The sequence below is a fragment of the Paenimyroides tangerinum genome, assembly GCF_003865405.1.
Taxonomy (GTDB): Bacteria; Bacteroidota; Bacteroidia; order Flavobacteriales; family Flavobacteriaceae; genus Flavobacterium; species Flavobacterium tangerinum.
Genome location: NZ_RQVQ01000011.1, coordinates 1 through 57,671 on the forward strand (window position 1 = coordinate 1; position 57,671 = coordinate 57,671).

Annotated in this window: 60 protein-coding genes (1 of these 60 running past the window's edge); 23 read left to right on the forward strand and 37 right to left on the reverse strand. The window is 29.0% G+C overall.

Features of this window, described 5'->3' with window-relative positions; all coding sequences use genetic code 11:
- Positions 1 to 375: 375 nt before the first annotated feature.
- Positions 376 to 855, forward strand: coding sequence for a hypothetical protein (locus EG240_RS06080; RefSeq protein WP_125018506.1), 480 nt, complete (start codon positions 376 to 378; stop codon positions 853 to 855).
- 5 nt (positions 856 to 860) lie between these two features.
- On the opposite strand, the gene EG240_RS06085 is transcribed toward EG240_RS06080, so the two are convergent.
- The 7 genes from EG240_RS06085 to EG240_RS06115 form a co-directional block, all read right to left on the reverse strand.
- On the reverse strand, positions 861 to 1,400 hold the full coding sequence (locus EG240_RS06085) for a DUF1697 domain-containing protein (protein ID WP_125018507.1): 540 nt from the start codon (positions 1,398 to 1,400) through the stop codon (positions 861 to 863).
- A 3-nt stretch (positions 1,401 to 1,403) separates the two neighbouring features.
- The gene (locus EG240_RS06090; RefSeq protein WP_125018508.1) at positions 1,404 to 2,150 is read right to left on the reverse strand and encodes a methylated-DNA--[protein]-cysteine S-methyltransferase; all 747 of its coding nucleotides are present in this window, start codon (positions 2,148 to 2,150) and stop codon (positions 1,404 to 1,406) included.
- A 63-nt stretch (positions 2,151 to 2,213) separates the two neighbouring features.
- Entirely contained in the window at positions 2,214 to 3,485 is a 1,272-nt protein-coding gene (locus EG240_RS06095) for an adenylosuccinate synthase (RefSeq protein ID WP_125018509.1), read from the reverse strand.
- Between the two features lie 21 nt (positions 3,486 to 3,506).
- On the reverse strand, positions 3,507 to 3,962 hold the full coding sequence (locus EG240_RS06100) for a Fur family transcriptional regulator (RefSeq protein ID WP_125018510.1): 456 nt from the start codon (positions 3,960 to 3,962) through the stop codon (positions 3,507 to 3,509).
- A 74-nt stretch (positions 3,963 to 4,036) separates the two neighbouring features.
- A complete protein-coding gene (locus tag EG240_RS06105) occupies positions 4,037 to 6,244 on the reverse strand; it encodes a RelA/SpoT family protein (protein ID WP_125018511.1) in 2,208 nt (735 codons plus the stop codon).
- Between the two features lie 115 nt (positions 6,245 to 6,359).
- Positions 6,360 to 7,037, reverse strand: a complete 678-nt coding sequence (locus EG240_RS06110) for a porin family protein (protein ID WP_125018512.1) — start codon at positions 7,035 to 7,037, stop codon at positions 6,360 to 6,362.
- Positions 7,038 to 7,128: 91 nt separating this feature from the next.
- The gene (locus tag EG240_RS06115) at positions 7,129 to 7,929 is read right to left on the reverse strand and encodes a TrmH family RNA methyltransferase (RefSeq protein ID WP_125018513.1); all 801 of its coding nucleotides are present in this window, start codon (positions 7,927 to 7,929) and stop codon (positions 7,129 to 7,131) included.
- A 136-nt stretch (positions 7,930 to 8,065) separates the two neighbouring features.
- Here EG240_RS06115 and EG240_RS06120 point away from each other — a divergent pair, with 136 nt between their 5' ends.
- Both EG240_RS06120 and EG240_RS06125 read left to right on the forward strand, forming a co-directional pair.
- Positions 8,066 to 8,668 carry a trimeric intracellular cation channel family protein gene (locus EG240_RS06120; protein ID WP_125018596.1) on the forward strand — a complete coding sequence of 201 codons (603 nt, stop codon included), beginning with the start codon at positions 8,066 to 8,068 and terminating at the stop codon, positions 8,666 to 8,668.
- 2 nt (positions 8,669 to 8,670) lie between these two features.
- Positions 8,671 to 9,213, forward strand: a complete 543-nt coding sequence (locus EG240_RS06125) for a HutD family protein (protein WP_125018514.1) — start codon at positions 8,671 to 8,673, stop codon at positions 9,211 to 9,213.
- A gap of 68 nt (positions 9,214 to 9,281) precedes the next feature.
- On the opposite strand, the gene EG240_RS06130 is transcribed toward EG240_RS06125, so the two are convergent.
- Both EG240_RS06130 and EG240_RS06135 read right to left on the reverse strand, forming a co-directional pair.
- Positions 9,282 to 9,713, reverse strand: coding sequence for a hypothetical protein (locus EG240_RS06130; RefSeq protein WP_125018515.1), 432 nt, complete (start codon positions 9,711 to 9,713; stop codon positions 9,282 to 9,284).
- A gap of 105 nt (positions 9,714 to 9,818) precedes the next feature.
- Entirely contained in the window at positions 9,819 to 10,400 is a 582-nt protein-coding gene (locus EG240_RS06135) for a PhnA domain-containing protein (RefSeq protein WP_125018516.1), read from the reverse strand.
- Between the two features lie 114 nt (positions 10,401 to 10,514).
- Here EG240_RS06135 and EG240_RS06140 point away from each other — a divergent pair, with 114 nt between their 5' ends.
- Both EG240_RS06140 and EG240_RS06145 read left to right on the forward strand, forming a co-directional pair.
- Complete coding sequence (locus EG240_RS06140) at positions 10,515 to 10,916, forward strand: acyl-CoA thioesterase (RefSeq protein WP_125018517.1); 402 nt, start codon at positions 10,515 to 10,517, stop codon at positions 10,914 to 10,916.
- 10 nt (positions 10,917 to 10,926) lie between these two features.
- Positions 10,927 to 11,754 (forward strand): restriction endonuclease, encoded by an 828-nt coding sequence (locus EG240_RS06145; RefSeq protein ID WP_235830338.1) that lies wholly within the window; start codon positions 10,927 to 10,929, stop codon positions 11,752 to 11,754.
- Between the two features lie 287 nt (positions 11,755 to 12,041).
- Here EG240_RS06145 and EG240_RS06150 read toward each other — a convergent pair whose 3' ends face one another.
- A complete protein-coding gene (locus EG240_RS06150) occupies positions 12,042 to 12,779 on the reverse strand; it encodes a tyrosine-protein phosphatase (protein WP_125018518.1) in 738 nt (245 codons plus the stop codon).
- A 145-nt stretch (positions 12,780 to 12,924) separates the two neighbouring features.
- Positions 12,925 to 13,650: a YARHG domain-containing protein gene (locus tag EG240_RS06155; protein WP_125018519.1), complete on the reverse strand. Its 726-nt coding sequence runs from the start codon at positions 13,648 to 13,650 to the stop codon at positions 12,925 to 12,927.
- A 72-nt stretch (positions 13,651 to 13,722) separates the two neighbouring features.
- Between EG240_RS06155 and EG240_RS06160 the strand changes: the two genes are divergently transcribed.
- Both EG240_RS06160 and EG240_RS06165 read left to right on the forward strand, forming a co-directional pair.
- Positions 13,723 to 14,244 carry a DUF4240 domain-containing protein gene (locus tag EG240_RS06160; protein WP_203229292.1) on the forward strand — a complete coding sequence of 174 codons (522 nt, stop codon included), beginning with the start codon at positions 13,723 to 13,725 and terminating at the stop codon, positions 14,242 to 14,244.
- Positions 14,245 to 14,557: 313 nt separating this feature from the next.
- A complete protein-coding gene (locus EG240_RS06165; RefSeq protein ID WP_125018520.1) occupies positions 14,558 to 15,052 on the forward strand; it encodes a DinB family protein in 495 nt (164 codons plus the stop codon).
- Positions 15,053 to 15,079: 27 nt separating this feature from the next.
- Here EG240_RS06165 and EG240_RS06170 read toward each other — a convergent pair whose 3' ends face one another.
- From EG240_RS06170 to EG240_RS06200, 7 genes are all read right to left on the reverse strand, one after another.
- The gene (locus tag EG240_RS06170; protein WP_125018521.1) at positions 15,080 to 16,087 is read right to left on the reverse strand and encodes a hypothetical protein; all 1,008 of its coding nucleotides are present in this window, start codon (positions 16,085 to 16,087) and stop codon (positions 15,080 to 15,082) included.
- 28 nt (positions 16,088 to 16,115) lie between these two features.
- Positions 16,116 to 16,646, reverse strand: a complete 531-nt coding sequence (locus EG240_RS06175; RefSeq protein WP_125018522.1) for a sugar transferase — start codon at positions 16,644 to 16,646, stop codon at positions 16,116 to 16,118.
- A gap of 10 nt (positions 16,647 to 16,656) precedes the next feature.
- Positions 16,657 to 17,355 (reverse strand): PA3715 family protein, encoded by a 699-nt coding sequence (locus EG240_RS06180; protein WP_125018523.1) that lies wholly within the window; start codon positions 17,353 to 17,355, stop codon positions 16,657 to 16,659.
- 38 nt (positions 17,356 to 17,393) lie between these two features.
- Positions 17,394 to 17,876: a hypothetical protein gene (locus EG240_RS06185; RefSeq protein WP_125018524.1), complete on the reverse strand. Its 483-nt coding sequence runs from the start codon at positions 17,874 to 17,876 to the stop codon at positions 17,394 to 17,396.
- Complete coding sequence (locus EG240_RS06190; protein WP_125018525.1) at positions 17,873 to 18,544, reverse strand: hypothetical protein; 672 nt, start codon at positions 18,542 to 18,544, stop codon at positions 17,873 to 17,875. The genes EG240_RS06185 and EG240_RS06190 overlap by 4 nt, the downstream gene beginning before the upstream one ends.
- Positions 18,545 to 18,550: 6 nt before the next feature.
- Complete coding sequence (locus EG240_RS06195; protein ID WP_125018526.1) at positions 18,551 to 19,336, reverse strand: DUF3667 domain-containing protein; 786 nt, start codon at positions 19,334 to 19,336, stop codon at positions 18,551 to 18,553.
- 278 nt (positions 19,337 to 19,614) lie between these two features.
- Positions 19,615 to 20,754: an acyl-CoA dehydrogenase family protein gene (locus tag EG240_RS06200; protein WP_125018527.1), complete on the reverse strand. Its 1,140-nt coding sequence runs from the start codon at positions 20,752 to 20,754 to the stop codon at positions 19,615 to 19,617.
- Between the two features lie 88 nt (positions 20,755 to 20,842).
- Between EG240_RS06200 and EG240_RS06205 the strand changes: the two genes are divergently transcribed.
- The 3 genes from EG240_RS06205 (at position 20,843) to EG240_RS16465 (ending at position 24,203) form a co-directional block, all read left to right on the forward strand.
- Positions 20,843 to 21,904, forward strand: a complete 1,062-nt coding sequence (locus EG240_RS06205; protein WP_125018528.1) for an anhydro-N-acetylmuramic acid kinase — start codon at positions 20,843 to 20,845, stop codon at positions 21,902 to 21,904.
- A gap of 97 nt (positions 21,905 to 22,001) precedes the next feature.
- Positions 22,002 to 23,228, forward strand: coding sequence for a Glu/Leu/Phe/Val dehydrogenase dimerization domain-containing protein (locus tag EG240_RS06210; protein ID WP_125018529.1), 1,227 nt, complete (start codon positions 22,002 to 22,004; stop codon positions 23,226 to 23,228).
- Positions 23,229 to 23,282: 54 nt separating this feature from the next.
- Positions 23,283 to 24,203 carry an energy transducer TonB gene (locus tag EG240_RS16465; protein ID WP_158611995.1) on the forward strand — a complete coding sequence of 307 codons (921 nt, stop codon included), beginning with the start codon at positions 23,283 to 23,285 and terminating at the stop codon, positions 24,201 to 24,203.
- Positions 24,204 to 24,270: 67 nt separating this feature from the next.
- Here EG240_RS16465 and EG240_RS06215 read toward each other — a convergent pair whose 3' ends face one another.
- From EG240_RS06215 to EG240_RS06250, 8 genes are all read right to left on the reverse strand, one after another.
- Positions 24,271 to 25,035: a hypothetical protein gene (locus tag EG240_RS06215; RefSeq protein WP_125018530.1), complete on the reverse strand. Its 765-nt coding sequence runs from the start codon at positions 25,033 to 25,035 to the stop codon at positions 24,271 to 24,273.
- Positions 25,036 to 25,041: 6 nt separating this feature from the next.
- On the reverse strand, positions 25,042 to 25,758 hold the full coding sequence (locus tag EG240_RS06220) for a head GIN domain-containing protein (RefSeq protein ID WP_125018531.1): 717 nt from the start codon (positions 25,756 to 25,758) through the stop codon (positions 25,042 to 25,044).
- Positions 25,759 to 25,822: 64 nt separating this feature from the next.
- Complete coding sequence (locus EG240_RS06225) at positions 25,823 to 27,031, reverse strand: SecDF P1 head subdomain-containing protein (RefSeq protein ID WP_125018532.1); 1,209 nt, start codon at positions 27,029 to 27,031, stop codon at positions 25,823 to 25,825.
- A gap of 7 nt (positions 27,032 to 27,038) precedes the next feature.
- Complete coding sequence (locus EG240_RS06230) at positions 27,039 to 27,716, reverse strand: hypothetical protein (RefSeq protein ID WP_125018533.1); 678 nt, start codon at positions 27,714 to 27,716, stop codon at positions 27,039 to 27,041.
- Between the two features lie 47 nt (positions 27,717 to 27,763).
- Complete coding sequence (locus EG240_RS06235) at positions 27,764 to 28,096, reverse strand: DMT family transporter (RefSeq protein WP_125018534.1); 333 nt, start codon at positions 28,094 to 28,096, stop codon at positions 27,764 to 27,766.
- 56 nt (positions 28,097 to 28,152) lie between these two features.
- Positions 28,153 to 28,977, reverse strand: a complete 825-nt coding sequence (locus EG240_RS06240; protein ID WP_203229293.1) for a VanW family protein — start codon at positions 28,975 to 28,977, stop codon at positions 28,153 to 28,155.
- Between the two features lie 83 nt (positions 28,978 to 29,060).
- Positions 29,061 to 29,513: a pantetheine-phosphate adenylyltransferase gene (gene coaD / locus EG240_RS06245; protein ID WP_125018535.1), complete on the reverse strand. Its 453-nt coding sequence runs from the start codon at positions 29,511 to 29,513 to the stop codon at positions 29,061 to 29,063.
- Between the two features lies 1 nt (position 29,514).
- The gene (locus tag EG240_RS06250; protein ID WP_125018536.1) at positions 29,515 to 30,489 is read right to left on the reverse strand and encodes a D-alanine--D-alanine ligase; all 975 of its coding nucleotides are present in this window, start codon (positions 30,487 to 30,489) and stop codon (positions 29,515 to 29,517) included.
- Between the two features lie 111 nt (positions 30,490 to 30,600).
- On the opposite strand from EG240_RS06250, the gene EG240_RS06255 reads away from it, so the two are divergent.
- The 8 genes from EG240_RS06255 (at position 30,601) to EG240_RS06290 (ending at position 39,752) form a co-directional block, all read left to right on the forward strand.
- Positions 30,601 to 31,224: a PASTA domain-containing protein gene (locus tag EG240_RS06255; RefSeq protein ID WP_125018537.1), complete on the forward strand. Its 624-nt coding sequence runs from the start codon at positions 30,601 to 30,603 to the stop codon at positions 31,222 to 31,224.
- A 6-nt stretch (positions 31,225 to 31,230) separates the two neighbouring features.
- On the forward strand, positions 31,231 to 32,283 hold the full coding sequence (locus EG240_RS06260; RefSeq protein ID WP_125018538.1) for an RluA family pseudouridine synthase: 1,053 nt from the start codon (positions 31,231 to 31,233) through the stop codon (positions 32,281 to 32,283).
- Between the two features lie 10 nt (positions 32,284 to 32,293).
- Positions 32,294 to 32,815 carry an NADPH-dependent FMN reductase gene (locus EG240_RS06265; RefSeq protein ID WP_125018539.1) on the forward strand — a complete coding sequence of 174 codons (522 nt, stop codon included), beginning with the start codon at positions 32,294 to 32,296 and terminating at the stop codon, positions 32,813 to 32,815.
- Positions 32,815 to 34,107, forward strand: a complete 1,293-nt coding sequence (locus EG240_RS06270; RefSeq protein ID WP_125018540.1) for an anthranilate synthase component I family protein — start codon at positions 32,815 to 32,817, stop codon at positions 34,105 to 34,107. Before EG240_RS06265 ends, EG240_RS06270 begins: the two co-directional genes overlap by 1 nt.
- 55 nt (positions 34,108 to 34,162) lie before the next feature.
- On the forward strand, positions 34,163 to 35,479 hold the full coding sequence (gene tilS / locus EG240_RS06275; protein ID WP_125018541.1) for a tRNA lysidine(34) synthetase TilS: 1,317 nt from the start codon (positions 34,163 to 34,165) through the stop codon (positions 35,477 to 35,479).
- A complete protein-coding gene (locus EG240_RS06280) occupies positions 35,476 to 37,449 on the forward strand; it encodes a protein-disulfide reductase DsbD family protein (RefSeq protein ID WP_125018542.1) in 1,974 nt (657 codons plus the stop codon). The genes tilS and EG240_RS06280 overlap by 4 nt, the downstream gene beginning before the upstream one ends.
- Before the next feature lie 5 nt (positions 37,450 to 37,454).
- Positions 37,455 to 38,303: a DUF2911 domain-containing protein gene (locus EG240_RS06285; protein WP_125018543.1), complete on the forward strand. Its 849-nt coding sequence runs from the start codon at positions 37,455 to 37,457 to the stop codon at positions 38,301 to 38,303.
- A gap of 159 nt (positions 38,304 to 38,462) precedes the next feature.
- The gene (locus tag EG240_RS06290; RefSeq protein ID WP_125018544.1) at positions 38,463 to 39,752 is read left to right on the forward strand and encodes a glycosyltransferase family 4 protein; all 1,290 of its coding nucleotides are present in this window, start codon (positions 38,463 to 38,465) and stop codon (positions 39,750 to 39,752) included.
- Between the two features lie 16 nt (positions 39,753 to 39,768).
- Here EG240_RS06290 and uvrA read toward each other — a convergent pair whose 3' ends face one another.
- The gene (gene uvrA / locus EG240_RS06295; RefSeq protein WP_125018545.1) at positions 39,769 to 42,576 is read right to left on the reverse strand and encodes an excinuclease ABC subunit UvrA; all 2,808 of its coding nucleotides are present in this window, start codon (positions 42,574 to 42,576) and stop codon (positions 39,769 to 39,771) included.
- 231 nt (positions 42,577 to 42,807) lie between these two features.
- Between uvrA and EG240_RS06300 the strand changes: the two genes are divergently transcribed.
- Together EG240_RS06300 and EG240_RS16670 are read left to right on the forward strand one after the other, a co-directional pair.
- Complete coding sequence (locus EG240_RS06300; RefSeq protein ID WP_125018546.1) at positions 42,808 to 43,392, forward strand: RNA polymerase sigma factor; 585 nt, start codon at positions 42,808 to 42,810, stop codon at positions 43,390 to 43,392.
- A gap of 50 nt (positions 43,393 to 43,442) precedes the next feature.
- Positions 43,443 to 43,580, forward strand: coding sequence for a hypothetical protein (locus EG240_RS16670; protein ID WP_203229294.1), 138 nt, complete (start codon positions 43,443 to 43,445; stop codon positions 43,578 to 43,580).
- 19 nt (positions 43,581 to 43,599) lie between these two features.
- On the opposite strand, the gene EG240_RS06305 is transcribed toward EG240_RS16670, so the two are convergent.
- Positions 43,600 to 44,259 carry an endonuclease III domain-containing protein gene (locus EG240_RS06305; protein WP_125018547.1) on the reverse strand — a complete coding sequence of 220 codons (660 nt, stop codon included), beginning with the start codon at positions 44,257 to 44,259 and terminating at the stop codon, positions 43,600 to 43,602.
- An 84-nt stretch (positions 44,260 to 44,343) separates the two neighbouring features.
- Between EG240_RS06305 and bcp the strand changes: the two genes are divergently transcribed.
- Positions 44,344 to 44,796 carry a thioredoxin-dependent thiol peroxidase gene (bcp, locus tag EG240_RS06310; RefSeq protein ID WP_125018548.1) on the forward strand — a complete coding sequence of 151 codons (453 nt, stop codon included), beginning with the start codon at positions 44,344 to 44,346 and terminating at the stop codon, positions 44,794 to 44,796.
- A gap of 30 nt (positions 44,797 to 44,826) precedes the next feature.
- Here bcp and EG240_RS06315 read toward each other — a convergent pair whose 3' ends face one another.
- The 3 genes from EG240_RS06315 to EG240_RS06325 form a co-directional block, all read right to left on the reverse strand.
- Positions 44,827 to 46,266, reverse strand: coding sequence for a nucleotidyl transferase family protein (locus tag EG240_RS06315; protein ID WP_125018549.1), 1,440 nt, complete (start codon positions 46,264 to 46,266; stop codon positions 44,827 to 44,829).
- 418 nt (positions 46,267 to 46,684) lie between these two features.
- Positions 46,685 to 47,140, reverse strand: coding sequence for a DUF1456 family protein (locus EG240_RS06320; protein WP_125018550.1), 456 nt, complete (start codon positions 47,138 to 47,140; stop codon positions 46,685 to 46,687).
- A gap of 100 nt (positions 47,141 to 47,240) precedes the next feature.
- Entirely contained in the window at positions 47,241 to 48,128 is an 888-nt protein-coding gene (locus EG240_RS06325; RefSeq protein ID WP_125018551.1) for a lysophospholipid acyltransferase family protein, read from the reverse strand.
- An 88-nt stretch (positions 48,129 to 48,216) separates the two neighbouring features.
- On the opposite strand from EG240_RS06325, the gene EG240_RS06330 reads away from it, so the two are divergent.
- Complete coding sequence (locus tag EG240_RS06330) at positions 48,217 to 48,855, forward strand: rhomboid family intramembrane serine protease (protein ID WP_125018552.1); 639 nt, start codon at positions 48,217 to 48,219, stop codon at positions 48,853 to 48,855.
- Between the two features lie 137 nt (positions 48,856 to 48,992).
- Positions 48,993 to 51,569 carry a T9SS type B sorting domain-containing protein gene (locus tag EG240_RS06335; RefSeq protein WP_125018553.1) on the forward strand — a complete coding sequence of 859 codons (2,577 nt, stop codon included), beginning with the start codon at positions 48,993 to 48,995 and terminating at the stop codon, positions 51,567 to 51,569.
- 100 nt (positions 51,570 to 51,669) lie between these two features.
- On the opposite strand, the gene gap is transcribed toward EG240_RS06335, so the two are convergent.
- The 6 genes from gap to EG240_RS06365 form a co-directional block, all read right to left on the reverse strand.
- Positions 51,670 to 52,665, reverse strand: coding sequence for a type I glyceraldehyde-3-phosphate dehydrogenase (gene gap, locus EG240_RS06340; RefSeq protein WP_125018554.1), 996 nt, complete (start codon positions 52,663 to 52,665; stop codon positions 51,670 to 51,672).
- Positions 52,666 to 52,705: 40 nt separating this feature from the next.
- Positions 52,706 to 53,578 (reverse strand): lipoyl synthase, encoded by an 873-nt coding sequence (gene lipA, locus EG240_RS06345; RefSeq protein ID WP_125018555.1) that lies wholly within the window; start codon positions 53,576 to 53,578, stop codon positions 52,706 to 52,708.
- Positions 53,579 to 53,799: 221 nt separating this feature from the next.
- A complete protein-coding gene (locus EG240_RS06350) occupies positions 53,800 to 55,071 on the reverse strand; it encodes an OmpA family protein (RefSeq protein WP_125018556.1) in 1,272 nt (423 codons plus the stop codon).
- A gap of 585 nt (positions 55,072 to 55,656) precedes the next feature.
- The gene (locus tag EG240_RS06355) at positions 55,657 to 57,003 is read right to left on the reverse strand and encodes an OmpA family protein (RefSeq protein WP_125018557.1); all 1,347 of its coding nucleotides are present in this window, start codon (positions 57,001 to 57,003) and stop codon (positions 55,657 to 55,659) included.
- A gap of 107 nt (positions 57,004 to 57,110) precedes the next feature.
- On the reverse strand, positions 57,111 to 57,398 hold the full coding sequence (locus EG240_RS06360; RefSeq protein WP_125018558.1) for a DUF3817 domain-containing protein: 288 nt from the start codon (positions 57,396 to 57,398) through the stop codon (positions 57,111 to 57,113).
- A gap of 29 nt (positions 57,399 to 57,427) precedes the next feature.
- A protein-coding gene (locus tag EG240_RS06365; protein ID WP_125018559.1) for a hypothetical protein crosses the window boundary here: on the reverse strand, positions 57,428 to 57,671 show its 3' portion. It continues 113 nt past the right edge of the window; only the last 244 of its 357 coding nucleotides appear in the window; its start codon lies beyond the right edge, outside the window; its stop codon occupies positions 57,428 to 57,430.

Genomic DNA, 57,671 nt, shown 5'->3' on the forward strand with positions numbered 1-57,671 from the left:
AGCTTTGCTATTATTTGAGAAAACAATGTTACATTTACCATCAAGAGAGTGTTTTTTTGTTGTACAACTCAAAGATAATTTGAGATTCAAAAGTTTACTCTCTTTTTTTTGTTTTATTTAAACGTTTAGGACGCTATTGTCTTGGGATTATTGATAATTCGAATTTATTATTGAAAAAGTTAAGTGAAATTTCTAGAAATAATTAAATTACAATTTACTTGATTAAGAAATTAATACTTTTAATTCGTTTTCTATTTTAGAAATAAATTGGTTAATTTCTTATTTACATATTCGTTTTTGCATTCAAGATAAGCTACATTTTCAGTTTCTATGAGTAGATTCTCCTTCTGATTTAATACTTTTATTTAAGTAAGCATGAAAATAATATTTAATCTAATAATTTTAATAATTCAAATTTTTATTTCGTTTGTAATGCTCTTTAGTATTTATATGCTTTTTGCGTTACTTGACAATGATTTTGGATTTGATGAACTTTTCGGCTTAGTAATAATTCAGCCTATTTTGGCAATTATTTTTTCTGTAATAACCATTTTTGTATGTTTATTATTTGGACTTCCAATTCGTTTAAATTCTAAAATTAATGATTGGTATAGAAAACATTTCTATATTTCTTTTATTGGATTATTCTTAGGAATAATTATGTTGATTTTAGCTTTTATACCTAGTTTTAAGGAAACTGTTAATTATGAATTTGATGGTGAATTTGTTTTAAAAGAAATTCCAAATTTGTTTTGTTCTATTTCTGGATGGATTCTAATTGCTTTTTCGACACTTCATATTTATCCGCCTAAAATGGTAACTGATAGATTGCAAAAAGTTTTTAGAAAAAAGTAATTATTCTAAAAATCAGTTGATAATTCAAGTATTTTCTTACTTGTTTTTAGATTTCGAGTTGTACATAAAACGTTCAATTGTTTTTCTAAAAACACATTGGTTAATTTCGTGTTTCCATATCCGTTTTTACATTCAAGATAAACTACATTTTCAGTTATGATAATTGTTTCTCCTTCTGATTTTTTTTCCAGAATTTTATCAAAATTAGATACTTTTGTGCATTCATTTAAAAAAGTTAGATAAATATTCTTTTCTTCAAAATCAAAAAAAGGTAGAAGTGCAATATTTGTTTTAAGTTCTTCGTTTTCTAATATTAGAACAGGAATATTAAGTTCAAATGTAGCTTTAATTTTTGATGTAATTAATTGAGCTAAATCAGTTTTTGAAAGATTTTGATTATTTGTAAAAATTACGTTTCCACTTTGGATATAAGTTTGAACTTTTTCAAATCCCAAGTCAAAAAACATATTTTTTAAAGCTTCCATTTTAATGATATTTTTTCCAGAAACATTAATTCCACGAAGTAAGGCAATGTATGTTTTCATAAACTATTTCTGTAAACCTTCCCAACCAATCAATAAAAATTTAGTTGGTAATCCCCACATATAACCGCCAAATTTTCCGCTAGTTTGAATTACACGATGACACGGAATCAGTAAACTTATCGGGTTGTTACCGATTGCAGTTCCAACGGCTCTAAACGCTTTTGGTTTGTTTATTTTTCTTGCAATTTTTCCGTACGAAGTCAAACTACCTTTAGGAATTTCTAATAAAGCTTTCCAAACATCGAATTGAAATTCTGTTCCTTTGATATAAAAAGTTATTTCTACATTTTCATTTCCTTCGATAAAATCTAGAATTGATTGATGTGGATTTTTCGTTTCAAGTATAAATTTTGAATTTGGATAAATTTCTTTTAAATAAGGAAACGAAGGTTTTTCTTTGGTTTGAAATGCAACATAACAAACACCAATTTCGGTCGAAGCAATTAATATTTGACCAATTTTAGTCTTATATATTTGATAATAGATTTCAAGATTTGGATTTGAAATTTCTTGTTTAGAAAACGCTACAAATTTGAAATTGGTTTTAGTTTTTTCAAATTTAAATTCATTCATTTTTTTTAATGCATTTTCAACGGAAAGTTCATTTATAAACTCATCCGTATTTTGAATGTCTAATTTTTTTAAATGTGGTTTTAATGCGTTCGAATAACTTTTATCAAATAGACCACGTTTAGAATTTCTAAACGGAAGATTCATTTCTTTTAAGATATCTAAAACGGATTGATTCATAATTAAAAACTTTAAAAAGCTAATGTATAAAAAAAGCCGATTCAAATGCGAATCGGCTTTATATTATTTAATGATTGTTTGTGTTCTGTCTGGACCAACTGAAACAATTTTAATTGGCACCTCAACTTCTTTTTCAATAAAATCAATATATTCTTTTAATTCAACTGGTAATTCATCGTAAGAAGTCATTCCTGTTAAATCTGCTTTCCAACCTTTTTTCTCAACGTAAATAGGAGTTACGTTTTCAGGTTCGATATTGTAAGGTAAATGTGAAATGTTTTGACCTTTGTATTCGTAACCAGTACAAACTTGTAACGTATCAAAACCAGATAAAACATCACCTTTCATCATATACAATTCAGTAACACCATTTACTTGAACTGCATATTTTAAAGCAACTAAATCTAACCATCCGCAACGACGTGCACGACCAGTAACCGAACCGAATTCGTTTCCAACTCTAGCCATTGTTTGACCAATTTCGTCAGTTAATTCCGTTGGGAATGGACCTGAACCTACACGAGTTGTATAAGCTTTGAAAATTCCGAAAACTTCTTTTACTTTGTTAGGAGCAATTCCTAAACCAGTACAAGCACCAGCAGCTGTAGTGTTTGAAGAAGTTACAAACGGATAAGTTCCGAAATCAATATCTAATAACGAACCTTGAGCACCTTCAGCTAAGATAGATTTTCCATCTTTTAAAGCTTGGTTTAAATAAGCTTCAGAATCGATGAATTTTAATTTTTTCAAATCTTCAATTGCAGCGAAAAATTCAGCTTCCATTTCAGCTAAATTATATTGTAAATCAACTTTGTAGAAGTCAATCATTTCAATATGTTTTTCTGCTAAAGCTTGGTATCTTTCTTTGAAATCTGCTAATTCAATATCACCTACACGTAAACCGTTTCTTCCAGTTTTGTCCATATAAGTTGGTCCTATACCTTTTAAAGTAGAACCAATTTTAGCTTTACCTTTTGCAGTTTCTGAAGCTGCATCTAATAAACGGTGTGTTGGTAAAATTAAATGTGCTTTTCTAGAAATAAATAAACGCGATTGAATGTCGATGTTAAATTTCTCAAGTCCTTCAATTTCTTTTTGGAAAACAACTGGGTCAATAACCACTCCGTTTCCGATAATGTTAATTGAATTTTTGTGGAAAATTCCAGATGGAATCGTTCTTAAAACGTGTTTAATTCCGTCGAACTCTAATGTATGTCCTGCATTTGGTCCACCTTGAAAACGAGCAATGATGTCGTATTTAGATGTAAGAACGTCTACAATTTTTCCTTTTCCTTCGTCTCCCCATTGAAGGCCAAGTAGTAAATCTACTGTCATGGTTTAGTATGTTAGATTGTGTTAATTTTCTGTTGTGTTGTCTTTTCTTTTTGTTCCATAAAAATATAATGAATGATTATGGATATCGATATTGAAGATTTCTTCAATTGTTTTTTTAATGGTTTGGATTCTAGGGTCACAAAATTCAACAACTTCACCTGTATCTGTCATAATAACGTGGTCATGTTGTTTATCGAAATATGATTTTTCGTAATGTGCTTGATTTTGTCCGAATTGATGACGACGAACTAAGCCACATTCCAATAACAATTCTATCGTATTATAAAGTGTTGCTCTACTTACACGATAGTTTTTGTTTTTCATTTTTATGTAAAGAGATTCAATGTCAAAATGTTCTTCACTTTCATATATTTCTTGAAGAATTGCATAGCGCTCAGGCGTTTTTCTATGACCTCTATCTTCTAAATACTTGGTAAATACGTTTTTAACAATCTCTTGATTTTTATTTACTTCCATGGAATGTTTCCTTAATCAATTGCAAATATATAGGTTATTTTTTGAGCGTAAAACTTTATTTTTAAAAACTTGTTCTATTTTGCAGTAACTCTTGTTACTTTCTCAATTCCATCTATTTTTTGAATATTATCTATCAATTTATTTAAAGTAGAAATGTTGTTTACAATCACCGTTATTTCTCCATTAAAAATTCCTGCATCTGAACTTAATGAAATGCTTCGAATGTTAACCGACATATTATTAGAAATTACTTTGGTTAATTCATTCGTTAATCCCATACTATCAATTCCACGAATTTTTAAAGTTGCATTAAATTCTTGTGCAGAAGAATCTATCCATTTAGCTTGAATGATTCGATATGCATAATTTGATTGCATACTAATGGCATTCGGACAATCTTTTTTATGAACCTTAATCCCTTCGTTTATTGTTATAAATCCAAAAACATCATCACCTGGAATTGGATTACAACAAGCCGAAAGTTTGTAATCTAGTTTGTTTTCTTCTTTACCAAAAACTAGTGAATCTAAATTAGATTGAGGAGCAATTACTTCTATATTTTCTCCTTTTTTAATCGTTTTCTTGAAGAAATTAAAGAATGAATTACTATTTTTATGATTCGCAAACTCTTTTAATTGTTGATTGTCAATTGCACCAATTCCAATTCTATAAAATAAGTCTAAACTCGTTTTTAATTTAAAGAAACTAGCAAGTTCATTGATTGTTTTCTCATCCAAATTAACTTTTAGATGGCGCATTTTTCGCATCAACAATTCTTTTCCATCTTCACCAATTTTTTTCATATTCTCGTTCAGAACATTTTTTATTTTGTTCTTAGCACGAGCAGTAGTAACGAATTCTAACCAATGAATACTTGGTTTTTGATTTTGTGATGTAATGATTTCAACTTGGTCACCGCTATTTAAAACATGATTTAGCGGCACCAATTTTCCGTTAACTTTTGTACCTCTTGTGTGAACTCCAACTTCTGAGTGAATACTAAAAGCAAAATCTAAAGTTGTTGCACCTTTAGGTAATGATTTAATTTCACCTTTTGGTGTGAAAATGTAAATTTCTTTTGAATATAAATTCAACTTAAAATCCTCTACGAAATCAATAGCATTAGCATCTTGATTTTCAAGAGTTTCCTTTAATTGATTTAACCAAATATCTAAGCTGTTTTCTTCAGTAACACCTTGTTTATATTTGTAATGTGCAGCATATCCTTTTTCTGCAATTTCGTCCATTCGTTCGCTTCGAATTTGAACTTCTACCCAGCGACCTTTTGGTCCCATAACTGTAATGTGCAAAGCTTCATAACCTGTTGATTTAGGAGAAGAAATCCAATCTCTTAAACGACTTGGACTCGGACGATAAAAATCTGTAACAATTGAATAAATCTTCCAAGCAACGAATTTTTCGTCATGAAGAGGAGAATTGTAAATAATGCGTATTGCAAACTTATCATAGACTTCTTCAAAACTTACATTCTGAGCCTTCATTTTTTTACGAATAGAAAAGATTGATTTTGGACGACCTTTTATCGTAAATTCAATTCCTTCTTTAATTAAAGATTCTTTAAGAACACTCGTAATGGATTCGATATAAGCTTCTTGTTCTTGTTTGGTTTCTTTAATTTTACTTAATATTTCATTGTAAACTTCAGGCTCAGTATATTTTAAACCTAAATCTTCTAGCTGAGTTTTAATATTAAATAATCCCAATCGATGTGCAAGTGGCGCATATATATATAAAGTTTCTGAAGCAATTTTAGCTTGTTTATATGCAGCCATGCTTTCCATCGTTTGCATATTGTGTAAACGATCTGCAATCTTAATTAAAATCACACGTACATCATCGTTTAATGTAAGTAACATCTTACGATAATTTTCTGCTTGCATCGAAACTTCAGGATCAGGCTCCAATTTAGATATCTTAGTTAATCCTTCAACAATTTTTGCAATTTTAGGATTAAACATTTTTTCAATATCTTCAACCGTGATATCTGTATCTTCAACAACATCATGCATTAAAGCTGCAGCAATTGAAGTTGGACCTAAACCAATTTCAGAAGCAACAATTTTAGCAACAGCAATAGGATGGAAGATGTAAGCTTCTCCGGATTTACGGCGTTGATCTTTGTGTGCATCAACAGCAACATCGAACGCTTTTCTGATTAATTTCTTTTCATCATCATTAAGCGTTTGATAACTTATGCTCAATAATTCTTTATATTCTCGAGCAATAGCTTTATTTTCTTGTTCTATTTCTAATTCGGTCATAATTGTCTTGGTTGAAGTAATAAATATAGTATTTTATTAGTAGGTTGGCAATATATAAATGAAAAAAGCAAAGCTTTTTAAACTTTGCTTTTTATTTGTTATTTAAAGTATTATTCTAGAACGCGTAAAAAATTCCTGCAGAGAATTGAACATGAGACCCTAATGCTGTACTGTTTGTAATATTTTTCTTAGCAAGTGCTTCGACGTTTATTCCAAAACGTTTATACCATGCTTCTGCAGGATATCTATAACCTTTCATAAAACCGAAGTCAGCAAGCCAAAAATTTATACCTCCACCAAAATCACCTGTTGTATAGTTACGTTGTCCAAAACTAAGATATCCAATTCCACCTTTAAGATATGGGTCAACTACAGGTATGTTAAATAATCCTCCCAAGCTATATAATAAAGATCCACTGAATGTATAAATATCCTTATTTGTATATAACGGAACCCCATTTGTAAAACCTCCAGGTTTTAGTTTATTAAATGAAAAAGCAGCTTCAACGGATAGGTTTTCAACAAACTCGTATCCTAAAGTAACCTTTGAAGGAATCGCCATTGTACTAAAATCTGAAGTTTTTAATGGGTCATTTTTGTCAAAATTTACATTCACGCTATTCATCGATAATCCTAATTTCCATCGTGAATCACTAATAAAGCGCTCTTCCTTATGATTAACTTGTGCATTTGATTCTAATGAGCTTCCTAAAATAAAAGCTGTTAGAGCAATTTTACCTAAATTTTTTTTAAGGAAATTATAAGGACTAAGAGTGATAGAACTATTTTTCATGTTTATAGATTAGTTAGTTTTTCATGTTAATTTCATATCATTTAATAGATATAATATTCAAATTTAATTTTTTATCTTTAAAAAACAAATTTTACGAGGAATAATCACGCTGTCTTTTAGCCTCAAATAGTAAAATCGCTGCTGCAACCGAAACATTCATTGAATCTATCGCTCCTTCCATCGGAATAATAATATTTTGATTGGATTCTTTTCTCCAAATTTCACTTAATCCAGTTGCTTCTGTTCCTACAACAATTGCTGTAGCTTCTTTGAAATTTTGTGTATAATAAGGTTTTGCTTCTTGAAGAATCGCACTGTAAATTGAAATGTTTCTATCTTTTAAAAAAGAAATTACTTCTTCTGATGTTGCCATTGCAATCTGATTTGTAAAAACGCAGCCAACACTTGATCGAATCACATTTGGATTGTACAAATCACTTTTAGGATTCGCGATAATCACGGCATCAATATTAGCTGCATCAGCAGTTCGTAACAAAGCACCAATATTCCCAGGTTTTTCAGGAGCTTCTGCAATTAAAATAAGTGGATTATCTTTTAATTGTAAATCGGCTAATTTAGTAGATTTATTCTGAGCTACAGCAATTAAACCTTCAGTTGTATCTCGATAAGCAAGCTTTTGATAAACATCTTTTGAAATCTCAATAAGTTCAATTTCATTTGAATTTTTGATTAACTCGTGAATTTCTTCAACTGAAATATATTCAATACAAAACAAAATTGTTTTAATTCTAAAATTGCCGATTAAAGCTAACGAAACTTCACGTCTGCCTTCAATTAAAAATGTTTCGCTGGTTTTTCTAGCTTTCGATTTTTCTTGAAGTTGAACTAAATTCTTTATAATCGGATTTTGTAAACTTGATATTTGTTTCATTTTGAAATTTTATACATTAAAATATAAGCTGCAAATTTAAATAACTTTAAGTTCAATTTGTAATTATTCATTAGTAATTCTGATTTTAAAACTTTTATTTTACCTTTATCGACTTACAATAAAAACACGATTTATGATTTTTAATATTTTAGACATTTTAGGAACTGTGGCATTTGCAGTTTCAGGAACTTTAGCGGCTATTGAGAAGAAATTAGATTTTTTTGGTGTTTTGACAATTGCTTTGGTAACTTCAATTGGTGGTGGAACTTTGAGAGATTTATTAATCGGAAATACTCCAGTTTCTTGGCTACAAAATCTAAATTCCTTCTATATTATTATGGGAAGTTCGATTTTTGCAATCATATTTCGTGCTCGTTTGAGTATTTTTAGAACTTCATTATTTTTGTTTGATACGATTGGGATTGGACTTTTTACTTTAGTTGGTTTAGAAAAAGGTGTAAACATCAATTTACATCCATTGATTTGTATTTCATTAGGAACGGTTACAGCTTGTTTTGGAGGTGTTTTGAGAGATATTTTATGTAATGAAATTCCAGTGATTTTCAGAAAAGAAATTTATGCAACTGCTTGTATTGCTGGTGGATTTGTGTTTTTTGGTTTACGTTATTTGAATCTTCCTGAAGATATTATTTATCTTGCAACTGCAGCTTCAATTATTACAATTCGAATTTTGGCTGTGCTTAAAAAATGGTCATTTCCTCCAATTGAAATGAAATAATTATGATTAAAATTTCAAAACAAAATATCATTCCAAACAAATGGGATGGGGGTTTAACCTACGAATATTTTATATTTCCTGCAGAAAGTAAATATGTCGAAAGAAACTTTGATTTTCGAATTAGTTCTGCAACTATTGAAAAAGTACCTTCAAATTTTACTAAATTTTCTGGTTATTTTAGAAATTTAGTAATGCTTGATAATTCCTTAAATATTTGTAGAAATGGTTTAAGTGAAGATTATTCAAAACATGAGATTTTTAAATTTGATTCGAATGAAGAAATTGTATCAAACAGTTTGGGTAATGATTTTAATTTGATGATTTCTAAACGAATTTTAAATCACGAATTGAGCATTTTTGAAGGAAATATAATAGAAAATTCGGATTGGATAATTCTTTTTGCGCTTTCTGAAAATATCATATTTATTGATCAGATAGAACATAAATTGGTCGCTAATGATTGTATTGTAATTGAAAATTTCTTGAAAAATGAAATTGAATTATCGATTTTATCAAAAGTAATATTGGCTACTTTAAATAGATAATCAGTAATTTATTTAAGCAAAAAAGTTTGATTTTTGTAAATAAAAATCAAACTTTTGTATATTAAAGATTAGCTATTAAAATTAAAAATAAAAGTATTTCCAGTATTATTATAAGCTCTGTTTTCCCAATTTCTGTATTGGTTTCTGTTTAAAATGTTATATAAATCAGATTTTAATCTTCTTTCGTATGCTCTTTGGTTGTAATTATTTGTAATCATAAAATTTAGAGAAACTTGTAATCTAGATCTTTGATCTCTTGATAAATTTAAAAAATCATAGCGATTTAATTCTCGTTCAACTCGGTAATCGCAATCTCTGTGATTATGTTTTTTATCATATTTTCTTCCTTTTTTGTAATCATTTTTTTTATGTTTTGAATGATGATTATGACCTCTTTTAGGTTTTCTATCATGATCTCTTTCGTTATCTCTGTGACGACCTGGCTGTGCATTTACAATAGTTGCGATTGTTAAGAATGCGATTGTGATTAAACTTTTCATAGTAAAGATTTTTAATGTTGTTCTTTATAGTAAAGTATCCAAAGTTTGTGCCAAAAAAAGACTTGGTGTTCTGCCAAGTCTTTAAATTATTGATTATTAATCTAATTAAGATTGTTTTTTAACATATTTTGTAAGGATAACAATCTGTTGACCGTCGATTTTCCCCTCAATTTGTTCTGTATTATCATGAACTAAACGGATATTTCTAACTGCTGTTCCAATTTTCGCATTGATTGTCGAACCTTTTACATCCAAATCTTTAATTAGTGTTACTGTATCACCTCCAACTAAAATGTTACCGTTACAATCTTTATGTAAATCTATTGAACCATCACCTTCGTGATCTCCCGTAGCTTTAGCCCATTCTAGAGTTTCGTCATCTAAATACATCATTTCTAAATTGTCTGCAGCCCAACTTTCATTTCTAAAACGATTAAGCATTCTCCAACTTACAACCTGTACAGCTGGGACTTCACTCCACATTGATGTAGATAAACACGACCAATGATTAGCATTTAATTCTTCTTTTTTCTCAATTTGATTTAGACAAGTATCGCAAATATAAATTTCGCGATTTGGTAAATTACTTGCTGTTGGTGGAACATCATAAACATTTAATGTTGTTGGTGCTTCACATAATTCACATACATTTCCACTTCTTGCGGCTAATTTTTCTTCGATTTTCATGGTATATAAAATAAAATATGGCTCAAATATAATTGATAAAATCCATTTAATAAAATGAAAAAAGAAACTAAAAATTAACAAAATAGTTTTAAATTGTAATTAAAAATATAAACTATGAAATTTCATACTCGAAAATGGGTAAAACCCGAAGATTTAAATCCCAATCGAACTTTATTTGGAGGAAAATTGTTAGCTTGGATTGATGAAGAAGCTGCTTTATATAGTATTATTCAATTAGAAAATTCTCATGTTGTTACCAAATTCATGTCTGAAATCAATTTTATGAGTTCTGCAGTTCAAGGTGATATCGTTGAAATTGGATTAGAAGTTGTGAAATTTGGTAATACATCATTGATTTTAAAATGTGAAGTTCGTAATAAAATGACACACGAAAAGATTCTTACAGTTGATAAAATTACAATGGTTAACTTAGATGAAAATGGTAAACCAAAAGCGCATGGTAAAACCAATGTAGAATATGTTAGTGATCGTTTAGCGAATAAATCCAAAATTTAATAGTTTCGGTATGTTGTATGTAAAAAAATTATCAGGTGAAATTATTCCTTATGACGAATCTAGTTTAAGAGGTTCACTTCAGAAATCAGGTGCGAACGATGAACAGATAGAAACGGTTATGGAAGAAATTAATAAAATTCTTTATGATGGAATTCCAACTGGTTTACTTTATGAAAAAGCATTTGAATTGTTACGTAATTTAAGACATTCCTATGCGGCGAGATATAGTCTAAAAAAAGCACTTCGAGATCTTGGACCAGAAGGTTATTATTTCGAGAAATGGGTTACTAAGTTATTTCAAACACAAGGTTTTCATGCGGTTTCGGGTCAAACTTTACAAGGAGAAGCCGTTAAACACGAAATAGATGTTGTTGCATCAAAAGATGACCGATTGGTTTTATGTGAATGTAAATTCAGGAATGATGTAGATGCGAAAATTAGTGTGACAACTCCCATGTATTTTTTATCTCGATTTAACGATTTAAAAAATTTAGAGTTTGAATATTTTGGTAAAGTGATGAAACCAACAGATGGTTATATGGTAACTAATGCTTATATGACCAGTGATAGCATTGCTTTTGCCGAGAAATATGGAATACAATTGATTTCTTGGGATTATCCAGAAAAATTGAATATAAAACAATTGGTTGACGATTATAAGTTTTATCCTGTAACTTGTTTGACTAATTTGACGGAAGACGAACGCAATATATTATTAGAGAAAAATTGTATATTAATAAAAGATATTTTTTCAAATCCACTTCTTTTAGATCATTTTAAATTTGACGAAGAAAGAAAAAAAGTAATTTTTGAAGAAGTAAATGATTTAGTGATATAAAAATAAAGCGAGCCTAAGCTATTCAAAGTCGGAAGATTTTATCTTCCGACTTTTTACTTAATATTAATTACAATTTCTAATAATAAATATAGTTTAATGGGAACTTTTTAGCTTGTAATAATTGATTTTCAATATTGTCATCAGTAATTAATGATGTTTATAAAATCTTAAAAAAGTTGGAATTTTCTCACGACCATGATTACAATAATTTACTTCTATATTTAATTTGACATAAGTGTAAAATAATATAAATAAACATAACTCTAAAGCATTATATCTTTTTGATTTTATTCTGTATATATTTTCTTCATCAATTCTAAATCTACATTCAATATCGTTTTTAAATAATTTTCAATATTTTGATACTTCTCTGTAATTGCTTCAAAAGCAGTTTTTAAATAATCTGGTTGAACCAAGAAAACATCCGCTAATGCAGGATTTTGAGAAATATATCCTTCATATTTCTTTTTCAAAAATTCATTAGACATTAAATAATCCGATTCGATTTCATTCCAATCAACATTTAAAGCTTCTAGAATCAAAGCAGTTGCAATTCCTGTTCTGTCTTTTCCGGCCGTACAATGATAAATAATCGAAGTATTTTCAGGATTCTGTAACACTTTAAAAAAGTTAGAATATTCTTTTATTGCATCATCACTTAAAACCATTTCTTTATAAAAATTCATTAATAAAGGCTTGAAATCTGTAATTCCTTTTTGAATTTCAGCCATAAAAGCATCCATATTAGCTGCTAAAATATCCAAATGAATTTGATTTTTACAAGTAGTTGGAACTTTATCAACAGATTGTGCTCTTTCAAAATCTGTTCTGAAATCAACCACTGTCTGAATGTTTAATTTCGCTAATAAATCTAAATCTTCTGGTTGTAAATTACTCAATTCATCAGTTCTGAAAAGTAAATCTCTTTTAATGGTTTTGCCTTCTTTTGTTGGAATTCCACCTAAATCTCGAAAGTTAAATCCGCCTTTTATAGGTAATATTCTGCTGTTTTCTAATGTAGTCATTTTATGAGTTTATAAGATGTCCTAATTTACGATTAATTTCTTAAAATAGATAAACTTTTTATCACATCGAGCTATTCTTTCTTAGTAATTCATTGCAAGAAATTTATTTCAAACGAAAATAAATAGAATAATTTTTATCATTTTTCTAATTTGAAACTTCCATATCGATAAATTGAAGTTTATTATTTTTCCATTCAAATCGCCAAACGTAGTTGAATTTCACATAATTTTTACTTTGATAAATAATTGAATTTTCTTCTTTTGAACCCAATACAAAGTCATAAAACATAAAAACCTTTTCATCTTCAATTTTAATTTTATAATTTTTTGTACATTCAATATTATCAACTGTTAAACTATAAAGAGCTGTGTTTTTTGACCAACCCAGATTTTCAATTTTAATGTTTTTTAAAATATCTTTCAAATAATTATAACTATCATCTTCAACAAATATATCTTCTGAAAAATCAAAATTAGTTTTCAATATTCTTTCATCATCATTCAAACATGCAATTTTAAAGTTATTTATTTCAGTTAGAAGTTGGTTTCTTTCTGATTTTAATACATCGATTTTTTTCTGTAGAAAATCAATATTTTGTTGTTCTGTTTTATCAAATTTTAACTTATCATTATTACCAATTGGTTTGTACCATTCTTGATCTTCAAAATAATAATATACTTCTGGCTTCAAAAAAGCATAACCTTTTCGAGCATATAAATCATTGATTAAAAATTGTAATTCTTCAACGCCTAGATTTTGTATTTGTTCTATTTTCAGAAGTTGTTTAGAACAAGTTGAACAGTTCTTAATTTCTTGTGCGTTTATACAATTTACTGCTAAAAAAAGCACTAATAATACTTCATTTTTCATAAAAATGAAATTTGATTAACACTAAATTTATTAATTTTTTTATTATATTTAAGTGTTAATTTAAAAATACTTATGAAAATGAATATTAATGCAAAAGATTACATTACAGAACAACAATTTTGGGATATTATTGAACGTTCCAACAAAGGAAAAAATTTGGTAGATATTTTGATGCCTCTAACAAAACAAGAAATTATTGGTTATGTTTATTGGTGGAATCATTTTAATATCATTTCATATCGTCAAGATTTATGGGCAGTTGCCTATGTTGTTTTGGGTGGATGTAGCGATGATGGATTTGATTATTTTAGATTTTGGCTGGTTGCTCGAGGTAAAGATGTGTATTATGCAGCTTTAGAAAATGCAGATTCATTGTGCAATCATTTTTTGAACTTACCAAGTGATGAATATCCTGAAGCAGAAGTTCTTGATTATGCATATATAGAAGTGTTCAATGAACGTTTTGGAAAAGATTCTTTTTATTCTGATGAGGAATGTGATTTTGATTATACACGTCCAGAAATTGTTTTTAAATGGGAAGAAGATGACGAAGAAAGTATTCGTGAAGTTGTTCCCAAAACTTTTGATAAATGATGGGGAAATGATGAGTTTTAAAAATTCTATAATTACAAAAAGAGATCATCTAAAAAACTAGAGATTTCTTCATAATTATAAAATTATCTAAAAGTTAAATAATCATTTAAAACTACATTATATCATTTAGCAATATAAAAGTAGTTTTTCTCATTTTATAGTTGGTTAGGTTTGGTCTAAAAGTATTATTAAAACACTTATACTAAGATAATTAAAAAAATACTTTTAAATTCTGATTCTTTTGAATTTAAAAATATCTTTTTATGTTCTTTTGAGAATAAATTGTATTTTTGAAATAAAACGAAATATAATTATGAGTATTCAAAAAGCATTATTAGTCGAATTAGAACGCGAGAAAAACAACACGTTACGAATCCTGAACAACTTACAAAACGATAAGTTTGATTATAAGCCACATCCAAAATCGATGTCGATGGGAGAGTTAGCAAATCATATTGTAGAATTACACAATTGGGTGGAATTGGCTTTAGAACGTGATACATTTGATTTTCATACCGATTACAAACCTTCAACTTATACAACAGTCGAAGAATTGAAAACTGTTTTAGAAGATGGTTATTTGCGAAATAAAGCATTAATCGAAAATTTAAATGAAGCTGATTATTTCAATACTTGTACTTTAAAAGCTGGTGAACATGTAATTGTTTCACTTCCAAAAGCTGGAGCGTTACGTTTTATTATTAATAATCACCTGATCCATCACCGCGGTCAATTAACGGTTTATATGCGTTTGTTAGACATTCCGGTTCCTGGAATATATGGTCCATCTGCAGATGATAAGCAATAAAAAAATCTCCAATTGGAGATTTTTTTGTTATAATTTCGAGAATAATAATTGCTTTTTTATTTTTTCGATTCTATTATTTGCAAAATCAACACCATAAACTTGAAGTAAAAATGCGTGAATTGTAGAAATAATTGAGTTTCCTTCTTGCGGAATAAATGCCCAACCTTTGACGGAATTTTCTGTAAAAAGCAGGTTATTTTCTACCAATATACAATGATTATAAATGCGTCCGTATTTGCCATAACGTCTTCCTAATTCAAATATTTGATTGGAATCAAATTTATTTGTGCTGGCTATAAATGGATTCTGTTCAAATTTATGAAGAACAATTTCAGGATTAATAGTTGTTTTAAATTTTAAGTGAAATCGGGTTGAATGTAACAACTGACTCGGAGTTGTAATATCTGATGACGTAATTGGACAATCGATTCCAATAGTTGCATACATATCTTTTACGTCAATTGCGTGATGTGTTCCGTTCAAATCTGAAAGATGTCGCGCTACAACATTTGCACCAACTAATCGTTCGTGATTTCCGATGTCTTCGGATCTTCTTACCACAACAAAATCAGCAAATTCTAGATTTGAAAGATTTTTATCTGACAAGCTATTGATTATTGCAGCAGCTCCGTGCGTATTACAAGAAACAATTTGTACAAATTTCTGAAATTCAATTTGTTCATTGTTTAGATTTGACATAAAAGGAATTCCAAAATTCTTTTCACTTCCTTGGCTACAAGCACCTTTTAAATTGATAGTGTTTTCATAAATCGATTTGTTTTTTAATCCAAAACCGTTTGCAGTTGTATCAAAAACATAATCCACTTTTTGAACCATTGTTTCTAATGAAACTTTGTCCGAAAAAACAATTGTAATTCCTTTTTGTTCTAAAAAATGTAAATCATTTAATTTCCAATTTTGTTTGATATTTTTATAAACAAAAACTTCAGAAATATTCAAAATCTCTTTAAAATCGATAAGTAAACAAGCTAATGTGGTACCAATATTTCCAACTCCATTAATCAATATTTTCATAAATCTTTTATTATTAAAACGACTTTCTTTAATTTTGACGCTTTGAAATTACATTCTTTACATTTTGTTTTCCGATAAATAAAACCAAAAAACTCATAAACAATATACAGAAATCTAATGTAATTTTTCTATTTTTCACATAATAAGAATCTAGAAAAAAACTCATTTTTTTATGACAAATTGGACTTAATTGTGCCAAACCAGTTAAACCAGGTTTTACGTTCCAACGATTTTTATAATATTCAGTTTGCCAACCTAACCGTTCAATATCATTTTGTGTTAGTGGACGTGGACCAATAAAATTCATCTCACCTTTTAGAATATTAATCAATTGCGGAATTTCATCAATGCCTGTTTTTCTTAATATTGAACCAACGAAAGTTATTTGATTATCTTTCATTGTTCTCAGCTTAATCAATCTGAAAGGAAGTTTTTTTATTCCGATGCGTTCTTGTATAAAAAACGCAGATTCTTGCTCAAATATTATAATGATACAACTAACAATTACCAAAAACGGTAATAAAATCAAAAGTAATATAAACGCAATCAATCGGCTCATTTAGTTGGTTTTATTCGTAAGTTTTACCGTTATATTTTAACTTTTTTGTTTTGTTTGAAGTTGAAATTTTTTCATCACAATCATCACCTTTTGGTGTTGCAATTGTATCTGTTATTTTATTTCTAAGAATTAGGTTATAAAATCCGTTTGTTTTTTGATTATCAATATCAATTGTAATTTCTTCTCTTTGAAATTCACCATTACAATTTCCGTCCCATTCACCAGAATAATTTTCAACTTTTATTTCATCAGCAATTTGTTTCAAACCATTTTTAGTTGGAATATATAATGATAAATCAGTTGTTCCGTATGGATTTACTCGACTACTTCCTGTGTATGAAACACGAACTCCGAATGCTCTAACTTTATCAGAAAGTTTATAAAGTCCAGTATCAATCGTAAATCCATCTAAACGTATGGCATCTGAAGTCCATTTACTTTTTTCGAAATATTTATTGAGAATTTGCCCAGATTGATTATCAGCAATTACAATATATGCATCGTACACATAAAATTCAACATCATCTTGATTGGTTTCATATTTTGGAATTACCAAAACAGTTTTTTCTTTAGCATAAGGTAAAACTTTCGTTTGTATTAACTCCATATTCACATCTTTGGGTTTCAAATTCAATTTGGTTAAAACTTTAGAAATCAACTTTTCGTCCTGAGCTTGAGAATTAAAAGTTGCTAAAATGCTTAAAAGCAAATAAAAAAATTAAGTGTTTTTTTCATAAAATAGATTTTTTAATTATAATTTAAACTATTTATGAAAATAGTAATTAAATCCCAATTTTCATTTCCAAATCCATTCGTTTTTGAAATAATTTGATTTTTGGTTAGAATCCTAATTTCGGTGTCATATCCATCAGTTTCTTGAAATGATTTGCCGTTTGTAATTTCTTTAAAATCGGACAAATTAATTTTATTCGTTAAATCAGTAAAAACTCCTTCCTTTAAATCTTTTACTTTACTAGATGATTTTTCCTTGTTTTTACTATAAATATGAAACTCAAAACCTTTATTATTTATCAAATAAACAATTGAATCATTCAAACTTCTACCACCAAAATGTTTAATGATAATTTGTTCAATTTCAGGTTTATCGATGTGATTTTTTTGTATGTTTTCAGAACGAGTTTTTTCTAAGTCAAGTTGCTTATTATTACAAGATGTAATAAATAATAACAGAAATACATAATTTATAATCATATAGCGAGATTTATTCATGGTTTAATATCTTCAAATAAAACACTGACATGACCTTCAATAATGAAATCAGGATAATCAGAAAAATCTGCATCTTTTATTAAATAACCGAAACTAGATTTTTCTAATAATCCAAATTTTTCAACGCTATAAGAATTAATTTTTTTGTTGTATTTTCCGATAATTGAATTTATATTTTCTGTTATAGGTGTTTGCATCATCATTTCATTGAATTTTTCGTGTGATGTTATTTTCTTACCAAAATTCTTTTCGAATTGAGATGAAGTTTCTTTCGCAAAATCTGGATAATAAATAGTTTGTCCAATATATAAACTATACAATTTATTTAAATCAAAGTCCTTTTCAATAATAGGAAAAAGTGCATTTAAACTATCTAAACAAGTTTTAAAATCAATTTGTTTATCAACTTTAATCGAAACAGATACTAAACTGTCATTTTTTAATTCTGAAAATGTAAATTTGTAATTTGTTGTATCTTGATCTTTTACCCAATAAAACCATTTAACTTTAGTGAAAGCATCTTCTGAAAAACCAACTAATTTTTCGTCTTCGATGTTAAGTTTCCATTCCTTTTTAGGAGGTTCGTTAGTTTGCTTAGTTTCTTTATTCTTATTACAAGAAGTCAATACTATTAAGAAAATTAATAAAAGTGATTGGTAGGTTTTCATGTTTTTTTAAAGTTTGGTTAATACGACATATATGACAACTGAGATGATTAATAAGAGATAAATTATAATGAATATTAAAGCTAAAAATAAATAAAACTTCAAAAGATTTACAATAATTTCAGACGAATGCTTTTCTGGATTTGTACCTTTATAAAACCAGTATAACAAAAAAGGTGTTGCCAAAAGTGATATACTCGGTAAAATCATTGGTGAAAAATTAAATTTAACACCTAAATAGTTTAAAGGTGTAATAATCAATCCAATAAGTGTGTAATATATATATAAATACGTATTTAGAATAATACTCTCAAAATAGTTATATCTCCATTTTTTGAAAGCCCAATATCCAGCCAACGAAAAAAAAGGAATAGTTGATAGCAAAATAAAAGAATAATAAGATGAAAATATTTTCATATAATTAGCCATGAAATTCTTCATTCTATCATCAGTTTTAATCATTTCAAATTGATCTGAATATAAATCAGTTACAACTTGATCTGAATGCATTATATTAAAACTAATAAATGAAGTTAATCCTCCTAAAACCAAAGCAAGTAAAATTGGTTTGTAATGATTTACGCGATTTCCATCTATAAATTCTTTTGCCGTTTTTCCTGGATTTCGAAGGATTTTTTTAATAGAATAGAAGAATCCCTTACTGGTATGTAAAGCCAAATATTGAATTTCATCAAAAACATATTTTTTATCGATGCGTTTGAATTTCTTTTGACCACAGTTTCCACAAAAATTTTCTGTAATTGTATTTTGACAATTTTTACAAATCTCGTTCATTGTTTTTTATGTTAAAAGTACAAAAAAAATAAAAGTAAATTAACTATTTTGATTAGTGTTGTTTGTTATAAGTCAAAAAAAACAATCCTGTTGTAATGAATTAGAATTGAAGTATAATTATAAAAAAAATCTACAGAGAAGTATTTTTTAGCTCAGCATCATAATTGGAAAGAAAAGCTTTTAATGAGATGCAATTTGTAATAACGTCCAATTTAAGTTACATAAAAAAAGTCCGATTTAATTAAAAATCGGACTCTATAATAAAATGTTAAAAGAAATTACTTAGCAATTCCTCTTGAAATTACAATTTTTTGTATTTCAGAAGTTCCTTCGTAAATCTGAGTAATTTTAGCATCACGCATCATACGCTCAACATGGTATTCTGCCACATATCCGTTTCCTCCATGAATCTGAACCGCTTCGATTGTCGTATCCATTGCAGTTTTAGAAGCGAATAATTTTGCCATTGCTCCAGAAATTGAAATGTCTTCTCCGTTATCTTTTTCAGCAGCAGCTTTGAAACACAACATACGAGCAGCAGAAATTTGAGTTGCCATATCAGCTAACTTAAATGCAATTGCTTGGTGGTTGATGATTTCTGTTTTGAATGCCTTTCTCTCTTTAGCATATTTTAAAGATAATTCGTAAGCACCTTGAGCAATACCTAATGCCTGAGAAGCAATACCAATACGACCTCCGTTTAAAACATTCATTGCAAATGCAAAACCAAATCCGTCTTCACCGATTCTATTTTCTTTAGGAACTTTTACGTCTGTAAACATTAACGAATGTGTATCAGACCCTCTAATTCCCATTTTTTTCTCTTTTGGACCAATTTCAAAACCTTCCCATCCTTTTTCAACGATGAAAGCATTGATTCCTTTATGTCCTTTTTCAACGTCTGTTTGAGCAATTACTAAATAAGTAGAAGCTGTTGCTCCGTTAGTAATCCAGTTTTTAGTACCATTTAATAAGTAATAATCACCCATGTCAACCGCGGTTGTTTTTTGAGAAGTAGCATCAGAACCTGCTTCTGGCTCAGATAAACAAAAAGCTCCAATTTTTTCTCCTTTAGCTAAAGGGACTAAATATTTCATTTTTTGTTCTTCGTTACAGTATTTTTCCATACCAGCACAAACTAATGAGTTGTTTACTGACATAACTACTGCAGCAGAAGCATCAACTTTTGCAATTTCTTCCATTGCCAATACATAAGAAACGCTGTCTAAACCAGAACCTCCGTATTTTGGGTCAACCATCATACCTAAAAATCCTAATTCACCCATGATTTTTACAGCTTCTGTAGGAAATTTTGAATGTTCGTCTCTTTCTATTACTCCAGGTAATAATTCAGCTTGTGCAAAATCTCTTGCAGCTTGTTGAATCATTAACTGCTCTTCTGTTAATTTAAAATCCATTATATGTTTCGGTTAATTAATATATTTTATAATCTTCAAATATAAAATTTTATTAGGAAATGTTCAAAAGATATATGTATTTTTAAGCATGAATTTCGAAAAAAATAAAATTTTAGGGATAATGTCGGGAACTTCATTAGATGGAATCGACTTTGCAGTTGTAGATTTTCAACTGATTAACGGTAAATGGAAGTTTCAAATTAATGAAACACAGACCTATTCTTATTCTAAAGAATGGTTTGAAAAATTGAAATTTGCTGCAAAACTCTCTAAAATTCAACTAGAAAATTTAAATAAAGAATATACGTTTTATTTAAATCAACAAATAAAGCGTTTTATTGATGAATTTAAAATTACAAATTTAGACGCCATTGCTTCACACGGACATACGATTTTACATAATCCAAAAGAAGGTTATACGTTGCAAATTGGAAATCTTCCGGATTTAAAAAACGGATTTGACATTCCAATCGTTTGTAATTTTAGAGTTCAAGATGTAAAATTCGGTGGGCAAGGAGCACCGTTAGTTCCGATTGGTGATCGTTTGTTATTTTCTGAATTTGATTTTTGTTTGAATTTAGGCGGGTTTTCTAACATTTCATATGAAATTGAAGGTGTTCGAATTGCTTATGATATTTCGCCTGTAAATACAGTTTTGAATTTTTATGCTAATCAAATAGGATTAGAATATGATGAAAATGGTGATATCGCTTCAAAAGGAAATATCCATTTTGATTTGCTTGGGATTTTAAACGCAAATGATTTTTATCAAAAAAGCTTTCCTAAATCTTTAGGAATTGAATTTGTATTTAATGAAGTTCTACCTATTATAAATAGATTTAATATCGAAATACAAGATGTTTTAGCAACGTATGTAGAACATATTGCTATTCAAATTGAAAATGTGCTAAAAAATAAAACTGGTAAAATGTTAGTTACTGGAGGTGGTGCTTTTAACACATTCCTTATAGAAAGAATAAAAAAGCGCAATCCAAATATTCAAATAATTATTCCAAATCCTGTAATTATGAATTATAAAGAAGCCTTAATTTTCGCTTTTTTAGGTATTTTGAAACTAAATAATACTAATAATGTTTTGGCAAGTGTAACTGGAGCAAAGATGGATCATTCATCTGGAGTGATTTTGTAATGAATTGACAATAATTAGCTTTAAATTGTTAGAAAATTTGTTATATTCATTTATATTTGTGGGATTATAAAAACAATAAACAAACTTTAAAATTATAATGAAAGATTTATTAAAGAAATTCGAAGACAAAGCACCTGAGGTTGTTTTTCATTGGAGTGATTCTGAAACTGAAGCAGAAGGATGGGCAGTAATTAATTCATTACGTGGAGGAGCTGCAGGAGGTGGAACTCGTATGCGTAAAGGTTTAGATATGAACGAAGTTCTGTCTTTAGCTAAAACAATGGAAGTTAAATTTACAGTTGCTGGTCCTGCGATTGGTGGTGCTAAATCTGGAATTAACTTTGATCCAAACGACCCTCGTAAACAAGGCGTTTTAAAACGTTGGTACAAAGCGGTTTTCCCATTGTTAAAAAATTATTACGGAACAGGTGGTGACTTAAACGTAGATGAAATTCACGAGGTAATCCCAATGACTGAAGATTGTGGTTTATGGCATCCACAAGAAGGTGTTTTTAACGGGCATTTTAAACCGACAGAAGCTGAGAAAATCAATAGAATTGGTCAGTTACGTCAAGGTGTTTTAATGGAAGTTATGGATACAAAATATACTCCAAATGCTGACAAAAAAATCAAAGTTGCTGATTTAATTACTGGATTTGGTGTTGCTGAAGCAGTTCGTCATTATTATGATATTTATGGAGGAAACGTTGAAGGTAAAAAAGTTATCGTTCAAGGTTTCGGAAATGTTGGAGCGGCAGCAGCTTACTATTTTGCACAAATGGGAGCAAAAGTAGTGGGAATTATCGACCGTGATGGTGGAATCTTAAATCCAGAAGGATATTCATTTGAAGAAGTTAAAAGTTTATTCTTAGCTAAAAACGGAAATACATTAGTTGCAGATAATATGATTCCTTTTGCAGAAATCAACGAGAAAATTTGGTCAATCGGAGCGGAAGTTTTTGCACCTTGTGCAGCTTCTCGTTTGGTACAGAAATCTCAAGTTGATGCAATGATTGCTTCAGGTTTAGAAGTTATTACTTGTGGAGCTAACGTTCCTTTTGCAGATAAAGAAATTTTCTTTGGTCCAATTATGGAAGAAGTTGATGCTAAAATTAGTTTAATTCCAGATTTTATTTCTAACTGTGGAATGGCTCGTGTATTTGCTTATTTTATGGAAAATCGTGTAGAAATGAAAGATACTTTAGTTTTTGAAGATACTTCTAACACAATCAAAAATGCAATTGCAAAGGCACATTCATTAAATAGTTCTAAAACAAATATTTCAGAAGCTGCTTTTGAAACTGCTTTAAAACAATTAGTGTAATTTATAATAATTTATTTCGTATTTTCGTGTAGAAAAAAGAAACCAACCGTTGTTATGAAAACATTAAAATTTACAGAAGAAGAAAAGAAATCGGCATTTATAACTTTTTGTATTACAGCTATAATGCTCACGATTTTATTTTTTATTAGTTTAACTTCTACCACAGAAACCAATTCCTTTTTAGAAGGCGGAGGTGGCGGAGGCGGAGTTACTGTGAATATTGGTGATAGCGATTTTGGTTCGGGAGATAATTATCAAAGTGAATTAGCTCAAGTTTCTTTGGAAAAGCAAGCTAATTCAGTTCAAGATGAGTTTATTGAAGAAACTATTTTAACACAACAATCTGTTTCTAGTTCTGATTATGTAATTGAAAAAAAGGAAACTACTAAAAAACCGAAAGATAATAAGGTTAATTTAGATACTCCTAAAAATCAAGTCAAAAAAGAAACAAAGAAAGAGATCATTTCTAAAGAAACAAATAGTGCTTTGTCCAATCTATTAGGTGGAAACAAAAGTGGTGATGGAGATGATACAAAAGCAGGCAATAAAGGGAAAGCTAATGGTTCATCAAATTCTAATAATTATTATGGCTCAGGAAGTGGTTCAGGTTCTGGATCTGGTAACGGTTCAGGAAATGGTTCTGGTTCAGGAAGCGGAAGTGGTTCTGGATACGGCTCTGGTTATGGATCCGGTTCGGGTTCAGGATTTGGATATTCATTAGGAGGTAGAAAAGCAATTTCTAAACCTCTTCCGGCTTACAATTGTAATGAAGCAGGAAAAGTTGTTGTCGAAGTTACAGTAGATAAAAGTGGAAAAACTACAGCCGCTACAGCCGGAGTTCGAGGAACAACAAATAATGCAAAATGTTTGTTAGAACAAGCTAAAATAGCCGCAATGAATACCAAATGGGAAGCTTCTGATAAAGCACCAGAAAAACAAATAGGTTCAATTATTTATCATTTTACTTTGAGATAGATTTTTTAAATACAATAACAAAAAAAAAACAGTAGATTTCAGAAATGGAACTACTGTTTTTTATTTTTTATTCAGAAAATATGAATTCTAAATTCTTAATAAGTTCTTTTTTTATTTTTTCATTTTTTTTATTTGTAGCTTCAAAGTCTTTATTTGAATCATCAATAAAACTCATCGATTCAAAAGTTAATTGTGCTTTTTCTTGTTTAAGATAATCAAAATATTTAACCATTTTTGGAGTTGCAACAAAATAGAATTTAAACGTTTGTGGCAATTGGTTTTGTGCAGAATCAAAAATGATTTTTTCACAACCCAATTCCTTTAATAAGGTATAAATTATTTCCTGTTTTGGGGCGTTTGTCAATTTAATCTGATAAATATTATCTTTCAATTGTTCGCCATTTCGATAATAAACACCTAATAAGAACGATATTTTTTCTTCTTCGGTTACAAATTTGTTTTCTGCAAGAGATCCATTTTCAAGATAAAAAGAGCTGTTCAATCTTTTGGCAAGATTTGGAACATACAATTCTAAAGTATTATCTTTTTTGACAACTATTTCATTTTTAATTTTATAATTGTTTGAAATAAAAAACGAAATATATTTTGCTAAAGATTTTTCATTTGGTGCATATCGGTCAATTTGTGTTTCCTTTTCTATATAAAAATAACGTCCTAAATAATCGCTAAAAGTCCCAATTAAAAAGGCATCCGGAAAAATATGAACTTTATAATTTGCTAATTCAGTTTTATCTTTTTTATTATTTTGAGCATTAATCTGATTTACAGAAATCGTAAATAATGTAAGAATAATTATAAAATTTGTTTTCATTTTTTGTTATTTACTAATTGTAATATCACCACTTCCTTTAATCATTTTTGTTTCATTTATTGGATTTCCAAAAACAAGAATATCACCAGAGCCAACAACCAAAGCATCTACTTTATTTGTTGTGGTTGATTCAATATCTCCAGAACCATTTAAGCTTAAAATACTGTTTTGAGTTATTAATTTTTTAGATTTCAAATTGCCACTTCCGTTTAGATTTCCTGTAAAATATACCGTTGTTCCTTTCAAGTCAATATCGCCAGAACCATTAACATCAGCTTGAATTTTATTGGTTTTTACATTCAAAGAAATATCACCAGAACCGTCTAAATTTACATTCAAGTTGTCAAGATTTAAAACTTTTGTTGCAATAATATCACCCGAACCTTTTAATGTTATATCCGTAATTTCTTGAATTGGAACGTAAATTTTAATTTCTTTTTTGGTAGAATAATTAAAATCATCTTTAAAACGAACAATCAATTCATTTCCTTTTACAATTGTTTCGATATAAGGAACGATGTTCGATTCTGCAGAAACAGTCAAATCTCCTTCCGTACCAGGAATCAGTTCAATAGTCGCCGAACCGATTAAAGTAACTTTATCATACGATTCAGTTTTTCGAGATTCGTTAATCACATTTCCATTTCCTTTAATGCCTTTTTGCGCACAACTAAATTGTGACATAAGAGCAATTGCTGAGATTAGTAAGAATATTTTCTTCATAATAGTAAAGTTTTATTTTATTCGAATTGGTTGTTTTCAATTGAAATTTAAGTTTTAAAGATAGCTAATTTGACTTCAATTTCTTTATTAATTCATCAATTTGTGATTCAGTAAAATCTCCAGCAATGGTTAATTTTCCGCCTTCAATTTCAGTATTTACGATTGGTGCGATGATGATTTTTTTATCAATTACGATTGCAAGTGGTTTTTGAATATTCTTTTTTGTTAATTCTTTAAATTTGATTTTTCCTGATTCGGATAATGTTATTTCAATTTCAAAACCTATTTGATAAATGGAATTTATTTTTTCTATTTTGGAAATATTGTTAATTTGAATGCCTGGTTTTTGTGATAATTCAAATTTGAATAAATCATATTCGTTTGGTTTATAATTTACAACTTCATAAATTCCATTTTCCCTATCAACCGTAGGAAAATCTTTTTCTAAATTTTTTGTTTCGCATTCAACAATAAAGTAAGGCGAAAGTTTAGGTCTTTCTAGAATATTGATGAAGCTTTTGTTATGAAATGTTACTTCATCGCCTTTTATTTTACTATTTTTTTGAGCTTCATTTTTTTTGTAATTTTCTCTGAATTCTTTTATTTCAATTTCTGTTAAAGCATTTTTTTTCAATTCATAATCATCAAAAATTACATATTTATCTTTCTGCTTTTTTAAGATAAAATCAAAATTTTCATTCAAAGATTCAACATCATAGTAAAAAGTAAAATGATTATATTTTTTATCTAAAGAAAATGTATAACTAAAAACTTCAAATGGATAAGTCAATTTTTCTGTTTCAAATTCTGGATTATTTGGAGTTGTAATTCGTACCCAATTTGCCTCATCTGTATTTTTGGAAATGATGAAATCACGTCCGGTACAATTTGGCCATGAATTAAAAATTGGGGTGAAATTAACTTCAGAATTCACATCTTTTGTAAATTCGATATAAGGATGCGCTCGAACCAAATTGCCAACATCGATTTTTATTCCAGATTGATTTTTAATATGTTGTGCAAAGAGTAAAATCGGATTTTGATTGACTTTAGTTTCAATTAAATTGATACTATTTTTATCTATTTGTTTCCATTTACCAGATTTCAAATTATCTAAACTAAGAAAATAAAACTCATTTTCGGGTAAGATGTATAAAACCGAATTCGGAACATCAACGCCACCATCGTGCATAAAGTATTTGCCAACGAATTCGTTTTGTGCATTGGAATTGAAACTCAAAAAGAATAGAAATATTAAATGATAAATTTTCATAGTTTCTTTATTTTTTAATGGTTCCAAAATATTCATTTTCAACCCAATCTTTGGTTGCGGATATGATTTCATTTTTAAGCACTTCGCGAACTTCATTTTCTAGTTTATTTCTTTGTTTTCCGTCAACAAAATTGGCATGGTATTCTTTTTCTACTTTTTTTTTATAATCTTTTAAAGCATTGATTTCAAATGTGTTTTTTGGAGTTTTGTCTAAAAAGTTTATTCCTACATGTACGTATTGTAGTTCTTGAAAAAACATCTTATTATTTTCGGTTTTTTCTAATGAAGTTTCCATATATATTTCCGAATCTACAAGTGTTATTTTACCATTTTGATTGACTTCATAAATTTGTTTTCGAAACCCATAAGGAAGAATATAGGAAATCAATCGGTCGTAATTTCCCCAATAGGTGTAAAAAATGATTTGATTGTTTATGATTTTGTAGGTTCCAATTTCAACCGAAGCACACATAGAATCACCATCTTCATAAAATAAAAAGTGAGAAATAATTTTCTGATTGTTTCGAAATAACGTTAATTCTTTACAATCTCCAAAAGTACATTCGATATCTGAAGTTTTAAAAACAAATTGATTTCCATTTATCGTTATATTCTCTGTTTGTGCAAATAAATTCAAAGAAAAGAACAGCAACAATGAAATGAAATATTTAGATTTAACTTTCATAAATTTAGTAAGTTGGTTATAATTACTAATTTACAAAAAAACTAAATCTAATGTGCTGCAGATTTTGAAAATAAATTGATTATAATCACACCAGAAATAATAAAAAGTAGTCCAATAATTGCGGGTAAATCTAAAGTTTGTTTATAAACAAAATACCCGATTGCAGATATCAAAACAATTCCGACTCCCGACCAAATGGCATAAGCAATTCCAACTGGAATTCCCTTTACGGCATGAGATAATAAATAAAACGAGGCAATCATCCCAATCGCAAAAATCAAAGTTGGTAAAGGTTTGGTAAATTGTTCCGTTTTTTTAAGAAACGAGGTTGCTAAAGTTTCGCATAAAATTGCAGCCGCAAGAAATAGGTAGTTTTTCATGTTTGTAAAATAGATGAAATGGAATAGTTCTGTTTTACAAATATCTGTAAACGATTCTAATTATCGGTAATAATCACATATTCTTTAGGTTTGTAAGTAACTCGAGCAAAGTTCTTTTTTAGAAGTTCAGTTTTAATTACATTTCCATTTTGTTTGAGAATCGAATCGCGCCAAATTTCATTTTTACGATAAAAAGCTTCTCCTTTTTTAAGAAATTGGTGGTCTTTTTCAAAAATATGATACGAATGTTCTAGCTCTTCGTCAACAGGTAGTTCGCCTTCTAGAAATTTATCTGTAACTTTTAAGAAAATCTGAAACGTTTTATTGGTATTGTTTTCAAACTGAAAATCGATATAATTATAAAAGATAGCTGCGCCACTACCAAACGGTAAAACTCGTCCTTCATCAGGAAACGGGTCAAACGAATGGTTTGATTTCTCAGTAATCGTAAGCGGACTATGCAAAACCATCCAATGAATCATATTCGAAATCTGACAAATTCCACCGCCAATTCCTGCGCGAGCTTGACCAAACGAAAGTTCCATTCCCATTAAATAACCTTTCTTTTTGGTTGGTTTTCCAACAAGTTTACAAAACGAAAAAGTTTCTCCAGGTTTGATGATGATTCCGTTTAAATTTCGAACTGCAATTTTTAGATTAGCTACTTTATTAATTTGTAGTTCTTCATTGTTTTGTCCTAATTTTCGTAATAAAACAGATTGATGTTTCTTAACTCTAAAAGCGAAACTTTCTGTATTTATTATTTTCGCGTAGGTTTTTCCTCCAAAAGACCATTCCAATTTTCGCTTAGTTCTTCTTAACCAAACAGCTAAAAAATATAGCACAGGATGCATTTGGCTAATCAGTTTTCTTTGTTTCATTTATTTGAACGTTTATTAGAAATTTTACGAAGCAATAAAGAATTTTATAGAAAAAAGTTCCGAAACAAACGGAACTTTTATCTTTATTTTCTAACTGCTTTTGGGACCAAAACGGTATAATCACCGCCGTTTCTTAAAACATCACGCACAATACTTGAACTGATATATGAAGTACTTGCAGCGGTTAATAAGAAAACGGTTTCTATTTTTGACAAAACACGATTGGTGTGTGCAATTGCTTTTTCAAACTCAAAATCAGCTGGATTTCTCAAGCCTCGTAATATAAATTGCGCATCTTTTTCTTTACAAAAATCAATAGTTAAACCTTGATAAGTTTCGACTTTAATTTTTGGTTCATCTTTGAAAGTTTCTTCAATGAATCGTTTGCGTTCATCTAGAGAGAACATATATTTTTTATCGGCATTAACTCCAATTGCAACAATAATTTCATCGAATAACGGAATAGCTCTTCGAATAATATCTTCATGACCGTTTGTAATTGGGTCAAATGAACCTGGAAAAACTGCTTTTCTCATCTTATTTATTTAAAGCTAATTCAATAGCGTTTCCGAATAATTCTGGTAAAGTAATATTTGCTGCTTTTGCTTGTTGTGGTAAAATACTTTCTGCTGTTAATCCTGGAATTGTATTCATTTCCAACATAAATGGTTCTCCATCAACCAAAATAAATTCACTACGAGAAAAACCACTCATATTCAAAATTTTATAAACTCGTTTTGCCGTTTCTTCAACTTTAGCTTTTTCTTCTTCTGAAATTCGTGCAGGTGTAATTTCTTGCGATTTACCTTGGTATTTTGCTTCGTAATCAAAGAAATCATTTTCAGAAACAATTTCTGTAATTGGTAAAACGATAGTTTCTCCTTTATAATTGATAACACCAACCGAAACTTCAGTTCCTTTTAAATAACTTTCAATAATGATTTCGTTATCTTCTTTAAATGCATTTTCTATTGCCGAAATCAAATCTTCAGATTCTTTAACCATTGAAATTCCAAAGCTAGAACCCGAACGATTTGGCTTAACAAAGCAAGGTAAACCTACACGTTTGATAATTTCTTCTGTGTTTATTGAATCACCTTGGTTTAATAAATATGAAAGCGCAGTTTTAATACCGTAAGGTTTTAAAACAGAAAGTAAATCACGTTTATTAAAAGTCAAAGCAGCTTGATAAAAATCACAACTTGTTTGCGGAATATCTAGCAATTGTAAATAAGCTTGCATTAAACCGTCTTCCCCTGGAGTTCCATGAATGGCATTAAAAACAACATCGAAATTGATTTTTTCCCCATCAACATTTACAGAAAAATCATTCTTATCAATTGGAAATTCAACATCATTTTCATTGACATAAACCCATTTGTTTTTTAGAATATGAATCTTATACGGAATATATTTTGAACGGTCTAATTGCTGTGAAACAACGTTTCCACTTATCAAAGAGATCTGATATTCGCTAGAATATCCGCCCATTATTATAGCAACTTTCTTCATAAAAATTTGTTTTTTAGATATATATAAAATATTTACAGAGAATATTTATTAAAACAAATTTATAAAAAAGCTACTAACATTTTATTTATATCTTTGTGAAAATTAAATATTATGAGTTTACTTAATTTTATTAAAAGTCGCCAGTTTTTTGTTTCATTATTTTTGGCTGTTGTAATCTTTCTTGCTCTAGGTTTTATTGCTTTACAATCGTTGGGTATTTTTACAAAACATGGAGATGAAATTGCACTTCCTAATTTAGGTAAAATGACCATTGAACAAGCAACAGAAAAACTTGACGAACAAGGTTTAGAACTTATCGTTTTAGACACGGTTGACTTTGATAAAAATTATCCACCTTTTACAATCGTTTATCAAGATCCTGTTTCTAATTCTAAAGTTAAAGAAGGACGTAAGATTTACGTAAAATTAAATGCAAAAGGTTTTTCATCTGTTCGATTACCTAATTTAAACGACCGTACTTTACGTCATGCTGTTGCAGCTATTGAAGCAATGGGATTGCAAAAAGGTGAAGTTCGTTATGAACCACATTTAGCAAAAGATGTTGTTATTCAGGTTGAACAAAGTGGACGTATTTTACGTGCTGGAGATAAAGTTCAGAAAAATTCTAAAATCGACTTTGTAGTAGGTGATGGAATGTTAGGATTTAAAGTTGAACAAGATACAATTAATGATGAATTTGAAGATATTGCACCAGCAGTTGATTCAATTTTTTAAAAATATATGTTAGAAGATAATACAATTGGTCCAGAAGAATTAGATGGTGATTTATTTGAGCACTTTCGATTCGAAGCAGGAAAAGGGCAAGCCCCATTACGAGTAGATAAATTTTTAATGAATTTAGTTGAAAATGCTACGCGTAATAAAATTCAACAAGCTGCAACAAACGGAAACATTTTCGTTAACGATGTTCCAGTAAAATCAAATCACAAAGTAAAAGCAAACGATGTTGTTCGTGTTTTAATGGAACAACCTCCTTTCGAAAATATCATTATTCCAGAAAATATTCCTTTGGATATTGTTTATGAAGATGATGATTTATTAGTTATTAATAAACCTGCTGGATTAGTAGTTCATCCAGGTCACGGAAATTACTCAGGAACTTTAGTTAATGCCTTAGCTTATCATTTTGAAAATCTTCCGTTAAATAGTTCAGAACGTCCAGGATTGGTTCATCGAATCGATAAAGATACTTCAGGATTATTAGTTGTTGCAAAAACAGATTGGACAATGTCTGAACTTCAAAAACAATTTGCTGCAAAGACTTCAGAACGTGAATATGTTGCTATTGTTTGGGGTAATGTGGAAGAAGATGAAGGAACAATTGAGAGTTATATTGGTCGTCACGTTAAGAATAGAATGCAAATGGCAACATTTCCAGACGATTCTACGGGTGCAAAATATGCAGTAACACATTATAAAGTTTTAGAACGTTTGGGTTATGTTACACTTGTTTCTTGTAAATTGGAAACTGGTAGAACGCACCAAATTCGTGTACATATGAAATCAATTGGACATACGTTGTTTAACGATGAACGATATGGTGGAAATATGATTCTAAAAGGAACAACATTTACAAAGTATAAACAATTTATTGATAATTGCTTTCAAATTTTACCAAGACAAGCTTTACACGCTAAAACACTTGGTTTTATGCATCCAATTAAAAATGAATTTATGCGCTTTAATACAGAAATGCCTGATGATATTAACGCTTGTATTCAAAAATGGAAAACCTATTCAAGTAATCACGAAGTAGTTGAAGATAACGAATAAATAGAAAAATATGAAAACAATTGCATTTGTAGGAAGTAATTCATCAAAGTCAATCAATAAACAATTGGCTTTGTCTCTAATCAAAAATAAAGAGGTAGAATTTATTGATATTCAAAATTGGAATGTTCCAATGTATAGCGAAGATATTCAAATAAATGAAGGTTTTCCTGAAGCAATTGTTTCATTAGCTTCTGAAATCTCAGATGCTTCAAATATTATTATCGCTGTTAACGAACATAATAGTAACGTTTCTGCTTTTATGAAGAATATTTTAGATTGGCTTTCACGTCATTCAAAAAAAATCTTTGCAGAAAAGAAAATCTTAGTTTTAAGTACTTCAAACGGACAAAGAGGTGGATTATCTGCAAATGAATTTACCGTTGGATTCTGTTCTAGAAACGGAGCTGAAACTGTTGAAGGCTTTACGTTTCCAGCTTTTTCTGAAAATTTTGATATTGAAAATCAAGTGATTTCTAATCTAGAAAAGAAAAAACAGTTTGAAACTATTATTTCAAATTTTATAAACAAATAATGAAACGATTTTCTAAACAATTTGAAATTGAAAATATCGATGAATTCAAGCAAAAAGTATTACAATTTTCGCAACAATTCAGAGAAGTAATCTATTTAGAAAGTAATAATTATAAAGATAAATACAGCACATTTGATGCTGTATTTGCTTTTGATGCCTTTACATCTTTACAAACCGATGCTTTTAATGGTTTTGAGAAACTAAAAGAATATCAAACCGATTCTAACGATTGGTTGTTTGGTTATTTAACTTACGATTTGAAGAATGATGTAGAGGATATTTCGTCAAGTAATTTTGATGGTTTAGAATTTCCTGAGTTGTTTTTCTTTCAGCCTAAAAAAATCATTACAATTAAAGATAATTGTGTTGAGTTTAATTATCTTAATTTTTGTAATGATGAATTAGATTCTGATTTTAAAGAGATTAATGAAATTACTTTAAGTGATGATTTAAGTAATAATCAAATTCAAATTAAAGAACGTATTTCTAAAGAATCTTATCTTTCTAAGGTTGAAAAAGTGAAAGAACACATCCAACGAGGCGATATTTATGAAGCTAATTTTTGTATGGAGTTTTTTGCTGAAGATGTAACGATTAATCCGACAGAAATTTTTGAAAACTTAAACGCTATTTCACATCCTCCTTTTGCATCATTTCTTAAAAATAATCAGCATTTTATGATGAGCGCTTCTCCGGAACGATACATTAAAAAAGTAGGTGCTAAGGTTGTTTCGCAACCAATTAAAGGAACTGCAAAACGTGGCGAAACAGAAGAACAAGATTCACTTAATATTGAAAATCTTCGAACTAATCCAAAAGAACGTTCAGAAAATATAATGATTGTTGATTTGGTTCGAAATGATTTGTCTAAAACAGCAACTAAAGGTTCAGTTGAAGTTGAAGAACTTTGTCAGATTTATACATTTGAGCAAGTTCATCAAATGATTTCAACGATAATTTCTGAAGTTCCTGAAAAAATAAATCCGATTGATGTCCTTCGAACAACTTTTCCGATGGGAAGTATGACTGGTGCTCCAAAACTTTCTGCAATGCAAATTATCGAAAAGTTAGAAGAAACAAAACGTGGATTATATAGTGGCGCAGTTGGTTATTTTACACCAAATAATGATTTTGATTTCAATGTTGTCATTCGAAGTATATTGTATAACAAATTAAATAAATATGTTTCTTTTTCTGTTGGAAGCGCAATTACTTCAGAAGCAATTCCAGAAAATGAATATCAAGAATGCATATTAAAAGCAAAGGCAATGAAAAAGGTTTTAAATTTATAATAATATTAGGATTTGTTAAACTCATAAAGTCGTAAATTAGGCTTTTTATATTATAATGTTAACTGAATTACAAAATCATTTAAATCAAAAATTTGCTTTTCTAAAAGAGAAAAAACTATTACTTGCTATAAGTGGTGGAGTGGATAGTATGGTTCTTTTAGATTTATTTCGTTTGTTAAATTATGATTTTGCAGTTGCTCATTGTAACTTCAAATTACGAGAAGAAGCGAGTGATTTAGATGAAAAATTGGTTTTAGATTATTGTTTAAAAAATCAAATTCAAACATTCTCAAATAGCTTTGATACAGAGAAATATGCTAGTTTAAATAAACAATCAATTCAAATTGCTGCAAGAGAATTAAGATACCAATGGTTTGATACATTGTTAGAAGTAAACGGCTTCGATTTTTTATTAACTGCACATCATTTAGATGATTCTGTTGAAACTTTTTTAATCAATTTTACGCGCGGAACTGGAATTGATGGTTTACTTGGAATTCCAGAAACGAATCATAAAATTGTTCGTCCGTTATTGATTTTTTCTCGAGAACAGATTTTAGATTACGCTGTCCAAAATCAAATTATTTGGCGAGAAGATGCTTCAAATGCAACTACGAAATATTTGAGAAATAAAATGCGCCACGATGTGATTCCTATTTTAAAATCCAAAAACGAAGATTTTTTAAATACTTTTCAGCAAACCATTTCTAACTTAAATGATGTAAAAAATCTAATGGATGATGCTTGTTATTTTGTTAAAAGTCAAGTATCAATTCCTTCAAAATTTATTTTAGAACTTGATATTGCTAAACTTCTTCAATTCAAAAATCACAAAGCGTATTTATATCAATGGCTAAAGGATTATGGTTTCAAAGCTTGGAATGATATTTATGATTTAATAAATTCTGAAACGGGTAAAAAAGTATATTCAGAAAAATTTGTAGTCTTAAAAAACAGAAACGTTTTAATTTTAGACAGAATTAATTACCAAAACCATAATTTTTTTTTAATTTTTGAAGAAGATAATTCAATAGTTTCACCAATATCACTTATATTTGAAAGTTTGAAGTCTGAAAAATTAGAGATTTCTAATAAAGATGAAATTTGTATAGATGAAGACAAATTGATTTTTCCTTTAAAATTACGAACTAAAGAAGAAGGAGATTATTTTTTTCCGATTGGAATGAATGGTAAAAAGAAAATTTCTAAATATTTTAAAGATGAAAAATTTTCAATGTTTGACAAAGAAAACGCTTGGATTCTTGAAAACGGAAATCAAGAAATCATTTGGATTGTTGGACATCGTATGGATGAACGTTATAAAATTACCAAACAAACTATAAATAAATTTAAAATAAAATTAACTCAATGAAGAAGCTTTTAAGTTTTTTATTACTCTTGTTGGCATTTTTTTCAGCAAGTGCTCAAGTACAAGATCCAGTTAAATGGAAATCTAAAATTGAAAAAATTTCAGATACCGAATATAAAATCACATTAAACGGAACAATCGAAGAAGGTTGGCACATGTATTCTCAAAATACTCCAGAAGGTGGAGCATTGGCAACTGAGTTCAATTATAAAAATGCTGATGGAAACTATACTTTTTCTCCAAAAGCAACAGAAAGCGAGTACAAAAAAGCGTACAATGATATTTTTGAATTAGATGAATATTTTTGGGCAGACAATGTTGAGTTTACTCATAATTTAACGATAACAAATCCGGATTTAAAAGAAGTTCAATTAAATCTTTTTTATCAAACTTGTATCGATGTTTGTATAAGTAACGATAAGTTTTTTCTTTTTGATTTAAAAAATTTATCGTCAAAGGAAGTAAAAAACTTTGAAGCTGCTTCGACTTCTCCTGATTCAAAGGATGATACACAAATTGACAATACAAATGAGGAAAAGTCAGTAAAAAAATCAGAAACAAGAGGTCTTTGGACTATTTTCTTTTTATCATTTTTAGGAGGTTTTGCAGCATTATTGACACCTTGCGTTTTCCCGATGTTGCCAATGACAGTTAGTTTCTTTACGAAACAAAGTAAGTCAAAAGCAAAAGGAGTTAAAAACGGACTGATTTATGGATTATCGATTATCGTAATCTATGTTGTTTTAGGACTTGCTGTTACTAAAATTTTCGGAGCAGATGCTTTAAATGAATTATCAACAAGTGTTTGGTTTAATGTTATTTTCTTTGCTATTTTAGTTGTTTTTGCATCTTCGTTCTTAGGAGCTTTTGAAATTATGCTACCGAATTCTTGGGCAAATAAAGTTGATAAACAAGCAGATAGAGGAGGTTTGATTGGGATTTTCTTCATGGCTTTGGCTTTAGCGATTGTTTCTTTTTCTTGTACAGGACCAATTGTAGGAACTTTATTAGTAGAAGCAGCATCTAAAGGAGGAATTGCTCCACTTGTTGGAATGTTCGGTTTCTCTCTTGCTTTAGCTTTGCCTTTTATGTTGTTTGCAATGTTCCCAGGTTGGTTAAACACGATGCCGCGTTCTGGAGGTTGGATGAATACGGTAAAAGTTTCTTTAGGATTTTTAGAATTAGCTTTAGCATTTAAATTTTTATCTAATGCTGATTTAGTTTTACAAAGTCACTATTTAGAAAGAGAACTTTTCTTAACGATTTGGATTGTAATTTTCGGTGCTTGGGCAATGTATTTATTCGGTAAATTTTTATTACCACACGATTCTAAGGTTGAAAAACTTTCTGTAGGAAGATTGTTTTTTGCGCTTTTAGTTTCAATCTTCACAATATATTTAATTCCAGGATTATGGGGTGCACCTTTAAAATTAATATCTGGTTTTCCACCACCATTAACTTATGCTGAAAGTCCGTATGGAGTTGGAAATTCTAGAGGTGGTTCTATTTCTGAATTACCAGTAGGTGCAAAAGAAGGTCCAAATGGTATAGTTGCATTCCTAGATTATGACAAAGGAATGGCTTATGCAAAAGAGCAAAACAAACCAGTTTTACTTGATTTTACAGGACATGCTTGTGTAAATTGTAGAAAAATGGAAGAACATGTTTGGTCTGAAATAGATGTTTTAGCTAAACTTCAAAATGATGTGGTTTTAATTTCATTATATGTTGATGATAAAGCTCCGCTACCAGAATCAGAACAATATGTTTCTAAAACGACTGGTAAAAAAATTGAAACTATTGGAAATAAATGGAGTGATTTTCAAATTGAAAAATATCAAGCAAATGCGCAACCTTATTATATTATTTTAGATAATGAAGGTAATAATTTAAATGAGCCAGTTGGATATACTCCAGATAAAGATGAATATCTAACTTGGTTAACAGAAGGAATAACAAAGTATAAAAATTAATTCAAATGAAAAAGATTATTATTACAGCATCATTTTTAATGATTGCAATGATTTCAAACGCTCAAGTTGTAACACCAAAATCAAGCCCAAATGCCGAAGTTGAACAAATAGTTGGATTGACAGAAGTTGATGTAAATTATGCGCGTCCAGCTAAAAAAGGACGTTTGGTTTATGGAGATTTGGTTCCGTTTGGTAAAGTATGGAGAACAGGTGCAAATGCAAGTACAACAGTTGAATTTAGTGACGATGTTATCATTGAAGGTAAAACACTTCCAAAAGGAAAATATGCCTTATATACTATGCCAAAGGCAGATACTTGGGATGTCTATTTTTATTCAGAAACTTCAAATTGGGGATTACCTGAAAAATGGGACGATTCTAAAGTTATAGTTAAAACTTCTGCTAATCCAGTTGCATTAACTAGTAATGTTGAAAACTTCACAATTGATGTAAATCCATTAGATGCAAATACAGGTGAGATTGTTATGAAGTGGGAAAAAACAGCTATTCCAGTAAAGTTTAGTGTTCCAACTCATGAGAAAGCGATGGCAAGTATTAAATCAACGTTAAATAATGAGCCGAAAGCTGCGGATTATTATGCAGCAGGTCAATATTTATTCCAAGCTACAGATGATACAAAATTAGCTTTAGAATACGTTAATAAATCAATTGAGATGCAAGATGGAAAAGCTCCATTTTATGTTTTAAGACAAAAATCGTTGATTCAAGCAAAATTAGGTGATAAAAAAGGAGCTATTGAAACAGCTAAAATTTCATTGGCTGAATCAGAAAAAGCTAACAATGCAGATTACGTAAAAATGAACAGAGATTCAATCAATCAATGGTCTAAATAATATTTTATAATTTAAGTTTAAAAGGTCCTTTTTCAATTTTTGATTAAGGACTTTTTTTTGAGTAATTCTAAACAATTCAATGCGAGTAATCATAGAATAATAATCTAAAAAGCCTTATATTTGATAAGTATATAAAGGAAATTTTATTCTTTATTAGTTATGAAAAAGAAAGTTTTAATCATTACATATTATTGGCCTCCAGCTGGTGGTCCTGGAGTTCAACGTTGGTTGAAATTTGTTAAATACCTTCCAGATTTTGACATTGAACCAATTGTTTTTATTCCTGAAAATCCAAATTATCCAATTATTGATTCTGAATTACAAAAAGATATTAATCCGAACACGATTATTATAAAAAATCCGATTTCAGAACCCTATAAATTAGCGAGCATATTTTCTAAAAAAACTACTAATGCTATTAGCTCTGGAATTATTCCTAATAAAAAGAAGCAATCTTTTTTAGATAAATTTTTGTTATATGTTAGAGGTAATTTCTTTATTCCTGATGCGCGAATTGGTTGGGTAAAACCTTCTGTTTCTGTTTTGGATAATTATATTAAAGAATATCCTGTTGATTTAATTATAACAACCGGACCGCCACATAGTTTACATTTAATTGGTTTAGAACTTAAAAACAAATTAAATTGTAAATGGTTTGCAGATTTCCGTGACCCTTGGACATCGATTGGTTATCATAAACAATTAAAACTAACAGAAAGGTCTAAAGAAAAGCATTTGAAACTAGAAAAAGAAGTTTTAAATACTGCCGACCATATTTTAGTTACAAGTCCGACTACAAAAAACGAATTTACTAAATTAACTCATAAACCAATTACTGTGATTACTAATGGTTATGATGTTGAATATATTCAAAAGAAACCATTGGATAGTAAATTTTCAATTGCTCATATTGGATCTTTTTTATCTGAAAGAAATCCAAGAATTTTTTGGAAAGCTTTGTCTGAATTAATAAAAGAAAATAAAGATTTTAAAGAAGATTTTGAACTCAAATTAATTGGTAAAGTAAGTCAAGAAATTCTAGATGTTGTTTCCGAATTTAAGTTAAGTAATTATTTAAATAATTTAGGATATCTGTCACATAATCAAGCTTTAATTGAACAAAGAAGTTCTCAGGTTTTATTGCTTGTTGAAATTGATTCTGAAGAAACTGTTGGAATTATTCCTGGTAAATTATTTGAATATATGGCGGCAGAACGACCTATTTTAGCAATTGGTCCAGAAGGTGCCGACTTTTCAAATATTATTAAAGAAACAAATTCAGGTACTTTTTTTACGTACGATCAGAAAGATGAAATTAAAGAACAAATTATAAAACTTTATGATTTATATAAACAAAATGAATTAAAGGTTTATGCAATGGGTTTGCAATATTATAGTAGAAAAAAGCTAACTGAGAAGTTAGCAAATATCATAAAAAATGAGGCTTGATAGCCTCATTTTCAATTTATTTTAATTTCTCTTTTAAATAAAAACCAGTAATTGAATCTTTATTTTCTATAATTTCTTCAGGGGTTCCAAAAGCAATTAAATTACCACCATTTTCTCCACCTTCTGGACCTATATCAATAATTTGATCCGCACATTTTATCAAATCTAAATTATGTTCGATAACTATAATAGAATGTCCGTTTTCAATCAAATCATAAAAGGATTTTAATAATTTCTTGATGTCGTGAAAATGTAATCCTGTTGTGGGTTCGTCAAATACAAATAAAGTTCTTTCTTTGGTACTTCCTTTTCCTAAAAAAGTCGCTAATTTGATTCGTTGTGCTTCTCCACCAGATAATGTTGATGACGATTGTCCAAGTTTCACGTAACCTAAACCAACATCTTGTAAAGGTTTAATTTTCTGTGCGATTTTTGTTTGTTGCGTTTTTTCAAAAAAAGCAAAAGCATCATCGACTGTCATATTTAAAACATCATCAATGTTTTTACCTTCAAATTGTACTTCAAGAATTTCTTTCTTAAATCGCTTACCATTACAAACTTCACAAGGCAAATGAACATCTGCCATAAATTGCATTTCAATCGTAACAACACCTTCACCTTTACAAACTTCACAACGACCACCGTCAACATTGAATGAAAAATGTTTTGGTTGATAATTTCTGATTTTAGAAAGTTGTTGTTTTGAAAGTAAATCACGAATATCGTCATACGCTTTCAAATACGTAATTGGATTTGAACGAGAACTTTTTCCAATCGGATTTTGATCGATATATTCCAAATTTTTGATATGTGAGAATGAACCAACCATATCATTAAACTTACCTGGTTTATCAGCAGTACCGGTTAACTTTTTTTGTAAAGCTGGATATAAAATTTTCTTAACTAACGTACTTTTTCCACTACCAGAAACTCCAGTTATAACCGTTAAACAATCTAACGGAAAAACAACATCAATATTTTTTAAATTATTTTCACGTGCTCCCTTAATTTCAATGAAGTTTTTAAACGGACGACGTTGTTTTGGAACTTCAATTTTAAAATCTCCGTTTAAATATTTTGCTGTTAACGAATCTGATTTTAAAATTTCTTCATAGGTTCCTTGAGCAACTAATTCACCTCCAAAAGTACCAGCTTCGGGACCTATATCAATAATTTGATCGGCAGCTTTCATTATATCTTCATCGTGTTCAACAACGATAACTGTATTCCCAAGCTTTTTTAAATTCAATAAAACCTGTATTAGTTTTTCTGAATCTTTTGGATGTAAACCGATACTTGGTTCATCTAAAATATACATCGATCCAACCAAACTACTTCCTAATGAAGTTGCTAAATTAATACGTTGCGATTCACCACCAGATAATGAATTTGATGTTCTGTTTAGAGTTAAATAATTTAAACCAACTTCCGATAAAAACTCTAAACGATTGTTTATTTCGATTAATAAACGTTTAGCTACTTGCTGATCGTATTCGTTTAATTCTAAATTTTTGAAGAATTCACGTAAGTTTATAATTGGTAATTCGACTAAATCAGAAATCGATTTTGTAGCAATTTTTACATAATCAGCTTCTGGACGCAAACGTTTTCCGTTACAAGTTGTACATTTTGTTTTTCCACGGTAACGAGAAAGTAAAACGCGGTTTTGAATTTTATAATTTTTTTCTTCAATTTCTTGAAAGAAATCATTTAATCCTGTAAAATATTTATTCCCTTTCCAAACTAATTCTTTCTGCTCAGCAGTTAATTGGTAAAAAGGTTTATGTATTGGAAAATCAAAATGGTGTGAATTATTAACCAATTGATCTCTAAACCAACTCATCGTTTCACCACGCCAAGGATAAATTGCATTTTCATAAACAGAAAGTGCCGTATTAGGAATCACTAAATCTTCATCAATTCCAATAATATTTCCATAACCGTCACAAGTTGGACAAGCTCCGTAAGGATTATTGAAACTAAACAAATGGATGTTAGGTTCTAAGAAAGAAATACCATCTAAATCAAAACGATTATTAAATTCCAATTGATTTCCTGTTCCAATTTCTCGTAAATACAAAGTTCCTTTACCTTCAAAAAAGGCAGTGTCAATTGCATCTGCCAAACGACTTAGAAAATCTTCATCATTTAGTTTGACAATTAAACGGTCAACGATTAAAAAAACAGATTTAAATTTAAATTTTTCGTTTTTAGAATCTTCAATAAATTCATCCAAACGAATGGTTTCTTCATTGATTAACGCACGAGAAAATCCTTGTTGAAGTGCCATTTTCAATTGTTCAAAAATGGTTCTTTTTTCTGTTTTTTTAATTTCAGCAAGTAACATCCATTTTGAACCTTCATCAAAAGTTTTAATGGTATTTATTACATCAGAAACCGTGTGTTTTTTTACAATATTTCCAGAAATAGGCGAGTAGGTGATACCGATTCTTGAAAACAATAGTTTCAAATAATCATGAATTTCGGTCGAAGTTCCAACCGTTGATCTCGCATTTGTTGTATTTACTTTTTGTTCAATCGCTATCGCTGGTGCAATACCTTTGATGTATTCCACTTTTGGTTTATCAATTCTCCCCAAAAATTGACGTGCATAAGAAGATAAACTTTCAACATAACGTCTTTGTCCTTCAGCATAAAGTGTATCAAAAGCTAAAGTTGATTTTCCAGAACCAGAAAGCCCTGTAATTACAACCATTTGATTTCTTGGAATAACAACATCTACATATTTTAAATTATGTAAATGCGCACCTTTTATAATTATGTTTTTCTTAGGATCTATCTCAGAAAAATCTATTTTTTTCATATAAATTAATATAAGCTACAAAGATAAGGATATTTTAAGTCTCACAAAATGATAAGTAATTCTATATTTTAATTTTTAGACAACTTTAGTTAAATTTTATATTTTTTTTAATAAAAATGTTATTTATAAAATTATTTTATATATTTGAATTAGATAACCAAATAAAAAATTAGCCTATACATTAAAAATACTAGTAAGAAATTTTATTAAAAATACTTAAAAGTGTTAACTATGGCTAATTGTGTTTTATCAGATGCTATATTGGTGAGCCAATATATATCAGGAAATGAGGTAGCTTTATCTCATTTAATAAACCGTCATAAATCAAAAATCTACGGGTTTATTTATTCCAAAGTTCAGGATAAAGATGTCGCAAATGACATTTTCCAGGATGCCTTTATCAAAGTGATTCATACATTAAAATCCAATAAATATAACGAGGAAGGAAAATTTCTACCTTGGGTGATTCGTATTTCTCATAATTTAATTATCGATTCATACAGAAGAGATAATAAAATGCCGATGCAACGAGATAAAGAAGAATATTCTGTTTTTAATTATATGATTGACTCAAGTCCTAATATTGAACATTATTTAGTCAATAATCAAATTGAACTTGATATCAAAAAGTTGATAGATATGCTTCCTGAGGATCAACGTGAAGTTGTAAACTTAAGAATTTATGAAGATTTGACCTTTAAAGAAATTGCTGATCAAACTGGAGTTAGCATAAATACAGCTTTAGGTCGAATGAGATATGCACTTTTGAATCTGAGAAAAAATATTGAAAAAAATCAAATTATTTTAAATGACTGACAATATATTTTAAATTGTTTCGTTTTATATGTAACAAAACAATTTAAAATATGACAAAAAATTACTCTAAAGAAAAAATTGAATCAAAAGAACCAAATCAATCTGTAATTGATTTTATCTTAAATTATTCAAAAGCGCTACATATTTGTGTAGATAGTAAAGTCGAAACTGCAATATTTCTAAATTAATTTAAAAAAAGGCATCTATTTATTTAGATGCCTTTTTGTTATATTCGTTTAAAACTGATTTTCGTCCAATTGTTTTAGTAATTATATCTTTTTCTAAATCCCAACCACGAGCTGGTGAATATTCGCGACCATACCAAATCATTTGTAAATGCAAACGATTCCAAGTTTCTATTGGAAAAATACGTTTTGCGTCTTTCTCAGTTTGTTCTACATTTTTTCCGTTTGTCAAGTTCCATCGATACATTAAACGATGAATATGCGTATCGACAGGGAAAGTTGGAATATCGAAGGCTTGAGCCAAAACCACGCTAGCCGTTTTATGACCAACAGCTGGTAACTCTTCCAAATCTGGAAAATTTGCTGGAACAATTCCATTGTGTTTATCAATTAAAATATGAGAAAGTCCATGAATGCCTTTTGATTTCATAGGCGCTAATCCGCATGGACGGATAATATCCGCAATTTGATCAATTGATAATTTAATCATATCGTACGGATTATCTGCTTTTGCAAACAAATGTGGTGTTGTCAAATTTACTCTAACATCAGTACATTGTGCAGAAAGTAAAACAGCAATCAACAAAGTATAAGGATCTTTATGATCTAATGGAATCGGAATTTCAGGATATAAAGTTTCTAAAGTTTCTATTACAAATTCTACTTTTTCTTGCTTAGTCATTACAAATCGATATTTAAACAAAGATATTAAAAACACTATTGTTCTAATCGTTTTAAAATGGTTAATTTTACAAAAAGAAGTGATATGAATATTTTAAAAATAGGAGATAAGGCACCAAATTTTTCTTCAGAAGATGAATTAGGAAACATCCATAAATTAGAAGATTATAAAGGTAAAAAATTAGTTGTTTTCTTTTATCCAAAGGCATCAACTCCAGGTTGTACAACAGAAGCATGCGAACTTAGAGATAATTACAATCGTTTTTTAGATGCTAATTATGCTTTGTTAGGTGTTAGTGCTGATAGTAAGGAACGTCAACAAAAATTTAAAGAGAAAAATAATTTACCTTTTTCTCTTTTATCCGATGAATCTAAAGAAGTTATTAACGCATTTGGAGTTTGGGGACCAAAGAAATTTATGGGAAAAGAGTATGATGGTATTCACAGAACAACTTTTGTTATTGATGAAAACGGAATTATTGAAGATGTAATTCTTAAAGTTAAAACAAAAGAGCATACCGCTCAAATATTAAAATAAAAGACCGAAAAAAAATCGGTCTTTTTAGTTTTATGTAAACAATTGTTTTTCTTTGATGATGTTAGCAACAGATTCTGGTAAAAATAATTCCCAATCTTTTTCGTTATTTTTGATTTTTTCTAAAACTTCATGCGAGAAAATATTTAAATTTTTAACCTCATATTCTTTTATATCAATAATTTGATTTTCGTTTTTGAAATAATCATATAAAACTTGAATTTTAGTATTTCTGGTTTCTAAATTATGTGAATTTACAATTGTGTCATCATCTTTTTTAGTTGGATAGATATAAATTTCTAAATTTCTATTGAATAATTTTCCCAAAGCTTCAAAAATACCACCGCTTAAATTTGAATAATAAGATTCGTCAAAAATATCGAGTAGGTTAGTAGCTCCAATTGAAAGGGCAATTTTTTCATTAGAATATTGTGCTAAATAATCAACTACTTTGTAATATTCACGGAAATTTGAAATCATAACCGTTTGCCCCAACGAACAAAGTAATTCGGCACGATCGATAAAATCTTGTTCATCTAATTCGCCTTCTTTCAAAAGATTATTTAAAGTCATTTCGAAAATTACTTTTGTATTTTCTTTAGCAACAGGATTACGTTCTAAAAATTGTTTTAAGGAATTTTCATACATATTCATATTCACAACAGTAACCGGCCTGAAACTACCACGAAGAATCAAAATATTTTGTCTAAATAAGGTGTTTGCAGGTAAGATGTTTTGACCATTTGGTGCAAACATTACAGCCGAAGCCATTTTGTTTTTCACCAAAAATAAACTCATTAAACGATTGTCAACATCCTTAAAGTTTGGACCTGAGAAATTAATCGTGTCAATTTCCAATTGATCTTTATCTAGATGATCATATAAATGTTCAATTAATTTTTTAGGATCATTATGTTGATAAAAAGCTCCATAAATAAGATTAACTCCTAAAATCCCTAGAGTTTGTTGTTGTAAACGAACATCATTTTCCTTGAACTGAATATGTAAAATTATCTCATTATATTCACCTGTTGGTTTGGTTTGAAAACGAATTCCAACCCAGCCATGACCTTTGAATTTTTTGGCAAAATCAATTGTAGCAACCGTATTTGCGTAGCTAAAATAAATACGATCTGGATTGTCTTCACGATTTAAACGCTCTTCCATCAAATGTGTTTCGTGATTAATCATTTTTTTTAAACGACTTTCAGTAACATATCTTCCGTCAGTTTCTGTAGTATAAATTGCATCGCTAAATTGCTTGTCATAAGCCGACATTGCTTTTGCAATTGTTCGCGATGAACCACCAGATCTGAAGAAATGACGAACAGTTTCTTGTCCTGCACCGATTTCAGAAAAAGTTCCGTAAATGTTTTTATTTAAATTTAAGCGTAATGTTTTGTCAGATATTGCTGGTTGATGTTCGATTATTCGATCACCATTTAAAACTAAATCGTTTTCAAAAGCTTTCATAGAAGTAATATGATTTTAAAAATCTAAATATACGATTTTTGAACAAAATTCTTTCTCTTTTACTAATTAATAGTTTCAATGAAATTCAAAAAGTAAAAAGATTTTTTTTATATTTTAGTTTAATTAATTTTATTTTTAGTTTCATGCTCTAATTAGCTTTTAGAAAAAGTGTTTTATAGTAAAACTTGATTAAGGTTTCGAATTATTTTTAATTAAAAAATGTGCTGTAGAATCTGTGATTTAAAAAAAAATGAATATTCTGATGAAACGATAACAATTAGATTGAAATATTTTTTCAAATTTTAAAGTAGTTTTGTATAAATACCCAACATAATTAATTTTACAAAAAAAGTTTTCTTTGAGTTATAAATAAAAAAATCCTCAAAAAGTAATTTACAATTTGAGGATTTTGTATGATTTAATTTTCGTTTTTCTTTGTTCCTTTACCTGAATTAAATTTAAAAAACTCAACCGGATTTTGTTTAGGTTCTGGCTTTTTGAAATTCTTTTTAAAAGGTTTTGATCCAGCACCAGAAGGTTTTTTATCGTCTGATTTAAATGGTTTTGAGAATTTTTTTTCTCCACCTCCACCTTCAGTTTTCTTTTCAGGAGTGTTTTTATGAGATTTAATTACATCCATTGGAGTTTTAGGATTCTCTTTTGTTCCTCTTAAATGAATAACTAATCCGTTTAAAAAGTTTCTCAACAATTGATCTCCACATTCCATGTATTTTTCGTGATCTTCTGTTCTGAAAACATTTCCTAGTTCTCCTTTAGAAATTCTAAAATCAACCAATTCTAAAATTTCTACTATTTGGTCGTCTCTTAATTGAAGAGCAACACGTAATTTTTTAAATATATCGTTATTTGTCATAATCAAATTTTATTTTGCAAAGATATTGAATATTAAATGATTTGAGAATAATTAAATTAAGTAGTTACTAACTTTTTTAAAAGTGTTTTCGAAAATTTAATTATTCAACCTCGTTTTTTCTACCCATATGTTTCCAACGCTTGTGTGTCCAGAAATAGTAATCTGGTTTTTCTAATATTTGCTCTTCTGATAATTTTAAAAAGCGTTTAGTGATTTCAAAATCTTTTTCTTCTAAAACACAATCTGTAATTGGAATGAACTTAGCTTCATAAAAGCCGCGTTTTACTTTAGAAACTTTTAAATAAAGAACGTTCATGTCAAGTTCGCGAGCTAAATTTTCTGCTCCCATATGAACTGGAACTTCATGTCCTAAAAAGTATTCCCATTGTAAACCTTTTCTTAAATTAGGAGTTTGATCACTCAAGAATAAATAAATTCCATGGATATTTATACTCTGATTTTCTTTTATCTTTTTTACAGTTTCTTTAGTACTAATAAGTTCGGCATCAAATTTAGAACGCATATCTCGAACTAATTTATCAAAACGCGGATTACTTAGTTTTTTATAAATCCCAAAACCTTTAAAATCTATAAATTTTCCTAAAATAATCACCCATTCCCAACTTGCATAATGAGGCGTCATTAAGATGATACTTTTGTTTTTCTTTTCGAATTCTTTTACAACTTCAAGGTTCGTAAATCTGTATCGTTTTTTCATTTCATCCTCAGAAATGGTAAGTGTTTTTGCCATTTCTAAAAACATATCACATAAATGATGATAAAAATTTTGTTCAATTTTCAAACGTTCTTCATCCGAAAGATGTGGAAGTGTTATTTTTAAATTATAACGAACAGTTTTCTTTCGATAACCTATCACTTTATAAAGTAAAAAATAAATACAATCCGAAAGAAAATAGAGTATTGGAAATGGTAATATCGAGATTGACCATAAAATTGCATAAACAAAATAATAAGCTATTGCGCCCATAATTAAATTTTTCACAAAGATACTTTAATATTGATTTTATCCGAAAAAAAATGGATTAATTACTATCTTCGTTTTTTTTAAAAATATTATGAGTGAAGTTTTAATTGCTATTATTGCAATCGTTTGTTTGGTTAGTTATAAAGGATTTAACGACCGTGTTTTTTTCGATAAATATAAATTTAATGTTGGTGCTATCCAAAGTGGTCAAAAATACAGAATGTTTACTTCTGCTTTTTTACATGGAGATATAAGTCATTTGATTTTTAATTTACTTACGTTATATTTTTTCGCACCAGTTGTCATTGGTTACTTCGGTTCAATTTCTTTTTTGATTGTTTATTTTATTAGTTTGGTATGTGGTAGTTTATTGAGTCTGAAAATTCACGAAAAGCAACCATATTATTCTGCAATCGGTGCTTCTGGAGCGATAACAGGAGTTTTATATGCAGCTATTTTATTAAATCCAGATGCGCAATTAGGATTGTTTTTTGTTATTCCAATGCCAGCCTATGTTTTTGGAATCGGTTATTTGTTATATTCGATTTATGGAATGAAACAACAAAATGATTTAATTGGTCACACTGCCCATTTTGGTGGTGCAATTGGAGGTTTATTATCAGTTTTGATTTTAGATTATCGAGTTTTGATAGTACATTATCAGATGGTGATTTTATTATTAATTCCAATTGTAATCTTATATGTTATGATTTCAAAAGGAAAAATTTAATTAATTTTCAACTTCTATATTAAAAGATTCTTCGGGATCTTTTTTTGTGTTTTTAATAAACTTTATTTGTTTTATATGAAACGTTTTGATTATAAAATTTAATTATTTACATTTATTTTATTAAAATAATATGTATTATGAAATTTTTATTAAGGGTAGTTTTTTTCTTAATTATTTGTATTCCTATTTTGGGTTATGCACAATATTACGATACACATCATATCGCTCCATCGCCTTGGCAATATTGGAGTCAAGCAAATGAAGTAGTGATTTCTACTACAGATTCAAATCCAGTTACAGTAACTCTAAAGAAAAGTGATGGTACATTGATCACAACTTTGACTGTTCTAGAATCAACTCCGCAATCTTATCGATTTACTGGTTCCCCAGCTTCATTAACTCGAAATCTTCTGAATCAAATTTATGATGATAGAGGTTTGATTATCGAAGCTTCAGCTCCAATTCTTGTAAATTATCGCAATATAGCTTCTGATGTTGCTGGTGCGACAACTTCTACAATTAAAGGAAATGCATCTTTATTAAGTTTTGGAGAAGAGGGTGAAGGTCTAGAATTTAGAGTTGGATATTATCGTTCTAATTTTAACGGGCTTTCTAATGGAACTTCTACAACTGGTGGACAGCCTGTTTATTCGGTTATGGCAATTGAAAATGCAACAACTGTAAATCTTCCCACAGGACCAATTACACTAAATCAAGGCCAAAGTTATCTATTCAATGCACCTATCGGAACATTGATTACCGCAGATAAAAAAGTAGTTATGGTTGTTGGTAGTTATGGTGATACTCCTCAAGCTTGCGGTGGAAGTGGACAAGATGGAACAGTTGATCAATTAGCTCCGGTTAGTTCATTAGGTGATAAATATATGATTGTTCGTGGAGCTGGAGCAGTCGGGACTGGAAATACGCATCCAGAACAAACAGTGGTTATTGCAACACAACCGAATACAACTTTTACTATTGAAAATTTTAGTAATACTGGAATTTCATTAGGAACTCCAACCTCAATTACACTAACAAATGCTGGCGATTTTCATAATTTTCATCACGGCGATACAAATACTCAGTTTTCTTCTTCTATGGTAATTTCGAATCAGCCAGTAAGTGTTATTTCTGGAACTGCTTACGGATGTGAAACTGATTTTTCGACTGTTCTTCCTATTGGTGGATGTACAGGTGCAACCGATATTCGAACTAGAAAATTTATAAATTATAATAATGTAGATTTAAATTTCTTCTCGTATATTATTATTGAAAGTGCCACAGAACCTGTTTTCTTAAACGGAAATAATATTGAAACATTGACAGGAAATAATCGTATTCAAATTGGAAATACGACTTTTTATTTAATTACATTCAATAATTTTAATATTGGTTCTTTAGGTTTAAATGGAAATATTTTATTAAATTCAAATCTACCACTAACAGTAAGTATTGTTCAACAAGAAGAAAATGTGTCCTCAATGTCTGCTTTCTTTTCATCTTTTGGAGAAGCAGCAATTGCACCTTTACTTTCTGTTACCAATCCAGATTGTTCTGTGACTTTAGAAGCGACAGAAGATATGTTGGAATATGAATGGTTCTTAAATGGAAATTCAATCGGAATAACAACTGTTAATACAAAAACGGTTTCTGAATCAGGAGATTATTCAGTAAAAGTAAAGAAAAATTGCGGCTGGACTCGTGTTTCAAAAGCAACAACAATTGAAGTTGAACCATGTAATGATTTATCAATAACAAAAGTTGTGGAATCTGAAGATGGTTTACAAGCTATTTTTAAAATTGTTGTGACCAATAATAATCCTCATTATGATGATCCAAATGTCATTGTTTCTGATTTACTACCTTCTGGATATTCTTTCGTAAGTTATATTGCAACTCAAGGAATTTATAACAGTAATACAGGTAATTGGAATGTCGGTGTTCTACAAGCTTTACAATCGGCTGAAATATCAATAACTGTTGGTGTAAACTCGGATGGAAATTATAAAAATATTGCAACAGTTTCAGGTCAAAATCCAGATCCAGATTCTAATAATAATTCAGATTTTGCAGAGATTGAAAAGAAATTTGCAGATTTGGATGCGACAAAAACAGATGGTGTTAGTTATTATCAAACAGGACAAGAATTGAACTATGTAATAACTGTTGTAAATAAAGGTCCAGCAGTTGCATACGATGTTAAAGTAAGCGATCCAATGCCTTTTGGAGTAACAAATATGAGTTGGTCTAGTTCTATTAACACCAACGGAACAGGTAACTTAGTTGATATTATTCCTCAATTAAATGTTGGAAATACGGTAGTTTATAATGTAAAATTAACTGTTCCAAAATCTCAAGTAGGCGATTTTGTTAATATTGTTGAGATAACATCAGATCATACATTTGATCCAGTTGAAGCTTGTACAGCTTGTGTTGACATTGATAGACAAGAGATTTATATTCCAAAAGGAATTTCTCCTAACGGAGATAATATCAATGATTTTCTAGATCTTGAATATTATCATGTTGCCAAAATTTCGATATTTAATCGTTACGGATCTACGGTTTATTCAAAAACAGATTACAAAAATGAGTGGCACGGTCAATCAAATAATGGAAAAGCACTTCCATCAGGAACCTATTTCTACGCGATTTACATTATAGATGGAACTCAATTTACAGGTTATATTCAACTTGTAAATGAGGTGAAATAAAAACAATATTGAAATTTAACTATAAAAGATGTTTTTAATGAAAAAAGAGAGTAAAAATAAATTTTTACTCTCTTTTTTGTAAACACAATTACAAAGTTTTTTATGTTCTCATTTTTTCTATTAAATTAATAAGACGTGATGAATATCCAATTTCGTTGTCATACCATCCAACGATTTTAACCATTCTGTCTAAAACGGAAGTCAATTGCGCATCAAACAAACAAGAATGTGTATTACCAACAACATCAATTGAAACAATTGGATCTTCAGTATATTCCAAAATTCCTTTCAATTCATTTTCGGATGCTTTTTTGAAAGCTTCATTGATTTCTTCAACAGTTACATCTCTATTTACGTAACAAGTAATATCTGTAAGCGAACCATTAGGAACAGGAACTCGAATTCCACCTCCGCCAATTCTACCTTCATATTCTGGGAAAATTTTGGTCAATGCTTTGGCAGCTCCAGTTGTAGTTGGAATCATAGATTGTGCAGCGCCTCTTGCTCTACGTAAATCTTTATGTGGCTGATCGTGTAAACTTTGATCCGTAGTATAGGAGTGAACTGTTGTTATAAAAGCTTTATCTAAACCACAAAGTTCCTTTATGATTTTAATCATCGAAGCGGCATTGTTTGTTGTGCAAGTTGCATTCGAAACAATCAATTCGGTTCCGTCTAAAATAGAATCATTAACTCCTAAAACAATAGTTTTGATAAGATTGTCTTCTGGAGATACTGAAAGAATGACTTTTTTAGCTCCGTTATTTATATGATTTTGAAGAAGTTCAGTAGTTTTATGTTTACCTGTACTTTCAATCACGAAATCAATATTTAAGTCATTCCAATTTAAATTTGAAATTTCTTTTTCGTGAAAGAAAACGATTTTTTTATTGTTTATTATTATATGATTTTCATCAAAAGATATTTCTTCAGATAACTTTCCATGAATACTATCATATTTTAATAAGTGAGCCATCGTTTTATTATCAGCCAAATCATTAATCGCTACAACTTCAATTGTAGGATGATTTATTAATAAACGGAATAAATTTCTTCCGATTCTTCCGAAACCGTTAATTGCAATTCTTGTTTTCATTAGCTAAAAAAATGAGGTCGCTCCAAAGAACGACCATAAATTATAAAATATGTTTTTGAGCTTTGTATGATGAACGAACTAAAGCACCACTTTCAACGTGTCTAAATCCAAGTTCTAAACCAATTTGCTCGTATTTTTTGAATTGTTCTGGAGTAATAAACTCTTTAACGGGTAAATGTTTTTTACTAGGTTGTAAATATTGACCAATTGTTAAGACATCTAAATTTACAGCTTTTAAATCATGCATAGTTTGGATAACTTCTTCTTCAGTTTCTCCCAATCCAAGCATAATTCCTGTTTTTGTACGATTAGCTCCATTCGCTTTTAAATAACGAAGAACCTCTAAACTACGATCATATTTTGCTTGAATACGAACTTCACGAGTTAAACGACGAACCGTTTCCATATTATGAGAAATCACTTCTGGATTAACTTCTAAAATTCGATCAATGTTTCTTTCGATACCTTGAAAGTCAGGAATTAAAGTTTCTAGAGTAGTGGTAGGATTCATTCTGCGGACAGCTTTTATAGTTTCTGCCCAAATAATTGACCCACCATCCTTTAAATCATCTCTATCCACACTTGTTAAAACAGCGTGTTTGATATTCATTAACTTTATAGAACGAGCAACTTTTTCTGGTTCGTCCCAATCAACAGTTTCTGGACGTCCAGTTTTTACACCGCAGAAACCACATGAACGTGTACAAATATTTCCTAAAATCATAAATGTTGCAGTTCCTTCACCCCAACATTCACCCATATTTGGACAACTTCCAGATGTACAAATGGTATTTAATTTATATTTGTCAACCAAACCTCTCAGTTCGGTATATTTTTTTCCAGTTGGTAATTTAACGCGTAACCATTTAGGTTTTCCTTGCGTTGGTTTATTTGAGTCTAAAACTGTTTCCATGCTAAAGATTTCTATCTCCAACAAAGATAATGATTATTAATGTTTTGATTATGATAAAAAAAAATAATTGTGATTAATCATAAAAATATTCATTATTTATTTGAAACCTGCAATAAAAAGTAATTTCACAATTATTATAAGACATTTTACCACACAAATTTTTGCTGATTTTTTACATAAAAAAAACGTGAAATCATTAATTTCACGTTTTTAAGTTTTAATTATTTTATTAAAATAATCTCAGTTCTACGATTGTTAGCTCTTCCTTGAGCAGTTTTGTTTGTATCAATTGGATCTGCAGAACCATAGCCTTTAGCCACTAATCTATCAGATTTAATACCATTTTTAACCAAGTAATCTTTTACAGCATTCGCTCTTGCATCCGATAATGGCAAGTTGATACTTGTGCTACCTGTACTATCGGTATAACCTTTTATGTAAAATTTAGAATTAGGGAATTCTTTCATTTTTTTAATAATACCATCTAACACAACGTAAGATTGAGTTTGGAAAGTTGATTGATTAGTATTAAATAAAATTGTTTTAGCATATCCATTTAATACATCAATATCTTTTTTCTCCATTTGTGGACATCCGTTATTAGATCTAGGACCAGCTAATTCTGGACATTCGTCTAAATGATCTGGAACACCATCTTTATCTTTATCTGGCCATGGACAACCATGGTTATCTACTGCTCCCGGTACATTAATACATTTATCTAAATAATCAGGTGTTCCATCATTGTCAGAATCTTTCATTTTATCATCAACGTCTGTTAATTTAGTTTGAATTTCTTCTAATTCATTATGGATTTCATCTAAATTTACAGCAGCTGGGGTACTTACATACCAATCTGCATGTTCTTTAGCACCGCCAAGATAAAACGATAAACCTAATGTTGCGTTGTATAAAGTACCTTCAAAAGTTCTTAATTTTTTAACTCCATCAGTACGTCCATCGAATGTCCAATCTTGTTCAATGTTTTTAATCATTGTAAAGTCGGCGTTTAAAGCTACACGTTTGCCTAGTTTAATTTGCCCTGTTAAACCAGCCATAACATTACCCATTTCGTCAGTACCTTTAAAGTAATCATTTGTCATCCAACTATAACCAAATCCAGCATGAGCTTGTAGATTAAAAACTCGAGTCCAATCTTCAAAGTTCATTATTCGCCCTAGATTTGCTACTCCTTGAATATTGGTTCTATAATATTTGGTTTTGAAATCTAAAGAATTTTTCCCATTCTTCATGTCATCATACCCAAAATCAACTTTTAAACCAAATTTGTTATTAAACATGTAACGAACTCCTGCATCAACATGGTAAAAACTTTCGAAAGTTTCTGAATAATAACCAGGAGTCATTGGTTTAGCAGGTTTAGTTAAACCTCCATTAAAATCAAGAGACCATTTATTATATGGTTTTTCTTGCGCGTTAATATTGCTCGTTGCTATTGCAACAAGAAATAAAGATAATACAATTTTTTTCATACTTTTTTTTCTAAATTAAATTCAAGAACAACAACAAACTTGAATTATTTATCAAAAGTACTTAAATTTTAACAAAAAACAATTGTCTTTTTAATTTTAAAAACGTATTAAAAATTCATTTTTTGTAATTTGAATTTATTGGTTCAAAGAATTTAGAAATTAAAAGTGTTAAATTTTATAAAAATAGTAAAAAATTATAATGCTTTTAAAAAATATAGATAAATTTTCTAAATCAAAAAATATGCCGTTTTTTTATTTAATTCCATTATTTTTTATCTTTTTTTTAAAAACTATTAAATAAAAAAATAAGCTTTAATTCATTGATTTCTAAAATTTAATTTATTAATTGCTATTAAATAAAAAATCAAGTTTTTAATCTGATGTCTTATTCTGTTTTCTCAAATCTTAGATATCTATAAAAGGAATTAAAAAAAACTAGTATAAATGAATTTAAAACCAAGGAATACAAGGTTTAACTATATAAAAAAATGCGATTTGAAATTTAATTTCAAATCGCATTTTATATCTAATATACTTTAATAAAATTCAACAAATTTTGATATTTAAAATATCTTTTGAAAAATATTATTTTAAAATAATTTCTGTTCTTCTATTATTAGCTCTTCCTGCAGCAGTTTTATTAGAATCTATTGGATCAGCAGAACCGAATCCTTTTGCAGTTAATCTATCAGCTTTAATTCCGTTTTTAACTAAGTAATTTTTTACTGCATTTGCACGAGCATCAGATAAAGGAATGTTGATTTTATCATTTCCTGTATTATCTGTATATCCGTAAATGTTGAATTTAGTATTTGGAAACTCAGTCATTTTCTTTACAATATTGTCTAATACTAAGAAAGATTGTGTTTGAAAAGTTGATTGATTTGTGTTAAATAAAATAGTTCTTGCGTAAGAATTCATTTGTTCAACATCTTTCTTTTCCATTACAGGACATCCATGATTAGATTTTGGACCTGCTACATCTGGACATTGGTCTAAATGATCAGGAGTTCCATCTTTATCAGCATCTGGCCATGGACAACCTCTGTTTTCAATTGGTCCAGGTACATTAATACAGTTGTCTAAATAATCTGGAGTTCCATCGTTATCAGTATCTCTTAATTTTTCTTCAAGAGTGTTGTATTTATTTTGAATTTCCTCTAATTCATTTTGAATTTCCAATACTTCAGTATTTTCTTCATCTTTAGCCACATACCAATCAGCATGAGTAGACTTGTTTCCTAAATAAAATGTAACACCAATTGTTGTGTTTAACATTGGGTTTAAATGTTTTAGAAATTTTTGAGAAGGATCTGGAACAGATATATCAACATTTCCTGTTTGACCATCTACATTAACTGTACCAGAAGCATTTAAATTATTATTTGGTCTAACAGAACCATCCCAAGTATATGCTTGTTTAAAGTTGTTAATTGCTGTAACATCAAGAGTTAAAGCAATTCTATTACTTAAACGAATCTGAGGAGTAACACCCACCATTATATTTACAGCATTATCATTTCTATCAGGAAAGTTACCGTAGTTAAATGTAGTGTATCCAGCACCAGCATGTAATAAAATACCAATAGTATTAGTCCATTCTTCAAAAGATAAAACTCTACCAACGTTGATGATACCTTCTAAATTATATCTATAAATATCAGTTTTAAATGATTTTGAATGATCACCATTTTTTAAGTTATCATAACCAAAGCTTGCTTTTAAACCAAATTTACTGTTTACCATGAAACGTACACCTGCATTGGTATGTAAAAAATTAAATGGAGCATTATAACCCTCACCCCAATTATGTAATGCTTTATTAGCACCACCATTCAATTCAACAGACCATTTATTGTATTCTGAAGTTTGAGCAGTAACTGAATTATTTGCAATAAATAAAGTTAATAATGGTAATAATAATTTTTTCATAAATACTTTTTTAAATTATTTAGATTTTTGTTTTTATTAATCAAATTCAGATTAATATCGCAAAAATAAGTTTTTATTTAGAAAAAACAACTATTACAGATGTTAATTTATTTCATTTGCTCAATCCAATACTTTTCAGAATAGAATGTACCAAAGGGTAGGACAGAAGCTATTAGTATTAAAAATGTCTTTTTTAAAGACCATTTTAGTTCAATTGCAAGAAAAATAGCTAAAACGACATACAATACAAATAAAAGTCCATGAGCCATACCTAGAGGAAATAAAATTTGTTTATATAATTCTAGGTTATTAGATTTTATGACAAACATATTAAAGAATAAACATAAATATGATATTCCTTCTAAATATGCGATTATTTTAAAAAACTTTTTCATAGTATCAAAAAAAGAGTTTTAGTAATTAACTAAAACTCTAGCATTAATTTATTATAATCTTTTAAATCTAAAATATTGTGTTTATTTTCTAAATCTAGCATTAAAGACAATAAATAGTTTAAACTTTCTGTATTTGTAGAACCAAATTCATTGATTTCATTTTCATCAACAGGTTCATCTGAAGGAATTTGAATTAAAAAATCATTATTTTTTTCAATGTGTTCGTAAGCTAAACGCAAAGCCTTAACAACAACCGGATTTTCTTCTAATAAA

Coding starts and splice junctions, on each gene's coding strand:
- EG240_RS06080 (WP_125018506.1), top strand. CDS start 376: ATGAAAATAATATTTAATCTAATAATTTTAATAATTCAAATTTTTATT.
- EG240_RS06085 (WP_125018507.1), bottom strand. CDS start 1,400: ATGAAAACATACATTGCCTTACTTCGTGGAATTAATGTTTCTGGAAAA.
- EG240_RS06090 (WP_125018508.1), bottom strand. CDS start 2,150: ATGAATCAATCCGTTTTAGATATCTTAAAAGAAATGAATCTTCCGTTT.
- EG240_RS06095 (WP_125018509.1), bottom strand. CDS start 3,485: ATGACAGTAGATTTACTACTTGGCCTTCAATGGGGAGACGAAGGAAAA.
- EG240_RS06100 (WP_125018510.1), bottom strand. CDS start 3,962: ATGGAAGTAAATAAAAATCAAGAGATTGTTAAAAACGTATTTACCAAG.
- EG240_RS06105 (WP_125018511.1), bottom strand. CDS start 6,244: ATGACCGAATTAGAAATAGAACAAGAAAATAAAGCTATTGCTCGAGAA.
- EG240_RS06110 (WP_125018512.1), bottom strand. CDS start 7,037: ATGAAAAATAGTTCTATCACTCTTAGTCCTTATAATTTCCTTAAAAAA.
- EG240_RS06115 (WP_125018513.1), bottom strand. CDS start 7,929: ATGAAACAAATATCAAGTTTACAAAATCCGATTATAAAGAATTTAGTT.
- EG240_RS06125 (WP_125018514.1), top strand. CDS start 8,671: ATGATTAAAATTTCAAAACAAAATATCATTCCAAACAAATGGGATGGG.
- EG240_RS06130 (WP_125018515.1), bottom strand. CDS start 9,713: ATGAAAAGTTTAATCACAATCGCATTCTTAACAATCGCAACTATTGTA.
- EG240_RS06135 (WP_125018516.1), bottom strand. CDS start 10,400: ATGAAAATCGAAGAAAAATTAGCCGCAAGAAGTGGAAATGTATGTGAA.
- EG240_RS06140 (WP_125018517.1), top strand. CDS start 10,515: ATGAAATTTCATACTCGAAAATGGGTAAAACCCGAAGATTTAAATCCC.
- EG240_RS06145 (WP_235830338.1), top strand. CDS start 10,927: ATGTTGTATGTAAAAAAATTATCAGGTGAAATTATTCCTTATGACGAA.
- EG240_RS06150 (WP_125018518.1), bottom strand. CDS start 12,779: ATGACTACATTAGAAAACAGCAGAATATTACCTATAAAAGGCGGATTT.
- EG240_RS06155 (WP_125018519.1), bottom strand. CDS start 13,650: ATGAAAAATGAAGTATTATTAGTGCTTTTTTTAGCAGTAAATTGTATA.
- EG240_RS06160 (WP_203229292.1), top strand. CDS start 13,723: ATGAAAATGAATATTAATGCAAAAGATTACATTACAGAACAACAATTT.
- EG240_RS06165 (WP_125018520.1), top strand. CDS start 14,558: ATGAGTATTCAAAAAGCATTATTAGTCGAATTAGAACGCGAGAAAAAC.
- EG240_RS06170 (WP_125018521.1), bottom strand. CDS start 16,087: ATGAAAATATTGATTAATGGAGTTGGAAATATTGGTACCACATTAGCT.
- EG240_RS06175 (WP_125018522.1), bottom strand. CDS start 16,646: ATGAGCCGATTGATTGCGTTTATATTACTTTTGATTTTATTACCGTTT.
- EG240_RS06185 (WP_125018524.1), bottom strand. CDS start 17,876: ATGAATAAATCTCGCTATATGATTATAAATTATGTATTTCTGTTATTA.
- EG240_RS06190 (WP_125018525.1), bottom strand. CDS start 18,544: ATGAAAACCTACCAATCACTTTTATTAATTTTCTTAATAGTATTGACT.
- EG240_RS06195 (WP_125018526.1), bottom strand. CDS start 19,336: ATGAACGAGATTTGTAAAAATTGTCAAAATACAATTACAGAAAATTTT.
- EG240_RS06200 (WP_125018527.1), bottom strand. CDS start 20,754: ATGGATTTTAAATTAACAGAAGAGCAGTTAATGATTCAACAAGCTGCA.
- EG240_RS06205 (WP_125018528.1), top strand. CDS start 20,843: ATGAATTTCGAAAAAAATAAAATTTTAGGGATAATGTCGGGAACTTCA.
- EG240_RS06210 (WP_125018529.1), top strand. CDS start 22,002: ATGAAAGATTTATTAAAGAAATTCGAAGACAAAGCACCTGAGGTTGTT.
- EG240_RS16465 (WP_158611995.1), top strand. CDS start 23,283: ATGAAAACATTAAAATTTACAGAAGAAGAAAAGAAATCGGCATTTATA.
- EG240_RS06215 (WP_125018530.1), bottom strand. CDS start 25,035: ATGAAAACAAATTTTATAATTATTCTTACATTATTTACGATTTCTGTA.
- EG240_RS06220 (WP_125018531.1), bottom strand. CDS start 25,758: ATGAAGAAAATATTCTTACTAATCTCAGCAATTGCTCTTATGTCACAA.
- EG240_RS06225 (WP_125018532.1), bottom strand. CDS start 27,031: ATGAAAATTTATCATTTAATATTTCTATTCTTTTTGAGTTTCAATTCC.
- EG240_RS06230 (WP_125018533.1), bottom strand. CDS start 27,716: ATGAAAGTTAAATCTAAATATTTCATTTCATTGTTGCTGTTCTTTTCT.
- EG240_RS06235 (WP_125018534.1), bottom strand. CDS start 28,096: ATGAAAAACTACCTATTTCTTGCGGCTGCAATTTTATGCGAAACTTTA.
- EG240_RS06240 (WP_203229293.1), bottom strand. CDS start 28,977: ATGAAACAAAGAAAACTGATTAGCCAAATGCATCCTGTGCTATATTTT.
- coaD (WP_125018535.1), bottom strand. CDS start 29,513: ATGAGAAAAGCAGTTTTTCCAGGTTCATTTGACCCAATTACAAACGGT.
- EG240_RS06250 (WP_125018536.1), bottom strand. CDS start 30,489: ATGAAGAAAGTTGCTATAATAATGGGCGGATATTCTAGCGAATATCAG.
- EG240_RS06255 (WP_125018537.1), top strand. CDS start 30,601: ATGAGTTTACTTAATTTTATTAAAAGTCGCCAGTTTTTTGTTTCATTA.
- EG240_RS06260 (WP_125018538.1), top strand. CDS start 31,231: ATGTTAGAAGATAATACAATTGGTCCAGAAGAATTAGATGGTGATTTA.
- EG240_RS06265 (WP_125018539.1), top strand. CDS start 32,294: ATGAAAACAATTGCATTTGTAGGAAGTAATTCATCAAAGTCAATCAAT.
- EG240_RS06270 (WP_125018540.1), top strand. CDS start 32,815: ATGAAACGATTTTCTAAACAATTTGAAATTGAAAATATCGATGAATTC.
- tilS (WP_125018541.1), top strand. CDS start 34,163: ATGTTAACTGAATTACAAAATCATTTAAATCAAAAATTTGCTTTTCTA.
- EG240_RS06280 (WP_125018542.1), top strand. CDS start 35,476: ATGAAGAAGCTTTTAAGTTTTTTATTACTCTTGTTGGCATTTTTTTCA.
- EG240_RS06285 (WP_125018543.1), top strand. CDS start 37,455: ATGAAAAAGATTATTATTACAGCATCATTTTTAATGATTGCAATGATT.
- EG240_RS06290 (WP_125018544.1), top strand. CDS start 38,463: ATGAAAAAGAAAGTTTTAATCATTACATATTATTGGCCTCCAGCTGGT.
- uvrA (WP_125018545.1), bottom strand. CDS start 42,576: ATGAAAAAAATAGATTTTTCTGAGATAGATCCTAAGAAAAACATAATT.
- EG240_RS06300 (WP_125018546.1), top strand. CDS start 42,808: ATGGCTAATTGTGTTTTATCAGATGCTATATTGGTGAGCCAATATATA.
- EG240_RS16670 (WP_203229294.1), top strand. CDS start 43,443: ATGACAAAAAATTACTCTAAAGAAAAAATTGAATCAAAAGAACCAAAT.
- EG240_RS06305 (WP_125018547.1), bottom strand. CDS start 44,259: ATGACTAAGCAAGAAAAAGTAGAATTTGTAATAGAAACTTTAGAAACT.
- bcp (WP_125018548.1), top strand. CDS start 44,344: ATGAATATTTTAAAAATAGGAGATAAGGCACCAAATTTTTCTTCAGAA.
- EG240_RS06315 (WP_125018549.1), bottom strand. CDS start 46,266: ATGAAAGCTTTTGAAAACGATTTAGTTTTAAATGGTGATCGAATAATC.
- EG240_RS06320 (WP_125018550.1), bottom strand. CDS start 47,140: ATGACAAATAACGATATATTTAAAAAATTACGTGTTGCTCTTCAATTA.
- EG240_RS06325 (WP_125018551.1), bottom strand. CDS start 48,128: ATGGGCGCAATAGCTTATTATTTTGTTTATGCAATTTTATGGTCAATC.
- EG240_RS06330 (WP_125018552.1), top strand. CDS start 48,217: ATGAGTGAAGTTTTAATTGCTATTATTGCAATCGTTTGTTTGGTTAGT.
- EG240_RS06335 (WP_125018553.1), top strand. CDS start 48,993: ATGAAATTTTTATTAAGGGTAGTTTTTTTCTTAATTATTTGTATTCCT.
- gap (WP_125018554.1), bottom strand. CDS start 52,665: ATGAAAACAAGAATTGCAATTAACGGTTTCGGAAGAATCGGAAGAAAT.
- lipA (WP_125018555.1), bottom strand. CDS start 53,578: ATGGAAACAGTTTTAGACTCAAATAAACCAACGCAAGGAAAACCTAAA.
- EG240_RS06350 (WP_125018556.1), bottom strand. CDS start 55,071: ATGAAAAAAATTGTATTATCTTTATTTCTTGTTGCAATAGCAACGAGC.
- EG240_RS06355 (WP_125018557.1), bottom strand. CDS start 57,003: ATGAAAAAATTATTATTACCATTATTAACTTTATTTATTGCAAATAAT.
- EG240_RS06360 (WP_125018558.1), bottom strand. CDS start 57,398: ATGAAAAAGTTTTTTAAAATAATCGCATATTTAGAAGGAATATCATAT.